We start from the raw sequence: 57,671 nt of genomic DNA on the forward strand, positions 1-57,671 counted from the left end.
TGTTTCCCTTTCGACTACGGATCTTAGCACTCGCAGTCTGACTGCCGACCATAATTCATTGGCATTCGGAGTTTATCTGAGATTGGTAATCCGGGATGGACCCCTCACCCAAACAGTGCTCTACCTCCAAGAATCTTGATGTCGACGCTAGCCCTAAAGCTATTTCGGAGAGAACCAGCTATCTCCAAGTTCGTTTGGAATTTCTCCGCTACCCACAAGTCATCCAAGCACTTTTCAACGTGCCCTGGTTCGGTCCTCCAGTGCGTCTTACCGCACCTTCAACCTGCTCATGGGTAGGTCACATGGTTTCGGGTCTACGACATAATACTAAAGCGCCCTATTCAGACTCGGTTTCCCTACGGCTCCGTCTCTTCAACTTAACCTCGCATCATATCGTAACTCGCCGGTTCATTCTACAAAAGGCACGCTCTCACCCATTAACGGGCTCGAACTTGTTGTAGGCACACGGTTTCAGGTTCTATTTCACTCCCCTCCCGGGGTGCTTTTCACCTTTCCCTCACGGTACTGGTTCACTATCGGTCACTAGGGAGTATTTAGGGTTGGGAGATGGTCCTCCCAGATTCCGACGAGATTTCACGTGTCTCGCCGTACTCAGGATACTGCTAGGTACAAAGACTATTTTAAATACGAGGCTCTCACTCTCTTTGGCTGACCTTCCCATGTCATTCTTCTATAGTCTTTGAGTCCACATTGCAGTCCTACAACCCCGAAGAGTAAACTCTTCGGTTTGCCCTCCTGCCGTTTCGCTCGCCGCTACTAAGGCAATCGCTTTTGCTTTCTCTTCCTGCAGCTACTTAGATGTTTCAGTTCACTGCGTCTTCCTCCTCATATCCTTAACAGATATGGGTAACAGGTAGTACCTGTTGGGTTCCCCCATTCGGAAATCCCTGGATCATCGCTTACTTACAGCTACCCAAGGCATATCGTCGTTTGTCACGTCCTTCTTCGGCTCCTAGTGCCAAGGCATCCACCGTGCGCCCTTATTAACTTAACCTTACTTTTTTGACCTTTCAGTCATAAACTCTTATTAATACTACAGCGTTTTCGGTTTATTTTCTTGTTACTATTTGATATAGATATTCAATTTTCAATGTGCATTACTTGGTGATCTCTCACCAATGGAGCCTAGCGGGATCGAACCGCTGACCTCCTGCGTGCAAAGCAGGCGCTCTCCCAGCTGAGCTAAGGCCCCACAAGACCTCTCAAGACTAAACAAGACCAATGTGCATTCCTTATCCTTAGAAAGGAGGTGATCCAGCCGCACCTTCCGATACGGCTACCTTGTTACGACTTCACCCCAATCATCTATCCCACCTTAGGCGGCTGGCTCCTAAAAGGTTACCTCACCGACTTCGGGTGTTACAAACTCTCGTGGTGTGACGGGCGGTGTGTACAAGGCCCGGGAACGTATTCACCGCGGCGTGCTGATCCGCGATTACTAGCGATTCCGACTTCATGTAGGCGAGTTGCAGCCTACAATCCGAACTGAGATTGGCTTTAAGAGATTAGCTTGCCGTCACCGGCTTGCGACTCGTTGTACCAACCATTGTAGCACGTGTGTAGCCCAGGTCATAAGGGGCATGATGATTTGACGTCATCCCCACCTTCCTCCGGTTTATTACCGGCAGTCTCGCTAGAGTGCCCAACTGAATGATGGCAACTAACAATAGGGGTTGCGCTCGTTGCGGGACTTAACCCAACATCTCACGACACGAGCTGACGACAACCATGCACCACCTGTCACCTCTGTCCCGAAGGAAAACTCTATCTCTAGAGCGGTCAGAGGGATGTCAAGACCTGGTAAGGTTCTTCGCGTTGCTTCGAATTAAACCACATGCTCCACCGCTTGTGCGGGCCCCCGTCAATTCCTTTGAGTTTCAACCTTGCGGTCGTACTCCCCAGGCGGAGTGCTTAATGCGTTAGCTACGGCACTAAACCCCGGAAAGGGTCTAACACCTAGCACTCATCGTTTACGGCGTGGACTACCAGGGTATCTAATCCTGTTTGCTCCCCACGCTTTCGAGCCTCAGCGTCAGTTACAAGCCAGAGAGCCGCTTTCGCCACCGGTGTTCCTCCATATATCTACGCATTTCACCGCTACACATGGAATTCCACTCTCCCCTCTTGCACTCAAGTTAAACAGTTTCCAAAGCGTACTATGGTTAAGCCACAGCCTTTAACTTCAGACTTATCTAACCGCCTGCGCTCGCTTTACGCCCAATAAATCCGGACAACGCTCGGGACCTACGTATTACCGCGGCTGCTGGCACGTAGTTAGCCGTCCCTTTCTGGTAAGATACCGTCACAGTGTGAACTTTCCACTCTCACACTCGTTCTTCTCTTACAACAGAGCTTTACGATCCGAAAACCTTCTTCACTCACGCGGCGTTGCTCGGTCAGACTTCCGTCCATTGCCGAAGATTCCCTACTGCTGCCTCCCGTAGGAGTCTGGGCCGTGTCTCAGTCCCAGTGTGGCCGATCACCCTCTCAGGTCGGCTATGTATCGTTGCCTTGGTGAGCCGTTACCTCACCAACTAGCTAATACAACGCAGGTCCATCTGGTAGTGATGCAATTGCACCTTTCAAGCACATATCATGCGATATCTACTGTTATGCGGTATTAGCTATCGTTTCCAATAGTTATCCCCCGCTACCAGGCAGGTTACCTACGCGTTACTCACCCGTTCGCAACTCATCCGCTCGGTGCAAGCACCAAGCTTCAGCGTTCTACTTGCATGTATTAGGCACGCCGCCAGCGTTCGTCCTGAGCCAGGATCAAACTCTCATTAAAAGTTTGAGTTCTCACTCATTTCTGTCACTGACAGATTTATTGTTTTTTCATTGTTCAGTACTATAACTTCCGTTATAGTGCCCTGCACATTGGTTCGTCTTGTTCAGTTTTCAAAGGTCTTTGTCGCGCTTGCGACAACTATATTAGTATATCACAGTCATTTTTCTCTGTCAACAGGTTTTTTTAACTTTTTTTATAACCTGTTCCCATCAACCGCGATACACCCATAGTCCGTACGGGATTCGAACCCGTGTTACCGCCGTGAAAAGGCGGTGTCTTAACCCCTTGACCAACGGACCCTGAGCTTGTCAACTCTTTCTATTATACCTACTTTTAGAATCTTGTCAAGAACTTGAGATAAATTTTTCTTATTTTTTATTTCTTACAAAGAAAAAAGCCCACTGTTGTAGGCTTTTCGTAAAATATATCTTAAAATTAAAGCATCTTGTTGTAGAATTCAACGATAAGTGCTTCGTTGATTTCTGGGTTGATTTCATCACGTTCTGGTAAACGAGTCAATGAACCTTCCAATTTTTCAGCGTCGAATGATACGAATGCTGGGCGTCCAAGAGTAGCTTCAACCGCTTCAAGGATAGCTGGAACTTTCAATGATTTTTCGCGAACTGAGATTACTTGACCTGGAGTTACGCGGTATGATGGGATATCAACACGTTTTCCGTCAACAAGGATGTGACCGTGGTTTACGAATTGACGAGCTTGACGACGAGTAGTCGCAAGACCAAGACGGTAAACTACGTTATCCAAACGACGTTCCAAAAGAAGCATGAAGTTGAAACCTAGGATTCCGCCCTTGATTTTTGTAGCTTGTACGAACAAGTTACGGAATTGTTTTTCACCTACACCGTAAGTAAAACGAAGTTTTTGTTTTTCAGCTAATTGCAAACCGTATTCTGACAATTTAGAACGGTTGTTTGGTCCGTGTTGTCCTGGTACGTAATTACGACGTGCCAATTCTTTACCTGTACCTGTAAGTGAAAGGCCAAGGCGACGAGCTTGTTTCCAAGATGGTCCTGTATAACGTGACATGTGTATGTCCTCCTAATATAAATATAATTTCGGCGGAAATAGTCACTTAGAAAGCCCTGATTCGTGCAGATGCCCTTCGCCTAAACAGCCAAGGTTACTTGTTATAAGACATCTGTTGACGAGCTTCATGCTTTCCTGCTGCTATTTCACACAAAGGCTATTGTACCATGAAATACTAGATTTGTAAAGAGAATTTTCTATCTATTTTATTTTTCGTTAAATTTAGATAAGGTATCCAAATATTGGTTATTGATTACTGCCATCATATAGCCATCGGCTTTCAATTGATCATCTGGACCAAACTGAACGTCTAGAGGAGCATTTTCATAGTCACGAAAACCAAGAATATTGAGATTGTATTGTCCTCGAAGATCAAGTTCACTTAGACTCTTACCTGCCCACGATTGTGGAATTTTCATTTCGACTATCGAGACATTTTTGTCCAACTGAAAGACATCTACGCTGTTATTAAATAAAATAGTCTGCGCCAACGAACGACCCATCTCATATTCTGGTGAAATGACTGAATCTGCGCCAATTTTTTCAAGGACTTTTTTTGCTGTATAGCTTTTAACCTTAGCAATAACAGTTGGTACTCCTAGACTCTTGCAATGCATGACTGCAAGCACACTAGATTCTAAATTTTCCCCAGTTGCCACCACAACTGTATCGCAGGTATCAATTCCTGCTGAGAGCAAGAGCTCTTCATCGGTAATATCTCCAACAACTCCACGTACCAAGACTGGTTCGAACTGATTGATTCGTTCCTCATGGTCGTCAATGGCGATAATATTTATATCATGCTGAGCGAGAGCGGTAAGTACACTACTCCCAAAAATACCCAAACCTAAAATTCCAATTGTCCGATCTGACATAGTTTATCCTTTCTTATCCTATCGTAATATCTGCTTTCATATAGTGGATCATATCTTTCTTATCTGGTTGATACTCAGCCAAACTAACTAATAGCGTCAGTGGTCCAATTCGTCCAATAAACATCAGTAGCATGATAATGCTAAGAGCTAATCTACCTAACTCTGGTGTCAGATTTGCCGTCACTCCGACCGTGGCAAGGGCAGAAATTGTCTCGAACATGATGTAGATAAAGCGCGGATTCCCTTCTGCGGTTACCCCTAACAGGATCAAGCCCAGCAAGAAAGTTAGCAAGAAGATGATAAAAACACTGAAAGATTTTTGGACTGTCCGAGGTAAAATTGTTCTCCGAGCTATATTGGCATGGGGTAATCCTAAAAGTTCACTGCGTGCAAATACTAATAATACAAAGAAGGTTGTGATTTTAAGCCCCCCGGCTGTTCCACCAGGCGCCCCACCGAGAAACATTTGTAAGATATAAATCAGCAAAGTAACAGGCCGAGCCTGGGTAAAATCAATAGAAGCAAAACCCGCCGTTCTCATGCTAACTGTTTGGAAAAAACTGACTAGCAATTTATCAGGGATGCTGAGATTTCCAATCGTTCCCGGATTGTTCCACTCGATCAAGAGGGTTGAAACTGTTCCAGTAAATAAAATTCCTGCTGTCAAGAAGAGAACCAACTTGGTATGAAAGCGAAGCCGACGTTTTTTCTTGCTCAACTGCGTGGCCAGGTCAAACCAAACCATAAACCCTAGACCACCTGTGATGATCAAAGCAGCAAGCACTAGATTAATCAAAGGATCAGTTTGAAAAGCTACTAAACTTGTACTTCCAAAATTATCAAAACCAGCATTACAGAAAGCTGAAATAGCTACAAAGATAGAGGTGAAAATCCCTCGGCCCCAACCAAATTCCGGAACAAAACGAAAACTTAACAGGAAGGCTCCGAGTCCTTCAACGATAAAAGTCGTCAAGAAAATCGAACGTATGAAAACCATTAAAGACTGAGTTTCTCCATAACTAAAGCTCTCCAGAATTGTTTCACGGCTACGAAGACTTAGCTTTTGCTTGCTTTGAATATAAAAGACCCCTATAAAGGTCATGAGACCCAAACCACCAATCTGGATCAAAAACATACAGATTAACTGACCCCAGATGTTATATGTGGTAGCTACTGGTTGAGTAAAGAGTCCTGTCACACAGACCATGGATACTGCTGTAAAGAGATGGTCGAAATAGGTCGCTTGGGAGCTTGTTGCTTGCACAAATGGCAGACTCAAAAGAAGAGAGCCCACGAAAATAACCAAAGCAAAACTTAAAAAAATTCGACGAGCAGGTGACAAACGCCCCAAGGTCGTGTTTATTTTTTCCGAAAATGATTTGAATAACATAGCTACATTGTACCACAAAATCAGTTAAAGCAGTCACATATGACTAACGATTTCAAGACAGAGTTCCAAGGCCTTGTCAAAAGCTTCAGAGCCCCAGTCACGACTGTCGTAGTTGTCCAGATCCGCTAAGGAATCTGCGGTAAAGAGCAATTCCCCCCAGACAACACCACGTAGTTGGGCAACTGCTGCAAGAGCTGCACACTCCATCTCCACAACTGCACAGCCTTCTTCCTTACGATAGGCAACTTTTTCAGCTGTCTCTCGGTAAAAACCATCTGTCGACCAAGTCATAACCTCTTCATAAGGAATGCCTAGTTGTTCCAAGACTTGCTCAATAGCAGAAACAGCCTCAATCTGCATCTCTATATAACGAGAAGGCGCTACATAGTGGTAGCTGGCTCCCTCATCTCGCAGAGCGCGAACAGGGACGAGAAAGGCATTTTCCTCTATATCGGCTAGGACGCCACAGGTTCCAGTGGAAATGATTTTCTCCACACCGTAGCCAATCAACCAATCCATAAACTGGGCGGCCGGGGCAGAACCGACAGGAGCTTGGGCTAGACAAACTTTTTCGCCTTTGTAGTCCATGACATAAACTGGATAGGTTTTAGTGGCAGAAACAAACTCCCCAACGCACTCTGCTCTTACTTCCTGAGCATAGCGGTCAATCTCCTCCTCCAAAAATGCATAGATGCACTTCTTTGGTAACTGTAAATCCAAGCCTTCGTGATTTGGCATGATAACTGCTTGAGGATTATCATCAAATTCTAAAATAGGAATAGCGTGTTTTTGAATCATAGAGCACCCCCTCTAAATTTGTACTATTATAACAAAAGCTAAACGAAAGTCAAGATGAGAGAAAAACTTATCTTGAGTAGGAGACACTAATAAAATGCTTTTCCCCTACTAATAAAATTGCTATAGTTTAGGAATTAGTTTATAATAGATTGAATTTAAAAAAGGAGAAATCTTATGAAATTCTATTCATATGACTATGTTCTCAGTCAGATTAGTCAACAGAATTGGACCATGATTATTGTGTCGACATTCTTAGTGATTGTGACTGGATTCTTTGCATTTAAGGCTTTCAAAGATAAAAGAGGGAGTAAGTTCCGTGAATTATCGCTCATTTCTATTTTGACGTTAATTGCTTTTGTATTGATTAGCATTACGAATTTTCAAAACAGCCAATCCAATGATAATCAATTTCGTAGTTCCTTACACTTCATCGAGATTGTATCAAAAGAGTTAGGTGTTGATAAAAAAGATATTTATGTCAATACTTCAGCTACTACTGATGGAGCTATTATTAAGGTTGGCGACAATTTTTATCGCGCCATTAGCGGGACTGACCAAGATAGCTATTTACTTGAAAAAATGGACTTATATAAAACAGATGTAGAACTGGTGGAGGTTGAAAAATGATAAGCTTTTTTGCTACAATTGCAATTAAATTGGCCTGGGGGCTTCTTTCTCTTGTTTTTGTTATTAACGTAACAGGAAAAGGAAATTTAGCGCCAAGTTCTGCAGTAGACCAAATACAGAACTTTGTTCTCGGGGGTATTATCGGCGGGGTCATCTACAATAGCTCGATTACCATCCTTCAATATGTCGTCATCCTCATCATCTGGACGATTTTGATTCTGTCACTCAAATGGCTTAATACCAATGTTTACTTCATCAAACATCTGATTGATGGAAAACCAACTATTATCATAAAAAACGGAAAATTAGATCCAGAAGCTTGTCGCTCAAAAGGCCTAGCTGCTGCTGATGTTGCTCTTAAATTGCGCGCTCAAGGAATCTTTCAATTAAAGGATGTCAAGAGAGCTGTGATTGAGCAAAACGGACAACTAATTGTCGTAAGAATGGGTGACGAAAATCCTAAGTACCCAGTCATCACAGACGGTGTTGTCCAAGTTGAAATCCTAGAAACCATTGGCAAAACTGAAGAGTGGTTAATGGATGAGTTAAAACAAGAAGGTTTTGAAGAAGTCTCTAATATCTTTATCGCTGAATATGATAAAGGCCAGTTGAATGTTGTAACCTATTAAAAAATAAACTGATGCTTTTCGTATCAGTTTTTTGCTTTTTAGCATAAAAGGGTATATACTTAAATTAGTATCTGATGTAATTTAGATAATACAAAAAAATAACGGAGGTAACCCCCATGTCAATCGAAGAAAAATTCAACCAAACTAAAGGTTCTGTTAAAGAAGGTTTTGGTAAACTAACTGGCGATACAAAAACTCAAGCAGAAGGAGCTGCAGAAAAGGTAGCTTCAAAAGCTAAAGAAGTTGTCGAAGATGCTAAAGAAGCTGTCGAAGGTGCAGTATCTGGCGTAAAAAACATCTTTAAAAAAGACGGAGAATAATTCTTTTTCGTCCTAATAACATAAGAAACTCTTATTCCAAGCTGTTAATATGCTAGGGATAAGAGTTTTTTCTTTAAATTATTATGTTTTTTAATATTAGAAAATACTTCTTATGATGTGTTGCTCAACCTAAAGCAAAAAGAACTAATTCCTATACTCCTCCTATTTCCACAAACCACCTAAGATTTGTTTTTCCAATAAGCCTAAGTCCTCTTCACTAATTTCGACATTGTCACCAATGATATATAGTTGAGAGAAGTAAGCTAACAATGGACCTATACAGATGCGAACCATTTGAGGAATCGTTATCTCTGGATTTACACGTGGATCTGCTAGCAATTCCTTATGAAGCACTCGAAGTTTATCTTGAATAGCATTCCAGATAAAAATCTGTTCATTTTTTAGTTTTTTATTTGAAAAACTCTCTTGTAGAATGATTTTCATCAAGGCACGATTTTTTTTGAGATAGCTCATACGATTATGGACGAGATAACGAACCCTCTCTTCTGTCGTTTCAAAAGCTAAGAGTTCCTCAAAAAAACTACCGAGAATGCCTGGGACTACAGGATGTAAAATAGCCGTCAGTAAATCATCCTTCGTCTTAAAATACTTAAACAAAGTTGCCTGGCTTAGTCCAGCACGCTCAGCTATGTGAAGAGTTGAGGTCCCATGGTAACTCCTGGTTGATATGAGATCCACTGCTGCCTGCATGATTTTTTTCTTTCCTTGAGGGTAATTCGCTTCTTCTAAGTAATCTTCAAACGATTCAAAAACAGTCTTATCCATCCAATCTTCACACCTTTTTAGCATTATTTATGTTGATTTCTAAACTTTACGATAACGACGCAATCCAACAATATTGAGAATTGTTAAAATGATCAAGAAAATCATTAAAACACCAAGATTTGACAAAATATCACCAAGATTGTGTCCGTAAAGAATAATCTGGCTTATTGCATCACCAGAATAGGTTAATGGCAAAAATTTCCCCACAGTTGGAGCCCATTCTCCCATGGATGACAATGGAATAATTCCTGAGAAAAAAAGTTGGGGCATAATCACGAGAGGAATAAATTGCATCATTTGGAATTCTGATTTTGCTAGAGTAGACAAGAGAATTCCAAAAGCTAGTGCTACAAGAGCCAGTACCACATTAACTATTATAACATTTAAAATATTTCCTACAACTTCTACATCTAGTAGCCAAATTGCTGCTAAAACGACAACTGCCGTTTGAAAAATCGCAATAATACCGTAAGACAACATATAGCCATAGACGATTTCAGAACGTTTCACTGGGGTTGCTAACAAGCGATCCAAGGTTCCACTTGTTCGCTCTTTCAACAGTGCCATACCAGAAATCAAAAAGACAAAGAAGAAGACCACAAAGCCAATTAAAATTGGAATCATACGTGCAAAGAATCCAGTATTTTTATCTCCATATTGGTAAGATTCTTTGATTTCAGGCGCCTTTTCATCTAATTTCAATTGTGGAAGAGCTTGTTTGACACGAGATAATAACTGATCGGTGCCTTCATTGACGATACTTGTTCGTAACACTTGTCGTGTCATAGTTGTTTTAGAAGCATCCGTATTTGCGTAGTCGACCTGATACTCACCATCTTTATACGATATGACTGCATCTACTTTCTCGTCAGCTAGAGCTTTTTTAGCCTGATCTAAGTCTTGATAAGTCTCGACGTCCACATGATCGAGCTCATCCATTTTTGTTACCAAACCAGTTGGTAGATCTTGTGTCGCTAACTTGACATTCACGGTTGTACTAGCTGAAAACATGAGGTTCATCAGCCACATAATAAATACCGGCGCTACAAACATCATAGCCAAGGTTCGTTTGTCACGAAGCAATTCTTTGATAACTTTTTTAGCAATAGCAATGGTTCTCATCTTACTCTCCTTCTGCTTTCAAAAAGACTTCTTCAATACTTGAAACTTGATAACTATCTTTTAAGTGTTGCGGTGTATCAAAAGCAATGATTTTTCCACCTAATAATAAGCCGACCTTATCCGTTAACTCTGCTTCATCCATAACATGGGTAGTAACTAATATCCCTACCCCATTGTCTCTAAGCGCGAATAATTCTTTCCAGATTTTCTTTCGAAGAGAAGGGTCGATTCCAACTGTCGGTTCGTCCAAAATCAAGAGCTGAGGATTCCCCAGAAGCGCGACGGCTAAAGACAAGCGTCGCTTCATTCCTCCAGAATAACCGGATACCGTTTTATTCAAATGCTCTGTCAGATCCACAACTTGAGCCACATGGGCAATTTCAGCTGTCAGATCTCTTTTGGATAGCCCTTTTAGCTGACCAAAAAATTCTAGATTTTCTTGACCTGACAAGGCCTCATAAAGAGCATCAGACTGAGCCATATAGCCAATATCACCTAAAATATGACGATTTGGCATAGTATGGTCCAAGACTAAAGCGATACCGCTATCCGCCTTTTCCATTCCTAGCATGGTTTTAATCATAGTTGATTTACCAGCACCTGATGGACCGATTAGACCAATGATTTCTCCAGGCTTTAAATCAAAACCAACGTGATCTAAGACCATTTGACGACCAAAAGATTTTTCTAAATCTTTTAAATGTAACAATTTTTTCATTTGAATCCTCTCAGGTGAGTGTTTACTCACTTTTTAATCATGAGACTATTATAGTGAGTGAACGCTCACTTGTCAAGTAGAAAGTAGAAAATTGAAAAAAAATCTCCCTTCTCTTTCGAGGAAGGAGAGTTTTCTTTTATGGTTGACCACCAGGGCCACCGCCTCCAGGCATAGAATTGACGATTTCAGTTTGTTTTTCACCATTGAGATAGATATCTCCGCCTGTGTAGGTCGCTGTTCCATCAAAGTCAAAACCAGTTTGACCAGTCATTTTGATGGTTCCTCCATTAACTGTAATATTACCATTTGAGTCAATTGGATCCGTGTCCCCTTGACCAACTTCAACCGTCAAGTTCCCACCATTCATAGTGAAGAAAATTTCACTTTGTTGAGCATTTTTGTTGGCTGCATTGACACCATCATCCGTTGAATAGATGGCGATATCTCCACCGTTGATAGTAATTGACTTACCTTCAAGCCCTTCTGTAGAATTCTTAACGGTATAGGTACCACTATCAATAACCAAATCACCTGATGCGTGGATACCATCGTCCCCTGCAGTAACAGTAATCGTATTATCAGAGAGATACATGGTTCCTACAGATGTGTCCTCATCATTATCGACCTTAACTCCATCTTCCTTGGCATCGATAGCCATGGTTGTGCCAGTAATATTGAGTTCATCATTGACATTAAAGGCATCTCCGACTGCTGTGATGTTGTAGGTTCCACCTGTGATGTGAAGCGTATCATTGGCCTTGATACCATTATTTTTCTTGCCATCTACATTGAGAGTCCCCTTGCCATTGATGGTTAAGTCCACTTTAGAAAAGAGGGCCGCGTCTGCCTTTTCGTCACTATTAGAAGCTGAATCTGACAGGCTATTGGTTGTACCATCTGCTAGAGTTAAGTAAACATGACCGGCTGATGTGGCAGAAATAGCAGCATTGGTATTGGTCATAGTCACACCGTTTAGCACGAGATGCACATCATCTGTTTTTTCAGCTTCAATCTTGATTTGAACACCATCAGATTGTCCAGAAATCACATAGGTTCCTGACTTAGAGATGGTAACGGTAGAGTCTGACACAGCAACTCCTTCACCAGAAACAGTTGCAGTAGATCCAGACAGCGTCACAGTTGATGCAGATTTTTCATCGTAGGAAGTATCGTAGTCCTTGTCTGTGAAATAGCTAGTTTTCTTAGCATCTGTAGTGGATGCCGTTGTTGTTGCGGTATTGCTAGCTGTTGTATTTGAAGTTGACTGGGTACAAGCTGTCACCAGTGCTAGAGTTACTATACTCGTTAATAAGAATGTCCATTTTTTTGCTTTCATACTCATTTCCTCGTCTTTCATTTACATGATCCTAGTCTACGGGACTTTCCTAAAAGAAGCCTAAATTTTTTCTGAAAATTTTCTTAACTCCATCCGAACTTCATTAATAATCATTATTTATGGTACAAAAAAGAACAGCATCTTGCTGTTCTTTTAATTTTCTTTGACTGGAATTTCTTTGATAACTCGTGCTGGGTTGCCTGCCAGAACTACATTGTCACCAAAAGATTTAGTAATGACAGCTCCTGCTCCTGCAACAACATTATCACCTAGTGTAACACCTGGAAGGACAATAACCCCACCTCCTGCCCAGAAGTTTTTACCAATCGTGATTGGTTTTCCAAATTCTAAACCTGAATTTCGTTCTTCTGGATCTAGAGGATGAAGAGGTGTCAAAAATTGGCAGTTAGGACCAATCATGGCATTGTCACCAATGGTAATTGGACAAACATCCAACATGGTCAGATTCCAATTGGAATAAAAATTTTCTCCCAAATGAATATTGACACCATAATCCACCACCAAACGAGTATTGACATAGAGATTTTCACCAGTTGAACCAAACCAGCCTTTGATGATTTCCATACCTTTTACGGAATCGACTTCTTCATTAAAGGAGGCTTGCTTTTGTCGTGCTGTTTGTGCTAGCGCACGAAGTTCTGGGTCGAACGGGTGATAAGGTTCTCCCGCAATCATTTTTTGGTATTCACTTTTCATATCTTGATATCCTTGTTTATTTTACACGATTGTAGCATAGTTCTATCCTTAAGACAAGCAGCAAGGAGATTAAAAAAACTAGTACATCCTTGGATGCACTAGTTTTTAATTAGAAAGGTGACTTTCTCACTACTTTACAGAGTTGATTAGTCTTCTTTCTTTTTACGAGCGATAAGTCCAAATCCACTCAAGACACCTACTAAACCAAGGGCAGCAAGGCTAGCATTATCCTTAGTACCTGTGTTTGGCAATTGAGGAGTATTTTCCTTAGCTGGAGCTGGTTTAACTGGAGCTTCTGGTTTTTCTGAATCTGGAGTTGGTTCTGGATCTGGAGTTGGTTTCGGATCTGGAGTTGGCTCTGGATCTGGAGTTGGTTTCGGATCTGGAGTTGGCTCTGGATCTGGATCTGGAGTCTTAACCTTCTCATAAACGTGCTCTGTGTCACCGTTTGGCAACTTCTTAGTTTCAACGAAGCGGTATCCTGGAATGTCTTTCTTAGGATTTTCGCCGTCTTCTGTTGGATATCCTGGAATTTCATTTCCGTCTTTATCCTTGTGACTAGTCTTCACTTTTTCATAGACATGTTCTGTGTCGCCGTTTGGAAGTTTCTTAGTCTCTACGAAGCGGTACCCTGGAATATCTTTCTTAGGATTTTCGCCGTCTTCTGTTGGATATCCTGGAATTTCATTTCCGTCTTTATCCTTGTGACTAGTCTTCACTTTTTCGTAGACATGTTCTGTGTCGCCGTTTGGAAGTTTCTTAGTCTCTACGAAGCGGTATCCTGGAATGTCTTTCTTAGGATTTTCGCCGTCTTCTGTTGGATATCCTGGAATTTCATTTCCGTCTTTATCCTTGTGACTAGTCTTCACTTTTTCATAGACATGTTCTGTGTCGCCGTTTGGAAGTTTCTTAGTCTCTACGAAGCGGTACCCTGGAATATCTTTCTTAGGATTTTCGCCGTCTTCTGTTGGATATCCTGGAATTTCATTTCCGTCTTTATCCTTGTGACTAGTCTTCACTTTTTCGTAGACATGTTCTGTGTCGCCGTTTGGAAGTTTCTTAGTCTCTACGAAGCGGTATCCTGGAATGTCTTTCTTAGGATTTTCGCCGTCTTCTGTTGGATATCCTGGAATTTCATTTCCGTCTTTATCCTTGTGACTAGTCTTCACTTTTTCATAGACATGTTCTGTGTCGCCGTTTGGAAGTTTCTTAGTCTCTACGAAGCGGTACCCTGGAATATCTTTCTTAGGATTTTCGCCGTCTTCTGTTGGATATCCTGGAATTTCATTTCCGTCTTTATCCTTGTGACTAGTCTTCACTTTTTCGTAGACATGTTCTGTGTCGCCGTTTGGAAGTTTCTTAGTCTCTACGAAGCGGTATCCTGGAATATCTTTCTTAGGATTTTCGCCGTCTTCTGTTGGATATCCTGGAATTTCATTTCCGTCTTTATCCTTGTGACTAGTCTTCACTTTTTCGTAGACATGTTCTGTGTCGCCGTTTGGAAGTTTCTTAGTCTCTACGAAGCGGTATCCTGGAATGTCTTTCTTAGGATTTTCGCCGTCTTCTGTTGGATATCCTGGAATTTCATTTCCGTCTTTATCCTTGTGACTAGTCTTCACTTTTTCGTAGACATGTTCTGTGTCGCCGTTTGGAAGTTTCTTAGTCTCTACGAAGCGGTATCCTGGAATATCTTTCTTAGGATTTTCACCGTCTTCTGTTGGATATCCTGGAATTGCTTTACCTTCTTTATCTACAAATGTAGTAACTGGTGTTACTGTTGGTGTGTATGTTGCAGAAGCTTTTGTTCCGTTCATATCTTCACGAACAACTGTAACAGATGGAGCTGTTCCTGTAAATTCAGGTTCTGGTTTGAAGGTTACTGTTCCGTCTGGTGCTACTGTGTAAGTACCAACACCTGGAATTGTCTTAGTTGTTGAACCATCGTCAAATGTAGCTGGAACATCATCATTCATTGGAACACGGCTATCGCCTTCCTTGAATGTTGGTTTACCAGACTGTTCTTTACCTTTTGGTCCAATAGTTGTAGCTGGTTCTGCTGTTGGTGTTACCGGTGTTACTGTTGGTGTGTACTTAGCTGTTACTGGTGTACCGTTCTTATCTACACGTTTCACAGTTACGCCTGTTCCTGTTCCTGTGAATGATTTTTCTGGTACGAATGTTACAGTTCCATCTGGGGCTACTGTGTATGTTCCTTCACCTGGGATAGTCTTAGTTGTTGAACCATCTTCAAATGTTGCTGGAACATCGTCATCCATTGGTACACTTGGGTCACCTTCTGTAAACTTAGGTTTACCTGTTTGTGTCTTACCTTGGATATCTGTTGATGTTACTGGTTCTGCTGTTGGAACTACTGGAGTAATCTTAGGTGTGTAAGTTGTTTCTACGGCAGTACCATTAGCATCTTTAGCTTGAACCTTAACTGGAACAACATCACCTGAGTATGACTTGTCAGTTGGTGTGAATGTTACAACACCTGTTGCTTTATCAACTGTGAAAGTACCGATTTCTTTACCTTCTGGTGATTTAGCAACTACTGATGTAGCTGGTTGACCATTTTCGTCAAGAAGAGTAATCGTATCCTTGTCGATTGGTGCAACTGGGTCACCTTCTGTGAATGTAACAGTACCAGTTTGAACCACGCCTTGAGGTGCTACTGATTCAGCTGGAGTAGCTGTTGGTGTTACTGGTGTTACTGTTGGTGTGTACTTAGCTGTTACTGGTGTACCGTTCTTATCTACACGTTTAACAGTTACGCCTGTTCCTGTTCCTGTGAATGATTTTTCTGGTACGAATGTTACAGTTCCGTCTGGTGCTACTGTGTATGTTCCTTCACCTGGGATAGTCTTAGTTGTTGAACCATCTTCGAAGGTTGCAGGTGTATCATCATCCATTGGCACGTCTGAGTTACCTGGTGTGAATGTTGGTTTACCTGATTGTGTTTGACCTTGTTTATCAGTTGAAGTAGCATCTTCAGCTGTTGGTGTTACCGGAGTTACTGTTGGTGTGTACTTAGCTGTTACTGGTGTACCGTTCTTATCTACACGTTTAACAGTTACGCCTGTTCCTGTTCCTGTGAATGATTTTTCTGGTACGAATGTAACTGTTCCGTCTGGTGCTACTGTGTATGTTCCTTCACCTGGGATAGTCTTAGTTGTTGAACCATCTTCAAATGTTGCAGGTGTATCATCATCCATTGGTACACTTGGATCACCTTCTGTGAAGGTTGGTTTACCTGTTTGTGTCTTACCTTGGATATCTGTTGATGTAACATCTTTAGCTGTTGGTGTTACCGGTGTTACTGTTGGTGTATATGTTGCAGAAGCTTTTGTTCCGTTCATATCTTCACGAACAACTGTTACAGCAGGAGCCTTACCAACAAATGATTTTTCAGGAACAAATGTTACTGTTCCATCAGCTGCTACTGTGTATGTACCAACTCCTTCAACTGTCTTAGTTGTTGTTCCATCGTCAAATGTTGCTGGAACAGCTTCGTTGATTGGAACAGTTTTTTCTACTCCATCAACAGTCACAGTTCCACCCTTGAACTCAGGTTTCCCTGTTTGAGTTGCACCTTGAATGTCTGTTGTTTCAGCTGGAGTCGCAGTTGGAGTTACTGGAACAATCTCAGGAGTGTAAGTTGTATCAACCTTGATTCCGTTTGAGCTTTCGGCTTGAACCTTAACCGGAGTTACTTTACCTGTATAAGATTTATCAGTTGGTTTGAATGTTACAGTACCAGTTGCTGGGTCGACCGTGAATGTACCGATTGGTGTTGTTCCATCTTCAGCATAAGCTGGTGTCGTTGTAACTTCATTGCCATCTTTATCCAAAAGTGTGTAGCTATTCTCTTTAATGGTGATAGCTTTATCTTCACCATTTACTTGAACAGTTGTTCCTGCAAAGGTTGGTGTACCTGTTTGAGTTGCACCTTGGATATCTTTTGAAGTTGCAGGGCTTGCAGTTGGAACTGCTGGCACAACAGTTGGTGTGTAGGTCGCATCTGAAGTAATGGTTGCAGTCTTACCATTAGCGTTTGTGATAGTTGCAGTTGCTTGAACCTTAACGCCTTTAGCGGTTCCAACAAAGTCTTTTTCAGGTGTGAAGGTTACTGCTCCTGTAGTAGGATCGATTGTGTAGCTTCCTTCTCCTGGAACTGTCACAGTAGTTTCATCAGTAGGTTGACCAGTAGCTGGGTCTACCAATTTCTTGCTTGTGATTTTTGCAGTTTTGTCGTTGCTCAACTCAAATGTAGGAGTTTGAGTTTGTGGAACGTTTTGGATATCCTCAGAAACCTTATCTGTTGGAGTGATTGTAATTGGAGTTACTGTTGGTGTGTACTTAGCTGTAGCAGTCTTAAGGTATTCATCACGAACAGTACCATCTTTATCTCTTCCGACAGGTGCAGTCAATGACACAGTAACACCTTTTGCAGTACCAGTAAATCCTGGTTCTGGAACAAAGGTAACTTCTCCTGTAGCATCATTGATTGAGTATGTTCCTTCTCCCGCTACTGTTACAGAAGTTGCGTTGGTGACTTGTCCAGTTGCTGGGTCCACTAATTTAGCAGGATACTCCAAGCTTGGAGTGACAGCAATCTTATCACCATTAGCATTTGTAAGAGTTGTGTTAAAGGTTGGTGTACCTGTTTGTGTTGCTCCTTGGACATCAGTTGAAGTCTTATCAACACCTTCAATTTCACTTGGAGTTACTGTTGGGATGTAAAGGCCATCCATTGTGTTTAATACTGTATCAACGTTGGCTTCCTTATCTGGGAATTTAGTTGACCAACCAGTATCGTAGCCATTACTATCTGTACGACGGATTGAAATTCCATCAGCTGTTCCAAGGAAGTGATCTTCTGGGATGAACTCCACATCTACGTCTTTACCATTTGCGGTAATCTTATATTTACCTTGACCTGGTACGACATAGTAGCCTTCAGCATCCAAAGTAGCCTTGTTCCCATTTGCATCGACAATGTATGGTGCTACTGTTTCATCAATTTTTGCTGATTCAGTTAAGCTATAGCCTTGCAAACCTCGAGCAGTAAAGGCTACAGTTGCAGTTTGCTTCGCCCCTTGAAGACCACTTGTTTCTTTGAATTCTCCTTTTGGTGGGTGAGTGATTTGAGTCTTGAAGTCCTCAACCTCCCCTGAAAAGGCCATTCCTGTCGGACTCTCAATTTGAGCAGCATCCTTAGCAATTCGTAACCGTACTCCTAGTTCGTTGACACTAGGATCGATATAGGTTTTGCTCTTGGTGAATCTTAGGGTAACGGCTCCATCCTTAGTAATGGTTGCTAAATCAGAGCGTTCGTCTTCATCAAAGGTACCGTTTTGGTTAAAGTCAACCCAACCATAAATATTGGCTTGAGGCGCCCCGTCTGTATGAGCTTCAACAGTAATCGTGTAATTCCCTGGTTTTGTACGATCCATCTTGATCAACTCATTGGTTTTTCCTTTGAGGTCATTCGGAAGCAATTGGTCGATTCCTTCATCAGCCGTTGTCGCTTTATCGTCACCAGTCCAATCAAGGGTATTGTTTTCATCCATATCAGGACTCAAGTGGCCGAGATAAGGTTGGTTTACTTTCTTACCTGTAAGCCCATCAACCGTTGCGATAGAATGAATAGCCTTACCATATGATTCAGGGGCATCTCCTTCATCAAGCGGGAAGAAACCAAGCATTGCTGATTGTTTACCTGAAGATGCGATATATAATCCAATTTCAGAAGCCCCACGCGTCATAACGAGTGGTACTGAAACATTAGCTGCGGATATGTTAGGACCAAATACTCCTGTTCCTAAACCACCTGTCTTCAAGTCTGCGCTTCCATAGTATTTCCATGCTACAGTTTTACCTTCTTCACCCACACCAGTTGCTCTACGTAAAAGGTTTAAGTTAAGTCCAGTAATGTTAACTCCATCAATATTTACAACGTTATTAGGTTTTGTAGGATCGAATAAGTTATTTGTATCTTGAGGAACATAGTTTTTCGTATTTCGGTTATTATTTTTAAACCATTCCCCAACATGTTGCCAACCTGAACCGTTTGTAGTGAAGAGTACTAACTCACCTGGGTTAGCTGACTCACCATCCGCCATGACAATAGCAGGTTTGACCGCTTTCCCGCGGAAGGTCGCAGAAATTTCAAACTGAACACCGATATTTCCACCGTTGAATTCTGAAGAAATCGTAGTTTGTTTAGTACCAGTGTCGATCCCTTCTTTACGGATTTCAGTCCATCTATTATGTTGTGGATCCGCAATTACTTTTGCTTCTTCTTTATTATTAAAAGCAGCTTTTGTTGTTGCATCATTAATAGAGTTGATATATCCATTTTTTGCATTTGGATCATAGGTTGCTTTTTCTGCTTCTGTTGCTCCTCGCTCTTCAAGACGTTTTTTATAGAGTTCAGTTGCTTGGAATGGTTTCAAAGACTTAACCTTGATGGTAACTACATAGCCTGGCATTATTTCCTTAGTATAGGTAGCACCAACTTGGAGTGCAAGTTTGCCATCTGAAGTTGTCGTTGTACCTGTCCAGTTAGTCTTATCCCCAAAGTCCAACCATGAGATTTGGCTGGCTATGTCTTTAGCATTGATATTTGTTGTAAAGCCAGGTTTTTCTACCTTTGGAGTTGAAGTTGCGTCTTCAACGTCTGCACCAATTCCAGTAGCTGTTGCAGTATCTGCACGGAAGGCAGTATTCTTGTCAATCTCTTTACCATTACGAGGGTCGTTTTCCCCTGTATTTGCGATTGCGTTAGTACCTTCAGCTGGTTTTGTGTTTTCTGCAGGTTTTCCAGTTGTTACTTCTGTCTTATCAGCAGTTGCTACTTTTTCTTCAGCTACAACTTTTTCTTTATTCTTGAGTTTAGCATTGACAGTCGTTACAAGTGATTGATAAGCTGCATCTAGTTCAGCTTGACTTGTAGCAGATGCAAGAACGTTCTGAGCGTTCGCAAGACTAGCTTTAAGAAGTTCGACACTCTCGTCTGTCTTGTTACTGTACTTACCATTTGCCAAGTTCCCTTCAATCTCAGCAACATAAGCTGACAACTTTTCAGTCTTAAGCTCAGGTTTTACTTCAGTTGAAACTGCAGGGGCTGCTTCTGCTTGATACGTTACTTCTTTAGCAGGGGCTGCTTCTGTAGTTACAGGAGCCTCTGCTTTGTCTGCTTCTGTTGTAGCTGCAACTCCATCAACTTGTTTTTCTTCTTTTACTTCATCAGCTCCAACACCTGTAGCCGTTCCGAGCATCACTAACGTTCCGAGTAAGACCGAGCAAACTCCTACATGAAGTTTACGAATCGAAAATCGACTAATTCGGTCGTTAAACAGATCATTTTTCATGATTTTACCTCCAATACCCTTTAGGGAGTGTATATATTGTTATATTTTATGCATTGTTTTTCAAAAACCCTAAACATGCAACGTCTTATTTTAGCACTATTATACTTAAAATCAAAGTATTATGCTCATCATTTTGAGAGATGAAATTAAGTTAACTTAATTTCAATTAATTATCATTTTTTTAGAAAAATTACATATAATTTTCAGTGCCTAAACATGCCAAAAGAGGGGTAAGCCCCTCTTTTAACTAAATAAGATTATTCACTTGTTTCCACAGTTTCTACTTGGACATCCACTTGCTCTTCCTCTTGTGAATCTGCAAGGAGAGATTCTTCGTTGACTGCTTGTGGTTCAAGGTTACGGTAGCGAGCCATACCTGTACCAGCTGGGATGATTTTACCGATGATAACATTTTCCTTGAGACCAAGGAGATGGTCTTTCTTACCACGGATAGCTGCATCTGTAAGGACACGAGTTGTTTCCTGGAAGGAAGCAGCTGACAAGAAACTATTTGTTTCAAGTGAGGCTTTGGTAATTCCCATAAGGACTGGGCGACCAGTCGCTGGAACACCACCTGCAATCAGAACATCCTTGTTAGCATCTGTAAAGTCGTTGATATCCATAAGAGTACCCATGAGAAGATCTGTATCCCCTGGATCCATGACACGAACTTTACGGATCATTTGACGAACCATTACCTCGATGTGTTTGTCACCGATTTCTACCCCTTGGCTACGGTAAACTTTTTGTACTTCACCGAGCAGGTAAGTTTCAACTGACAAGACATCACGTACAGCAAGGAGACGTTTTGGTTGGATAGAACCTTCTGTCAATGCTGCACCGCGAGAGACTTGGTCGCCAACTTGTACACGCATACGGCCTGTAAATGGTACCACGTATTCGCCTTCTCCAGTTTCGCCTTTAACGAAGACTTTCTTAGTACGAGTTGAAGCATCTTCTTCGATTGCTGTAACTTCCCCTTTGACTTCTGTGATGACCGCTTCCCCTTTAGGATTGCGGGCTTCGAAGATTTCTTGGACACGAGGAAGACCCTGAGTGATATCGGTATTTGAGGCAACCCCACCCGTGTGGAAGGTACGCATTGTAAGCTGTGTACCAGGTTCCCCGATAGATTGGGCAGCGATTGTACCAACTGCTTCACCAACTTCAACCGCATCACCAGTCGCCAAGTTGATACCATAACAGTGACGGCAGACACCATGACGAGTGTTACATGTAAATACAGAGCGGATAGTCACTTCTTCAACACCGGCATTGACGATTTCACGAGCCTTGTCTTCTGTGATCAATTCATTTGGACCAATGATAACTGCACCAGTTTCTGGGTGTTTAACAGTTTTCTTAGTGTAACGACCATTGAGACGTTCTTCAAGAGACTCAATCATCTCTTTACCTTCAGTAATAGAACGGATCAAGAGACCACGGTCAGTTCCACAGTCATCCTCACGAATGATAACGTCTTGGGCAACGTCAACCAAACGACGAGTCAAGTAACCTGAGTCGGCTGTCTTAAGGGCCGTATCGGTCATACCTTTACGGGCACCGTGAGTTGAGAAGAACATCTCAAGTACTGACAAACCTTCGCGGAAGTTTGAAAGGATTGGCAATTCCATGATACGTCCGTTCGGAGCAGCCATCAGACCACGCATACCGGCAAGCTGTGAGAAGTTTGAGATGTTACCACGGGCTCCAGAGTCCATCATCATAACGATTGGGTTCTTAGGATCTTGGTTGGCAACCAAACGTTTCTCGAGTTTTTCACGGGCAGCACGCCATTCAGCTGTAACAGCATTGTAGCGTTCGTCATCTGTGATCATACCACGACGGAATTGTTTTGTGATTTGTTCTACACGTTTGTGTGATTCTTCGATGATTTCAGCCTTGTCTTCAACGACTGGAATATCAGCAATACCCACTGTCAAACCTGCAAGAGTTGAATGGTGGTAGCCAAGGTTCTTCATACGGTCAAGTAGGGCAGATGTTTCTGTCGTACGGAAACGTTTGAAGATTTCAGCGATGATATTTCCAAGGTTTTTCTTCTTGAATGGCGGGTTGAGTTCAAGTCCTTCAATAGCTTCCTTGATATTTCCACCTAATGGCAAGAAGTACTTAGCCGGAACACCTTCTGTCAAGTTAGCGTTTGTTGGCTCTTGCAAGTAAGGTAGTCCTTCTGGCATGATATCGTTGAAGAGGATTTTACCAACAGTTGTAAGCAAGATTTTGTGTTTTTGCTCTTCTGTCCATGGTTTGTTAAGGCTATCTGTTGCGATACCAACACGTGAGTGGAGGTGAACATAACCATTGCGGTAAGCCATGACAGCTTCGTCACGGTCTTTGAAGACCATGCCTTCCCCTTCACGACCAGCTTCTTCCATGGTCAAGTAGTAGTTACCCAAAACCATGTCCTGAGATGGAGTAACAACTGGTTTACCATCTTTAGGGTTCAAGATGTGCTCAGCAGCAAGCATCAAGATACGAGCTTCTGCTTGGGCTTCTTCTGAAAGTGGTACGTGGATGGCCATTTGGTCACCGTCAAAGTCGGCATTGTAGGCTTCACAGACAAGTGGGTGCAAGCGAAGGGCTTTACCGTCAATCAAGACAGGCTCAAAGGCTTGGATACCCAAACGGTGAAGGGTAGGTGCGCGGTTCAAAAGTACTGGGTGTTCTTTGATCACTTCTTCGAGGATATCCCAGATACGTTCATCTCCACGTTCTACCAAGCGTTTAGCCGCTTTAACGTTTTGCACGATATCGCGCGCAACGATTTCACGCATGACGAATGGTTTAAAGAGCTCGATTGCCATTTCACGTGGCACACCACATTGGTACATCTTAAGAGTTGGACCAACGGCGATAACGGAACGACCTGAGAAGTCAACACGTTTACCGAGCAAGTTTTGACGGAAGCGTCCTTGTTTACCTTTGAGCATGTGGCTCAATGATTTGAGTGGACGGCTACCTGGTCCTGTAATCGGACGACCACGACGACCATTGTCAATCAAAGCATCAACTGCTTCTTGAAGCATACGCTTCTCATTTTGAACGATGATACCTGGTGCATTCAACTCAAGCAAACGAGCCAAACGGTTATTACGGTTGATAACACGGCGGTAAAGATCGTTCAAGTCAGATGAGGCAAAACGGCCACCATCCAACTGCAACATTGGACGAAGATCTGGTGGAATAACTGGAAGGATGTTGAGAATCATCCATTCAGGCTTGTTGCCAGACTTGTGAAAAGCGTCTAAAACATCCAAACGACGGATAGCTTTGACACGTTTTTGTCCAGTAGCTGTTTTTAACTCTTCTTTGAGTTCAGCAATTTCTTTTTCAAGATCTACTTGTTTCAAGAGGTCTTGGATAGCTTCGGCACCCATTTTGGCAACGAATGAACCATGACCAAACTCACGCAAGCGTTCACGGTATTCACGCTCTGTCATGATAGACTTGTGCTCAAGTGGTGTATCTTTTGGATCGATCACCACGTAAGCAGCAAAGTAGATAACTTCCTCGAGGGCACGAGGACTCATATCAAGGGTCAAGCCCATACGGCTTGGAATCCCCTTGAAATACCAGATATGAGATACAGGAGCTTTCAACTCGATGTGTCCCATACGTTCACGACGAACTTTTGTACGCGTTACTTCGACACCACAACGGTCACAAACAATCCCTCTGTAACGAATGCGTTTGTATTTACCACAAGCACATTCCCAGTCTTTTGTAGGACCAAAGATTACTTCGTCAAAGAGTCCTTCACGTTCTGGTTTCAACGTACGGTAATTGATTGTTTCAGGTTTTTTGACTTCTCCATAAGACCATGAACGGACTTTGCTTGGAGAAGCTAGTGTGATTTGCATACTTTTAAAACGATTTACATCAACCACTATTTCTTCCCTTTCTATTATAAGTGAACTGCTTATTCTTGTTCAGCAGCTTCTTCTGTTGCTTCCGCTTTTGCATTTTCTTCAGCTTCAAAGGCTGCTTTAGCCTCTTGAGCTGCTCTTTCGCGGGCTTTTTCAAGGTCATCTACGTGGATGACATCTTCGTCCATTCCTTCATCAAGGTCACGAAGTTCCACTTCTTGATCATCTTCGTCAAGGACACGCATGTCAAGACCAAGAGATTGCAATTCTTTTACAAGAACTCGGAATGATTCTGGAACACCTGGTTTTGGAATTGGTTTTCCTTTAGTAATAGCTTCATAAGCTTTCAAACGTCCGTTGATATCGTCAGACTTGTAAGTCAAGATTTCTTGAAGGACATTTGATGCACCATAGGCTTCAAGCGCCCAAACCTCCATCTCACCGAAACGTTGTCCACCAAACTGAGCTTTACCTCCGAGTGGTTGTTGTGTAACGGTTGAGTATGGTCCGACTGAACGAGCGTGCAATTTATCATCAACCATGTGGTGGAGTTTGATCATGTACATGACACCAACTGACACACGGTTATCAAACGGTTCTCCAGTACGTCCATCGTAAAGGATAGTCTTAGCGTCGCTATCCATACCTGCTTCTTTGACAGTTTCCCAAAGATCTTCCGAGCTTGCTCCGTCAAAGACTGGCGTTGCGATGTGGATGCCAAGAGTACGAGCCGCCATACCAAGGTGAAGTTCCATAACCTGACCGATATTCATACGTGATGGTACCCCAAGTGGGTTCAACATGATATCGACTGGAGTTCCGTCTGGAAGGTAAGGCATGTCTTCTACAGGAACGATACGAGAGACAACCCCTTTGTTTCCGTGACGTCCGGCCATCTTATCTCCGACCTTAATCTTACGTTTTTGTGCGATGTATACGCGAACCAGCATGTTGACACCAGATTGCAATTCATCACCATTTGCACGTGTAAAGATTTTAACATCACGAACGACACCATCGGCGCCGTGTGGTACACGAAGGGAAGTATCACGAACTTCGCGAGATTTGTCACCGAAGATAGCGTGCAAGAGACGTTCTTCAGCAGAAAGGTCTTTTTCACCCTTAGGTGTTACTTTACCTACAAGGATATCCCCTTCTTTAACCTCAGCACCGATACGGATGATACCCATTTCGTCGAGGTCTTTAAGGGCATCTTCACCAACGTTTGGAATTTCACGAGTGATTTCTTCAGGGCCAAGCTTTGTATCGCGAGTTTCTGATTCGTATTCTTCGAGGTGAACAGATGTGTAAACATCGTCTTTCACCAAGCGTTCGCTCATGATAACGGCATCCTCGAAGTTGTAACCTTCCCATGTCATGTAGGCAACGATTGGGTTTTGTCCAAGCGCCATTTCACCTTTTTCCATAGAAGGTCCGTCGGCGATAAAGTCACCTTTTTCGATGACATCGCCAACTCGAACAAGGGTACGTTGGTTATAAGCAGTACCTGAGTTTGAACGACGGAATTTTTGGATGTGGTAAACATCAAGAGAACCATCTTCACGACGAACTTCTACCTTGTCCGCATCCGCATAGGTAACCTTACCACCATGTTGTGCAATAACCGCAGCTCCTGAGTCATGGGCTGCTTGGTATTCCATACCAGTACCAACGAAAGGCGCTTTAGGATCGATCAAAGGAACAGCCTGACGTTGCATGTTGGCACCCATAAGGGCACGGTTGGAGTCGTCGTTTTCCAAGAAAGGAATACATGCTGTCGCAACGGCAACTACCTGTTTCGGAGAAACGTCCATATAGTCAACGCTTGATGCTGGATATTCTTGGTTAACCCCTTGGTGACGTCCCATGACAACTTTTTCAGCAAAAGTGCCGTCTGCGTTCAATTTAGAATTAGCCTGTGCTACTGTGTATTCATCTTCTTCATCGGCAGTCAACCAAACGATTTCATTGGTAACTTTACCAGTTGCACGGTCAACCTTGCGGTATGGTGTTTGAATAAAGCCATACTTATTGAGGTGCCCATATGAAGACAGGTTGTTAATCAAACCGATGTTTGGTCCTTCAGGTGTCTCGATCGGACACATACGACCATAATGAGTGTAGTGCACGTCACGGACTTCATATCCGGCACGGTCACGTGTCAAACCACCAGGTCCCAAGGCAGACAAACGACGTTTGTGTGATAATTCTGACAGAGGGTTGTGTTGGTCCATGAACTGTGACAATTGTGAAGAACCAAAGAATTCTTTAATCGCCGCAGTCACTGGACGGATGTTAATGATTTGTTGAGGTGTTAATACTTCGTTATCTTGAACAGACATACGTTCACGAACGTTACGTTCCATACGTGAAAGCCCAAGACGTACTTGGTTGGCAAGCAATTCACCAACAGCACGGATACGACGATTTCCAAGATGGTCAATATCATCAACACGACCGATACCTTCAGCCAAGTTGAGGAAGTAGCTCATCTCGGCGAGGATATCTGCAGGAGTGATTGTGCGAACTTTATCCTCTGGGTTTGCATTACCGATGATTGTTACAACTCGGTCTGGATCAGTTGGTGCCACAACCTTGAATTTTTGAAGAACAACTGGTTCTGTCAATACAGCTGAGTCATTTGGAGTGTAGACAATCTTGTTCAAATCACCATCCAAGTGACTTTCGATGCTCTCGATAACATCACGAGTCATGACAGTACCTTTTTCAACCAAGATTTCACCAGTTTCAGGATCCACCAATGGTTCAGCGATTGTTTGGTTGAGCAAACGAGTTTTAATATTTAATTTCTTGTTAATCTTGTAACGTCCAACGGCTGCCAAGTCATAACGACGTGGGTCAAAGAAACGAGCCACAAGTAAGGTACGTGAACTCTCAGCAGTTTTTGGTTCACCTGGACGAAGACGCTCATAAATTTCTTTCAAAGCTTCGTCTGTACGAGAGTCCATTGGGTTTTTATGGATATCTTTTTCAACAGTGTTACGAACCAATTCGCTGTCACCAAAGATATCAAAGATCTCATCATCACCTGAGAAACCAAGTGCACGAACCAAGGTCGTAAATGGAATTTTACGAGTACGGTCGATACGAGTGTAGGCGATGTCTTTTGAGTCACTTTCCAGTTCCAACCAAGCTCCACGGTTAGGGATAACAGTTGAACCGTAGCCCACTTTACCGTTTTTGTCTACCTTGTCATTAAAGTAAACACCTGGAGAACGCACCAACTGTGATACGATAATACGTTCACCACCGTTGATGATAAAAGTACCCATCTCAGTCATGATTGGGAAATCACCAAAGAAGACTTCTTGAGTTTTGATTTCGCCTGTTTCTTTGTTGATCAAGCGGAAAGTTACAAAGATTGGTGCTGAGTAACTTGCATCATGGATACGAGCTTCTTCAAGCGTGTATTTTGGTTCTTTGATTTCGTAGCCAACAAACTCTAACTCCATAGTGTCAGTAAAGTTTGAAATTGGCAATACATCTTCAAACACTTCCTTTAGACCATGGTCTAGGAAATCTTTGAATGAATCAGTTTGAATTTCAATCAAATTTGGTAAGTCAAGAACTTCTTTGATTCTTGAAAAACTACGACGGGTACGATGTTTCCCGTATTGAACGTCATGTCCTGCCAAGATGATTCTCCTTTGTAAATAAAGTTCCAAGCTTAGTCGCCTAAGCTAATAATTATCGTTTAATGGTTCTAAAACCCCTATCAACTTATCCCCCTTGACTAATTTTTCAGAATCTTTAAATCTCTGTTACAGATGCAAAAAATACCGAAAAAAAGCACAAAAAGAGCAGTTAAATCCGACTTTTTTGAGGAGATTTAACTGCTGTGAGCCTTGTCCGGACAATATTTCAGACAAAACCTACGACAAATGATTACTCATATTATACCTGATTTTCTCTGATTTTTCAAGACCTTTGAACCATTTTTTCTTACTTTAGTATAGATGGTCTTCGTTTTCTGAAAAGGTAATTTTCTAGACAAGTAGTTGTTGAATAAATAAGACAGGTTCTATTCATTAACCTATCAACCAACTCTTTAGTTTGTAAGTTGGCATCTTGTATACTGAAAAAGAAACAATACTAATCAATTCAACTTACTTGACAAAAGCGTTGCTTAGTGGTTTAATATACCCCATAAGGGTATATCGGAGGTGCCTATGTTTCATTTATTTACAAAAATTGATAGTATTTCTACCAGCGAATTGGAAGCTAAACTCAAGGAACCAATTCAGCTACTGGATGTGCGGACGCCTACGGAATTCCGTAGAGGCCATATCAAAAACGCCAAGAATGTTCCTCTAACCGAAATCGGAGCTTACACACCTGCGACAAATGAAACACTTTATGTCATTTGCCATTCCGGTGTTCGAAGCAAGATGGCTGCTAAAAAGCTAAAGAAAAAAGGCTATGATGTTATCAACGTCCGAGGTGGTATGAGTGCTTGGACAGGCAAGATCATATAGAACAAGAGGGAGAAAATTAATGAAAATTATCATTATTGGAGGAGTTGCAGGCGGTATGTCTGCAGCAACCCGTCTCAGACGTCTCTTAGAAGACGCTGAAATCACTATTTTTGAGAAAGGTCCCTTTGTTTCCTTTGCAAACTGCGGACTTCCTTACTATGTTTCAGGAGAAATTGCAAACCGTGATAGTTTATTAGTCCAAACCCCTGAAAGTCTCAAGTCACGCTTTAATCTCGATGTACGTCCTTTCCATGAGGTCATCAGCATTTCGCCAGCAGAGCATACTGTGACTGTCCGCAATGATGGACAAGAATTCACAGAAAGCTATGATAAACTGATCCTCTCTCCTGGAGCTAAACCATTTGTTCCTGCCATTGAAGGCTTGGCAGAAGCTAAGAACGCCTACACGCTCCGCAATGTTCCCGATCTTGACGAGATTATGGCTGCCTTGGATAATCATCCAAAAGAAGCTGTCGTTATCGGTGCAGGCTTTATCGGGCTTGAAATGGCTGAAAACCTGGCAAAACATGGATTGCAGGTTACTATCGTGGAGAAAGCACCTCACGTCTTGCCACCATTAGATCAAGAAATGGCAGCCTTTGTCCAAACAGAATTGGTTAAAAACGGCGTTCGCGTTATCACTTCTCAGTCTGCGACTCGATTTGAAGACCAAGGAAAAATCATCGTTCTCGAAAACGGTCAAAAAATCACTTCTGACCTTACCATCCTTTCTGTCGGTGTTGAACCTGAAAATAGTCTGGCTAAAGCTGCGGGGATTGAACTGGGACTTCGTGGCGGGATCCTGGTCGATGAACATTACGAAACCAGTCAAAAAGATATTTTTGCAGTTGGGGATGCCATCGTCGTCAAGCAAGAGATTACGGGCCAAGACGCTCTCATCTCACTCGCTTCTCCTGCCAATCGGCAAGGACGCCAAGTGGCGGACGTCATCGCAGGACTTGGTCGTACAAACAAAGGCAGTATCGGCACTGCGATCGTTCGTGCCTTTAATATGACAGCTGCTTCGACTGGTCTTAGCGAGCGTATCCTTACCATGAATCAACTTCCTTACAAGGCACTTCATGTCAGCGGGAAAGATCATGCTGGTTATTATCCAGGAGCTACTGATATTACCTTGAAACTCCTCTTTGACCCAAACACTGGAAAAATCTATGGTGCCCAAGGAGTTGGGAAGAAAGGTGTTGATAAACGAATCGATATCCTAGCAACTGCTATCAAAGGAAATCTCACCGTCTTTGACTTACCAGAATTGGAGTTCACCTATGCACCGCCATTTGGCTCTGCCAAGGATCCCGTCAATATGCTGGGCTACGCAGCCTTGAACCTTATCGAAGGTCTCAGCGACAATGTTCAATGGTATCAGCTCAAAGACGAACTGGCTAAGGGTAAGAAATTTCTAGATGTACGAACAGGTGGCGAATTCCAAAGTGGTCGACTTAAGGTTGACACCATCCACATCCCCCTAAACGAACTACGGGAACGCTTGGATGAACTAGACAAGAACCAAGCCTACATCGTTAGCTGCCACAGTGGTTTACGCAGCTATATCGCAGAGCGTATCCTCAAGCAAGCAGGATTTACCGTCCAAAACCTTGACGGCGCTTATTCACTATACAAAATGGCGAATCCAGAAGGAGTAGAATATGCTAACTAATATCAGCATGGCTGACTTTTATGAAAAATATCAAAATGAAAATCTAGATCTTATCGATGTCCGTGAAGTACATGAATTCCAAGCAGGACATGCACCAGGTGCCAAAAATCTTCCGTTAAGTACCTTGGAGCAAGGCTACAAAGAACTCAATCCTAACCGTACATACCATATCATCTGTCAAGGAGGAGTGCGTTCTGCCTCTGCCTGTCAATTTCTCAGCGCCCAAGGGCTCAACGTTACCAATGTAGAAGGTGGCATGAATGCCTGGCCAGGTGATATTTAATAAATAAAATTCAAAAAGAGCAATTGGTCTAATTTCAAGAAAACCAACTGCTCTTTTAATCATTTGTTCACTATTTAAGAGAAACGTATGTTTTTTATTACTTGCGTTTAATCAAGTATTTAACCGCCTTTTCCAATCTTTCCTTCTGTGCTTGAGGATCCTCTAAAGGGTCGTTAATACAAGATGTTAAATTCTCCGTTATCATCAATTCAATAATACGATCAACACTGGATCGCACTGCTGTTAATTGAGTAATGATATCAACACAATCACGCTCTTCCTCCATCATCTTTTGAATACCTCGCAATTGACCCTCTGAGCGTTTGAGGCGTGTAATGTATTTTGAATTTGTCATGTCTTTATCCTTAAACGATTTTTCTACATTATATCTCTAATACAGACCTTTGTCAAAAGGAGCACTTATCTTAAAGGTAAAGACTTCTAGTTCCCCACTCTAACTCGCGTAACGATACCGTCTTTGTCAGTCATGCTTAATTCTGAGGATGAAAACCACTGAGTTACCGCTTCGCTACTTTTAGATTGAGCAAATACTTTTAATAATTCCTCTTTGTTCTCAATTTCAGCCACATAGTAGGCTAGGGCTTTGAAGGATTTTTCTTACTTGAGTATAGTTGTGGCTTGTTTTCAGAAAAGGTAGTTTTCATAATTTCATCTTTTCTTTACTTTTTATTTCAAAAATGCTAACTGATAATACGATGAGTAATTCTTCAAAAAATGTAAGAGATATTTTTTAAAGGCAACTCAAAACTATATAATAATCAGTCACAAGCTAAAGAAATTACTTTTTTATGATAGAATACTAGTTGGAGGACTTTATGAAATGAAACGAATTCTAACAAACTTGATAGAGCAACGAATGTATTACTTATCTTGTTTACTCGGAGCCTATCTTCTGATGATTTTGATCGAATTGTTAACTTCAACACCACACGATGTATTTCTCGCCTTAGCTCCCGTGTCAGCTTTAATAATAGGAACTTTTTTTATAGTTGGGTCCGCTTTGATTCTTTTTGCTAAAAAAATTCCTGCATTAAGTATTTCCAAAATCAATACTTTATTATTAAACATTGTATTATTTATTGCTATCTATAAGAGCATGTCCTTTTTCTTATCCCTAGGTTTGCTATTGCTGACATTAGTACTATATATTGGCAGTTTTCTCAGAAAAGAAAAATTTTCATTTCTGTACCTACTAGTTATTTTATTTACAACACCTCGTCTATTGACATTGCTTAATTCAAACTTCCAAGATACTGCACTTGAGTTTCATGCTTTCAATTTGGCAGACACTCGATTTAACATTATTATTTGGCCTGTAATCTTTGCTGGTTTGCTTTCAGGAACCACCCTTCTTTTAATTCACAACTCCCCGCTTAAGCAATACTTAGAGCGCTACAAAAAATTACTAACCTATGGTGTCTTTTCTATCGTTACTCTCTATGTTGTCTATCTCTCGATTGTTTTTATCTATAAAGTAAAAACCTTTGATGGTTCTACCTTTGATATTGGTCTATTCTCACAGATGTTTCATCGCATGAGCACCGACTTGAGCGCTATCACAACACTAGAGCGCGATCGAGTATTATCGCACTTTGCAGTTCACATCTCACCCATTTTCTATCTGATGTTACCTTTCTACAAACTTTTTCCACATGTTGAAACTTTAGAGGTACTACAAATTTGGGTTGTATTCTCTGCAGTTATTCCTTTAAAATTGCTTCTCTCCAAATTGAATCTATCGAAATTGGCAAACATTTTGACAATTCTTTGGTTCGTACTTTTACCTGTATTAACTACTGCAGGAGGTTATCACCTGCATGAAAATTGTTTCTTGGTTCCTTTGATATTTTGGGTATTCTATTTCATAGTAAATGAGAAGAAGTGGGGTATTCTAATATCCACTATCCTACTACTTTTGGTCAAAGAAGATGCCTTTATCTATGTCTTCAGCATAGGAATATTCTTCTTATCCCAGAAACGATTCAATCTTACGAGCAAAACCAAACAATGGCTGATCCTAACTGAATTTCTTCTACCACTTCTATACTTCACTCTAGCATTGTTAATCTTGAGCACATTCGGAGAAGGCGGAATGGTCTCACGATTCGATGCATTCTTACTAAAAGATGAAAATGGTATTTTAGCCGTATTTAAAAATTTAGTTCTTCACCCAAGTTTCGCCATCAGCCATTTATTCATGGCTAAAAAACTAGGTTATTTATTCCTGATGTTAGCTCCTATGTGTTTTCTACCACTATTGCAACGCAACTGGTCAACTTATTTTTTAGCTCTACCTTTAGTAGTTATTAATTTATTGCCGGATTGGCCTTATCAATACGACATCGGCTTTCAATATAGTTATGGTAGTGGAGCCTTACTCTTCATAATGGCCTTGCTAGCTCTAGAAGATTTAAAATTGCACAAACACATTAACGAAAAAATGGTGATTTCATTTATTTTTGTTGGCATGATTTTTTCTGGTACTATTCTTCATCGCCTTACTCAAAGTTGGTCTTTCAACATTGGCTATTATCAACAAAATAAAGAGAAATTTGAAGCAATCAAATATGGCCTAGAAATTCTACCAGAAGATGCCTCAATCGTTGCAGAAGGAGGCTATACACCTGCACTTAGAAAACATCGGGCCCTATACGATATTTTCTACCACAACCAACGAAAAGCCGACCCATCAATTGATTATGTCGTAATTCCACGTGAACAAAAAGGGAAGAACGATGTCTATGATCCTTTAATTACTAGTTATGAAACACTAGGATATAAAGAAAGTAAATACGCAACAAAAGAACTTTTCATTCTCGAAAAACCTGAATAAAAAAGAGAGCAGTTCAAACTACTTCTAAAGTAGACTGAACCGCTCTTTTCTAATTTCCCACTCTAACTCGCGTCACGATACCATCTTTATCAATCATGCTGAACTCTGAAGAGGAAATCCACTGAGTTATCGCCTTGCCAGTTTGAGATTGAGCAAATACTTTTAATAATTCCTCTTTGTTCTCAACTTCAACGACATAGTAGGCTAGGCCTGCCATTCCTTGCTCACGAGGAGCTAAGTTTTTACCTCCCCATTCATTGACAGCCAAATGATGATGATAGTCACCTGATGCTATCCAACTGGCATGTGGAATCGTGAATTTATCCTTAAGACCTAGAGAACCTTGGTAAAAGGCAGACGCTTCTCGACTGTTTTTAACGGATAGATGAACATGTCCCATTCTAGTACCACTTGCAATTACAAAGGGATCTAGTTCTTGTCCCAGTTCATAGATATCTTGGGCAGACAGTTCTTCTGTCACACCAATAATACGGCCATCCTCACGAATATCCCAGACTGTCACAGGCTTATCTCTATAGAATTCTATGCCATTACCCTCCAGGTCTTCTAGATAGACAGCCTCACTATAACCATGATCCGCTCCGCCAACTAGCGGAATCTTTAAGTCTAACAAGTGCCTAAAAACATTAGCCAAATCTTCACGAGTCGGCAAAAGAAGTGCCATATGATAAAGACCATAACTTTTCTTAGGATTGCTAATGTCATCTGTCTTAATTAGCCGAACTAGCGGGTTCCCACCGGCACCTAAAAGAACTTGATTTTCCGATTGAATCAAAATCTCCAACCCAAGCAACTGATGATAAAATGCTGTCTGACTTTCTAAGTCCTTGACATTTAAAGCTACTTCAGCCAAATGAATGCGACTATTATACTCGTAAACCATAGAAAACCTCTCTTTGTTGTAACTATTTTTATTACACCTATTATACTCCCCTCTCAGCCAATGTCAATCCAGATGCTCAACGCTGATAAAACAAGAAAAATCCTTCCCATGTAGGAAGGATTGTTTGGATTTAATGAGCCAACATTTCTTGGGCGATTTCTTGACCTGATAAGCCATCTGGATAGTAAGTTGGCCAGTTGTCCATCTCATCAAAGAGGGCTTCTTGGCTAGTTCCTCCAAAGAAGATATGGAAGTGACCAGTCTTAACTGGTGCGATATTGTGGTCGCTGAATTGAACATACTTAAATTGTCCAGCGTCCGCATCTGTCGCTTCAAAGAGATAACGAACTCCTCGATTCCCTTTCTTATAGGTCAAGATTTTCTTGCCGACATACTTGTATGTATATTTCTTACTTTGGTCACCTTGGATGAATTCCATAGTGTTATCCGTGATATTAATCTTAGATACATCAGTTTGATAGCCTTTTTGATAGTAGGCTTTGTATTCATCCTTGGTCATTTTGCCAGTCAATTTAGCCTTGTAGTCAAAGACTTGGTCTAGAGTACCATTTTCGAGGAAAGGAAAAACGGACTGCCAGTTGCCAGCATAATCACTCAAGGTACGATCCTTGACATCTGCATCCTCAAAGTAACCATTTTGAACGGTTTTAGTTTCCTCTGCCTTTTCTGGTTCAATTTCCGCCCCTGCCTGGTCAGTTGTTTGCTTGAGGGCTTTGAGATTTTTCTCCATGACAGAGATATAGTTCTCTCCCGCCTTCATGTCCTCTTCGGTCAAGCTTTCAAGAGGATTTAGAACATCTAACTTCACTCCTGTTTCTTTTGAGAGGGTATTGGCTAGAGCTTGAGAGGCATTTTCTTCAAAGTAGATATAAGAAATCTTGTTTTTCTTGATATATTCGGTCAATTCTGCCAAGCGACTTGCTGACGGTTCCGCATCTGGTGACAGACCTGAGATAGAGACTTGATTAAGTCCGTAGTCCAAGGCTAGATAACGAAAGGCAGCGTGTTGAGTTACAAAACTCTTTTGTTTAGCATCAGAAAGTCCTTCAGTATAGGCCTTGTCTAGAGCTTGTAATTTCTCGATATAGGCAGCTGCATTTTGCTCAAAAGTCGCCTTCTTATCTGGATAGTCAGCTGATAAACTGTCACGGATATGTTCTACAAGCTTAATGGCACGCGCAGGAGACAACCATACATGAGGGTCATACTCGTGATGATGCCCCTCTTCGCCGTGGTCATGGTCTTCCTCTTCTTCACTACCTGGAAGAAGCAACATATTTCCAGTAGCCTTGATTGTTTTTACTTTTTTCGCATCTAGTGAATCTAAAAGCTTGGGAACCCATGTTTCCATGTTCTCATTTTCATAAACAAAGGCATCAGCGTCTTGGATTTTAGCGACTGCCTTAGGCGATGGTTCATAATCATGTGGTTCTGTCCCAGCTCCAATTAAGAGCTCAACATTGGCTGTATCTCCAGCTACTTGCTTGGTAAATTCGTAGACAGGATAGAAAGTTGTGACGATATTTAATTTCCCGTCTGCCTGTTTTTGATTGGAACAAGCGACTAAGAATACTGTCACAAGACTTGCCAAAAGTAGGCTTAGTTTTTTCATGTGCTTCTCCTATTTGATAAAACGTTTGAGGATGCTGACTACTAAAAAGACAACTACAAAGATAATGGTGATACTTGCACTAGGAGGCGTCTCTGCATAATAGGAAATATAGAGTCCCGCAACCATGCCTAGAAAACCAATGACGCTAGCAAGAATCATCACAGAACTAAAGTTTTTACCTAGACGCAAAGCAATACTTGCTGGCAAAACCATAATAGTCGATACCAAAAGTGCTCCCGCTGCTGGTATCATGAGGGCAATAGCCACACCCGTCACCATGTTAAAGAGAATAGACATGGTGCGTACAGGCAATCCATCTACAAAAGCTGTATCCTCGTCAAAAGTTAGAATATACATAGGTCTTAAAAAGAGGAAGGTTAGGATTAGAACAACCGCCGCAATGACAAAGAGCCCAATGACCTGCTCTTGACTAATAGTCACAATAGAACCAAAAAGATACTGATCCAGACTCATCGAACTAGAGCTCTTACCCTTACTCATGACAATAAGTGAAACTGCAAGTCCTGTAGACATGAGAATGGCTGTCCCAATCTCCATAAAGCTTTTATAAACTGTACGCAAGTATTCAAGAAAGACCGCCGCAATCAAAACGATCACAATGGTTGAGATGGTCGGAGAAATCCCCAAAACCAAACCAAAGGCAACACCCGAAAGCGAGACGTGACTGAGAGTATCACTCATGAGACTTTGACGGCGCAAGATGAGAAAAGTCCCAAGAACTGGTGAAAAGAGACTCATGGCAATAACTGCCAAAAAGGCTCGCTGCATAAAATCATAAGACAGTAGATTAAGCATGCTCCACCTCCTGGTCACTTTCATGGACATTGAAGCAACGCCATGGTGAATCTTGGTCTCGGACAAGGTGAATATTGCGATCTGCGTAGTCTTTGACTTCTTCTGGGTCATGAGTAATCATCAAAACAGCCTTGCCATGATGGTGGGCGCTGTGGTGCATGAGCTCATAAAATTCATTCTTAGTCCCTGCATCCATCCCTGTCGTCGGCTCATCCAAGATAAAGATATCTGGATCGGACGCAAACATACGTGCAATGACTGCTCTTTGCTTTTGCCCACCAGAGAGGGAACCAATGCGTTTATCCCGATGTTCCCACATGCCAACCGAGTTTAAACTAGCCTTGATATGTTCCTCATCGTGAGCATTTAAACGACGGAACCAGCCCTTTCTTGGATAACGACCTGATTTGACAAATTCATAAACGGTACTTGGAAAACCTGCATTAAAACTTGCAATCTGTTGAGGAAGGTAGGCAATTCTTAATTTTGTCCCACGAGTGTTGGTCTTTGAAATGGTAACTTTACCAAATCTTGGTTGTAAAATACCTAGACTGGCCTTGATTAGAGTCGTCTTGGCAGCTCCGTTTTCTCCCGTGAGTGTGACAAACTCCCCACTATCAACACTGTAATTGATGTGCTCAAGCACAGGTTCCTTGTCATAATAGAAGGACAAATCCTCTACTGTGATGTATCTCATTACTTGATTTCTCCTACTAAAGCAGTTAAAAACCGCTGGATAATTTGTTGCTCCTTAGCTGAGAATTGAGTGACAACTTGCTCATACGTCGAGAGGGTATGTTCATGGTGATGATGGTGCTCCTCAGCAATTGGTCTAGCAAGGTCTGTCAATTGATAAAAAATCACTCGAGCATCCTTAGGATCCTTAGACGTTTCCAGCATCCCCTCTTTAATCAAAGATTTAATAGCCTTGGTAACAGCCGCTTGACTGACATTAAGGCGACGTGCCAACTCAGAATTGGTCAATGATTCCTCTGATAAGAGCATGAGGATATGCTCCTGGGTGTTTGTCAAAGCCACTTCACTCGTGCAATGACCAATCAAAATTTCATGCTGATTTTCAGCTTTCAAGATTACTTCATTTAAAAAATGATCAATTTCCGTTGCTAATTGTCTCATGATTTGCCCCTTTCTTCGAATAGTTTTTCCATTATTACAGGACTTTTTCTCTATTTGTTTACTAGTTAAGTATATCACATCCTAGTACAGAGTCAAGAAAAAAGATGAAAACAATTTTTATGTTTTCATTTTCTATGTATTCTTTTACTGGACTTTACTCAATTGAGGAATCCACTACTATACTCGCATTCGGCAAAAAGTCTGTGATTACAAAAAGCCCAAACTAAGGTTCAGGCTCTTTGGTTATTTATTGAAAATCTTTGATATTACCGTCGTAATTAGCCCAATCCTGGCTAAAGAATCGGTCATTTGTTTGGTAATTAGGAGCTGTTGTTGGATTGCTTAAAAAAGGATTTACAACCTTATCAAAGGCCAACCAGCCTAACCAACCAATATGAATCGTATCCTTAACAAAGTATGGATCTCCTCCATTTTTTGAGAAATCAGCAATATTGGTGAAACCTTGGCTTTCCAACTGGTAACGAATTTTTTCAACTGCGTGTTGATACATTTCCTCACTCAGTCCAGTATAATCCATCCATTTTTTATTGACAGGTTGAAAAACAAAGAGAACATTGACCTTGGACTTGGCAAATTGATCAAGCACTAGCTGCAAATCATTGTATTCAGGTGATTTGAGATAATTATAATTTTTTTGAGAACCTTCCCACTTTTTCAAATCTTTCTTTAACTTAGTATTGTAAAAATGGTTCTCCACTCCCAAATCATTATTGGTTGTATTTTCTTCGCCCTCTTTTCGAGCGATATTTTCCAATTCTTCATAAGAAAATTGATCCGGGAGACTGCTCAAATATTTCTCAACCTGATCTTTGTATCTTAAACGTCCACGAATGGAGAATTGTCCAAAAAGTGCTGATTGTTTCTCATTCAATTGAGCTGAAATAGTAATCATCCTTTGGTCAAACTCTGATAATTTTTCTCCTTTAGCTAATTTCTCAACGATGCTCTTCATAGAAACACCAGGATTTTGCTTCAAGAGTCTATTAGCAGCATACCTAGAGGCTGCATCCCCAGATTGATTCTCTAAAAAGGCAGTCAACTGATCATTGTTAAAGTAGGTTTGGAAAATAGTCGGGTCATGATCCTCTTTTGTAAACCACTGTGGGGAAATGACAAAGACTGCTTGCTTATTTTCAAGCTCGGATGTAATTTGTTGTATCCCAAAATACTGACTGAGTGCGGCTGCTCCTGCCTGCCCCATAAAGTAAGGACGATAAGAACGGTCATACTTTTCAGCTAGTACTGCCGGATGCATACTATCAAAACGCATCCACTCACTAGAACCAAAGAAAGGGACAAAACGCATATCAGGGTCTGTAAGAGCTCTTACTTTTTGGCTTCTCTCCTTAAAGCTCTCTGCACTTACAGAAGCCGCAGAGTATTTCTCCTCCGTCAGATTATGGCTTCTTGTACTTGGATAAAAAAAGATTAGTAGAAGAACCAACAATCCCGCTATAAAAACAGGCCCAAAAATCAGCCACAGGCGTTTAAGCATTTTGTAGCTCCACAATACCGGCTACGATTTTATTAGCCGTATTCCAGTCATCACGACCAAATTCTGTAACTGGGACACGAATATCAAAGCGATTCTCGATTTCCACGATTAATTCAACTGTTCCCATACTATCCAAGACACCTGCATCGAAGAGATCCTCATCCATCATGTCAGAAACATCTTCCATAAACAATTCATCGATAATTTCAATAACTTCTGATTTGATATCCATTTTTTAATTCCTTTTATTTTTTAAACCATAAATCATTCAAAAATCCAGAAAAGATTAAGAATGAAACCATTACGACATGGAAGGTTATCACCATGCCAAGCGACTGAGCCCAACGATTTTCAAGCAAGGGAGGTCGTCCTGCTTTCTTACGTTCTTTATTGAGCGTTTTTTTCTTTCTGACCCAGGCATCATTAATCACTAAACCTACCCCATGAAAGAGTCCGTAGGCGATGTAAAACCACGTTATTCCATGCCAGAACCCCATAAGGAGCATGTTTAGGATATAGGCGACACTTGAGGTCACATTTCGATTCTTAAACAATTTCTTTCTCGTCATCACCATGACCATGCGCATAAAGACAAAGTCACGAAACCAGAAAGATAAACTCATGTGCCAGCGATTCCAAAACTCTTTCAAATCCCTTGATAAGAAGGGTTTGTTGAAGTTGATCGGACTACGAATCCCCATCAGATTTGAAATAGCTATAGCAAACATGGAATAACCCGCAAAGTCAAAGAAGAGCTCCAAACCAAATGTGTACATGACTGCCACCACATAATAATTAAAGACGCCCCCTTCCTGTAAAGCTAGATTCTTTAGAGGAGGTAACAAAATCTCGCCTAAAATATGAGCTAGGATAAATTTGTACAGAAATCCCCACATGATATACCGGACGGACTCAGCTAGCATATCCATCAACTCATCGCGCTCTGGAATCGTCTGATAATTTTCATTAAAACGTTTGAAACGATCAATCGGACCACTTGAAAATGTCGGCATAAAGAGGAGAAAACGCAAGTATTCCCTCATCTTCAATTCCTTAATGACTCCATCTCTGAGTTCGATAATGATTCCTACCGAACGAAAAGTCAGATAAGAAATTCCGATAAAACCTAACAAGGATTGTGTGCCATTAATAGCTGGCTGGACCTTCACAAAGATGATAGGAAGTAAAGATAACAGACTAACGAGATAGAAAGTCCATTTCCCGTCTTTAGTTTTTCGATACTGCTTGTAAAAAAGAACCAACAAGATTTGCCATATCAGATAAATCCCTAAGGCAGCCAATTGATTGGTCTTGCCACCCGTCAACATAGTGACGATAAAGAAGAGACTAACCAATATTTCATACCAGGCAAAGCGTTTTTTGAAAAAAAGACCGATAAAGATTGGCAAGGTGGCAGTAATCACATACAAAAAGTACTGCGGATTCCCATACGGCTCAATATGAGGGAGCTGTTTCAAAAACTCGATCATCTATTATTCACCTCGTTAATCAATCCTTTGATATCAATCTTGCCATTTGGAGTCAGTGGCAATTCCTCTCTGTAAAGAAACTTAGATGGCATCATGTAAGACATCATAATATCTTCCAAGTCTTCCTTGATAGCTTTCGTGATATCAATTTCGCGCTCAAATTGTTCTTTGACGCCATCTTTTAAGATAACATAGGCCAAGAGATTTTGGACCTTGTGATCCTTGTTGTAACGAGGAACTGCAACAGCAGATTCAACGTACTTGGATTTGTTCAAGTTTTGAGAGACATCCTCTAGTTCAATACGATAGCCATTAAACTTGATCTGGAAGTCCATCCGTCCACCGTAAAGAAGAAGACCTTCATCTGTCATAGTTCCAACATCTCCAGTGTGGTAGGCTGGCAAACCTTCAAATTCGAAGAAAGCTTCAGCTGTTTTTTCAGGATTGTTCATGTAGCCTTTTGAAACAGCTGGACCAGATACGATGATCTCCCCTTGCTCACCATTTGGCAATTTGTTTCCTGCCTCATCAATGATGAAGGTTGGAGAATCTTCTTTGGTATAGCCAATTGGCAAGCGTTTAAGAGTCGCTAACATCTCATCTGTAATAGCGACTGCCGACAAAGCAACAGTCGCTTCCGTTGGACCGTAGGCATTGATGATGCGTGCATTTGGGAAACGCTCGCGCAATTTCTGAGCGGTTTTAACGGTCAACTCTTCCCCATCAAAGTAGAAATGGGTGATCCCTGGCATCTTTTCAGCATTGAAATCTTCAGACAACATAGCCATATCTGCAAAAGATGGCGTTGAAGTCCAGATAGCAATCGGAAGAGAGAAGATGGCTGCAAAGAGTTGTTTAAAGTCTTGAGTGATGGCTGATGGAAGGGCAAAAAGCGTCCCTCCAAGAGCTAAGGTCGGTGCCCAATACATGACAGACAAGTCAAAGGAATAAGGTGGTTGCGCCAACATTTGCGGACGCTCTGGCGTCGCAAATTCCTTGTCCGTAATCATCCAGTTGGTGAAACTGAGCAAGTTGTCGTGTGAAATTTGCACCCCTTTTGGTTTTCCAGTTGTTCCAGAGGTAAAGATGATGTAGTAGTTATCATCCCCCTTGACCGGATGCTGCAAATCATACGCATTCTGAGCTGCATAAGCTTCACGGACTTGCTCCAAGTTCAAGATCGTAGCAGTTGGATTTTCAATAGGAAACCCATTGATGGCAATAATCAGGCTTGGCTCAGCCACTTCTACAATAGCAGATACGCGCTCCAAGGCAGAATGGCTGTCAATTGGGATATAGGCATGGCCAGATTTTGTCAGGGCCACAAAGGTTGCCAACATTTCATATTCTTGTCCACCAAAGACCACAACAAGTGACTTTTCAGGAAGTCCCATTTGGTCAATGTGGGCTGCTAAACTATCTGAGTCTGCCTTCAATTGGCCATAGGTATACTCTTCTCCAAGGACATTGTAGACAGGATAGTTTGGTTGCAGTTGGGCGTAATGTTCAATCGCCTCGATCATATCAGTAATTGGTTGGTTTGACACAGTAGGGATCTCCTTTTAGAATTCATTGTAGATAAAGCCACCCTGACTTTGTCCTAGATAGCTAAAGAAGTAAAGCAAACCCAGTAAAATAATAAAATACAGGACCGTTTGTCCCAAAAAAACATAGTATGGTTTCTTTTTATTCACATTAGACTCTTTTCTGTAAATTTTCATTATCTTTTCACAAACATACAATACTATTTTGTCTTACTCCCATTTTACCACTTTACTTTGTTTATTTTCAACTGTTTACTATTTTTTAAAAGTTGATTTTAGCATATTTTAAGGAAAGCTAAGATATCAATAAAAATATTCTAAAAAGCCCAATTTCTTTGCCATCCTAATATTGACAATTATAAGTGAAACAATTTGAAAGGCTAGCAAACACACCACTCCCCCTTTGGGCATTTTTATGCTAAAATAGTAGCTATGGATAAAATTATTAAAACAATATCAGAAAGTGGATCTTTTCGTGCTTTTGTTCTAGATAGCACGGAAACAGTCCGTACTGCTCAAGAAAAACACCAAACCCAAGCTAGTTCAACCGTAGCGCTTGGTCGTACTTTAATCGCCAGTCAAATTCTCGCTGCCAATGAAAAAGGAAATACCAAACTGACTGTCAAGGTTCTCGGTACTAGCTCACTGGGTGCCATCATCACCGTAGCTGATACCAAGGGAATCGTTAAAGGCTATGTACAAAATCCTGGCGTCGACATCAAAAAGACTGCAACTGGTGAAGTCTTAGTTGGTCCATTTGTCGGCAATGGCCAATTCCTAGTGATCACAGACTATGGTACTGGAAACCCTTATCATTCCATGACGCCTCTTATTTCTGGAGAAATCGGTGAAGACCTCGCTTTCTACCTGACAGAAAGTCAACAAACTCCGTCAGCAGTTGGACTTAATGTCCTTTTAGACGAAGACGATAAGGTCAAGGTTGCAGGTGGCTTCTTGCTACAAGTATTGCCAAATGCCAAGGAAGAAGAAATTGCACGTTTTGAAAAACGTATCCAAGAAATGCCAGCCATTTCAACACTGCTAGAGAGTGACGACCATATCGAAGCCCTTCTCAAAGCTATCTACGGCGACGAATCATACAAACGTCTGTCTGAAGAAGAAATTCGTTTCCAATGTGACTGCAGCAAAGAACGCTTTATGAACGCCCTTGCAAGCCTTCCAAGCTCAGACTTACAAGAAATGAAAGACCAAGATCACGGGGCAGAAATTACTTGTCAATTCTGCCAAACAACTTATAACTTTGATGAAAACGACCTGGAGGAACTCATTCGTGGAAAATCTTAATACACCTTTTATGATTGGGAACGTCGAGATCCCAAACCGGACGGTCCTCGCACCCATGGCCGGTGTGACAAACTCAGCCTTTCGTACTATTGCAAAAGAGCTCGGAGCTGGCCTTGTGGTCATGGAAATGGTCTCTGACAAAGGAATCCAATACAATAACGAAAAGACTCTTCACATGCTTCATATCGATGAAGGAGAAAACCCAGTTTCGATCCAACTTTTCGGAAGCGACGAAGATAGCCTAGCACGCGCAGCAGAATTCATCCAAGAAAACACCAAGACCGATATCGTCGATATCAACATGGGCTGCCCAGTTAATAAAATCGTAAAAAACGAAGCTGGGGCTATGTGGCTCAAGGACCCTGATAAAATCTACTCTATTATTAACAAAGTTCAATCTGTCCTTGATATCCCTCTCACTGTCAAAATGCGTACAGGTTGGTCTGACCCATCCTTAGCAGTAGAAAACGCCCTCGCTGCTGAAGCTGCAGGTGTTTCTGCCCTTGCAATGCACGGCCGGACCCGTGAGCAAATGTATACTGGTCATGCGGATCTTGAGACACTTCACAAGGTCGCACAAGCTCTGACTAAGATTCCATTTATCGCAAACGGTGATATCCGTACTGTCCAAGATGCAAAACAACGTATCGAAGAAGTCGGTGCTGACGCTGTCATGATTGGCCGCGCTGCTATGGGTAATCCTTATCTCTTCAATCAAATCAATCATTACTTCGAAACGGGAGAAATCCTTCCTGATTTGACCTTCGAAGATAAAATGAAAATTGCCTACGAACATTTAAAACGCTTGATTGATCTCAAGGGAGAAAAGGTTGCTGTCCGTGAATTCCGTGGACTAGCTCCTCACTATCTCCGTGGAACATCTGGAGCAGCTAAACTTCGTGGAGCAATTTCACAAGCTAGCACTCTGGCTGAGATTGAAGCACTATTGCAGTTAGATAAAGCATAATCTTCTATCCACCTCACAAAAAAGGCAAAGCTCAAAAACGAGCCTTGCCTTTTTATATATTTTCATCTTGCAAATCTAGTTGCTTCACTCTAGCTATATAGTAGGCCATGATTAAAAACAGATTGAAGCTGACAATCCAAATAGACCATTCATGGAAAAAATGCATCGATACAGCCAAACTAATTGCCCCTACTACGAAACTACCGACAACGATCCCATAGTTCAAAGCTTGGCGACGATATTCTTGAACATCTCCTTCTCCTCTAACGATGCGATACAAAGCAGTCAACATCTTTCGATAATTTCCAGAGGTCATAAAAATGACATAGGGATGATCTTCAATCAAACTACCCGTAAATGTTAGCATCATCATGCCTGTTCCAAAAGCAATAAAAGGTACTTCTAGTAAAGGAAATCGAGAAAAGAAGGGCAAAAGAAGAGTTCCAATAAATAAGGGAAGCAGCATCTTAACCCGCCAATAGGCTGTTTTGCGATATTCTTTCATGTGTAATGCAAACAGAAATCCTAGGGAAAAGAAAATAATGGAGCAGAATCGCAACATGGTATTGAGGACATTCGAGTCGTGCCAATCTGATATCAGTAGGAGAATGTTCCCAGTCTGTGTCGCCACCAAACTATGGTACTGGATGTGACAGAACACATCCAAAGAACCACCTATAAATCCAAGAAACACTCCCATGAGTCGTGTATTTTGAGGTAAAATTAATTTATCCACCATTGATTTATCACTCATTCCCTTTTGATTCATTTATTATACCACTTCTATTTAGAGAAATTAAGTGAAAAACAGTTGAACTACTCTTTTATAAATCTAAGTCTAGACTATACTTGAGGTAGTTTTCTATGGTTGAATCAAGACAACACTAGAAACTGTACCATCCGCTCCTGTTGTAATTTGGATGACTTTTCCACCACCTACTTCAGCATTGTATTTCCCATCATCAAGAGTATAAGAATAGCTTTGGATAGAATAGTTTTCTTTCTTACCATCAGCAGATTCTACTGTAAACTGACCACTTGATGAGACAGTGATCGTTTCGCCATTAGCACCCTTCCAATTTCCAGCCACAGCCGAAAAATCTTTGTCCACCATAGTCAAGACACCTTTATAACGTCTGTTATGTTCTGCCTGCTTGTCTTGAAGTTTGCGATCAGTTGCTGGATCATAAGTTGACTGATTCGGCTTTGCTTGTGTTCCTTGTTGATTGGATGGGGATTGAGAAGGGGCTTGCTTAGCAGAAGATTTTTGATTCTGCTTTGTTTCTGGCACTGTTGTTGCTTGCGATTGATTAGCAGTAGACCTTGACTGATCAGAAGATGATGACTTAGTGTTTTCTGAAGTAGTGGTGCTTGTTGAAGTTTGAGATTTACTATCTTTGTTAGAAGAGCTTGTCTTTGAACTTGATGTCGTTTGTGTTGTCTTGTTAGCATTGTCATTTTTAGCTTCTTCTTTTTTATTTCCGCATGCTCCTAAAAGCAAAGTCGAAGCCAATACGGCAACTGCTAGTAAACGAATGGATTGTTTTGTTTTCATAATATTTACCTCCTGTAATCTTTTTGAAATGTTGCGAAACATTTTTGTAATGTTTGTTCTGATTTTTGTCAACTATTTATCTAAAATTTTTTAGAATTATTTTTTAGTACATTTTTCCTACTCCTTCCATATCTTTTATTCGTAAACAATTTTAAAAAACAGGAAAATTCTTCCTACTGAAATGCTATCTTTTAAAAGTGTAATCGCTTGCATTTTTTTCTTGAAGAGCTATAATAAAATTGAAATAGGATATTGGAGGTGTAGACTTATGTCAAGCAAATATTACAAATATCTTCCTTGGATAATTTTAGGTGCTTTCTGCTCTTATCAGTCTGCAAGTCGCTATGCCCAGACTACATTTGATTTATTTTATTTAACCACAATCTTCATGATTGTCTATATGTCTCTACTATACTTACACGAACATTATTTAAAATACAAATACAAAGATTTATTCATTCGTTTTATGAGTAATCCTAAAAAAGATAAACATCCTTAAACAAAAAATAACAACAAAAAGAGGCCAGAAATTTTTCCGACCTCACTTTTTTATTTTAATCGATAAATAGTGATAACTTCCTTCTGAGGAATCCGTTTAAAGCCAACTTCCTCTATGCTATGACCATATTTCTCTAAGAAACTATCACTTGTACAGGATTTCTCTGGGCATAGAGTCTCAATGAGGGCTAGGCCGTCATCCACTGTGAACTCATCCTCTAGTAGATAAAGGATACAAGGGTCATAGTCGATAGCTTTTTGAATCTTCTTGATGGATGTTTGAATAATGGATAAGTGGTCAAATGCAAAGTCTTTCTCTTTCAGTTCTCTTCCATCCAAATAACACTTACCTGTGTGAAAATCAACATCTACAAGAAGGACTTCTTTTGCATCGTCTCCAGCCTGAACCAAGTCAATCGCTCGGTTCGGTAGATAAACCAAGTGGGCAATGGTAACTGTCCAACCTCTGGGATCACGACCAGGAGTCGATACCGTTACTAACTGTTCAATTTTTTCTAAGGGAAGTTCAAGATTGATTTCTTCTTTAACCTCACGTTGACAAGCATGGGCAGCATCTTCCCCTTTATCCATAAACCCGCCAACTAGCGCTAAACAATTTTGAAAAGGATGTGCCTTCCGACGAATCAGAAAGAGTTTCATTTTCCCTTCTACAAAGCAATAGGCTACCATATCCACAGTCACGCTTGGTTTTTCGTACTGAGGGAGTGCTTGCTTGTGGTACCAGTCTAAAAATTCAGCTTGACTAGCATGAACTTCAAAGTACTCTTTTTCTGTCATCCCGGTTGGAATAGTTTGATTCATCATCTTCTACTTCCTTTCTGCATTGATGGCAATGAAGGCTTTCTATCTACAAGTACTAGAGTATCCTAGTTTTTGTTTTATGCAATATCAAATTTCAATTGACCTGCTTTAACACCAATCTTAAGTGTCTTACCTTCTTTCAGTTCACCTGTAAGAAGGAGTTCTGCTAGTTTGTCTTCTACTTCCGTTTGCATAGTTCTGCGCAGTGGGCGAGCTCCCATCTCTGGATCATAACCCTTCTGAGCTAGAAGTTTAAGGGCAGAAGCTTGAAGTTTCAAGTCAATTCCTTTTTCTGCTAGGCTTGCAATCAATGGTTTAACCATAATCTTAACCACTTCCTGCATATCTTGACTTGACAAGCTATGGAAGACCACTTTTTCATCAATACGGTTGATAAACTCTGGGCGGTAAGTTTTTTTCAACTCTTCAAACATTCGTTTTTCCATATTTTCCTGATCAAAACGAATATCCTTAGCTCCAAAACCGACTGTCTTGTCATCACGAAGAGCTGTCGCACCAAGGTTCGACGTCATGATAATGATGGTATTTGAAAAATCAACCTTACGGCCCTTACTGTCCGTCAAGACACCATCATCCAAGACCTGCAAGAGAACATTAAAGATATCTGGGTGAGCCTTTTCTACCTCGTCAAAAAGCAAGACTGAATATGGTTTATTGCGAACCTTCTCGGTCAACTCTCCACCTTCTTCATAGCCTACATAACCTGGAGGAGCTCCGTTGAGACGGCTGGCTGCAAATTTCTCCATGTACTCACTCATATCAAAGCGGATAAGGGCAGATTCGTCATCAAAGAGGACTTCTGCCAAAGCCTTAGCCAATTCAGTTTTACCAACACCAGTTGGTCCTAAGAACATAAAGGACCCAATTGGACGTTTGTTATTGCGAATACCTGATTGATTTCGGCGAATGGCACGACTGATACTAGAGACAGCTTGTTCTTGTCCAATCACACGTTTGTGCAGTTCAGCTTCAAGATTGAGATACTTCTTGGCATCCGTTTGTGTCAATTTTTGAACTGGAATACCTGACAAGCGACTCAAGGTTGTCAAAATATCAGATTCTTTTACTACATCTTTGTAAACAGGTGCTTCCTGCTCTTTTGAAATGAGCTGCGCTGCTTGCTTCCATTTGCCATCCATCAAGGCCTTGTCAGCTGCTGTTAAACCTGACTCATCTGATTTCACATGTTTCGATTTGTTTTGGACTGTCGCTGCTGCTTCATCCAAAAGGTCAATCGCTGAGTCTGGCAAGTGACGGCTTGTCAAATAGCGATGCGCCATTTTAACAGCTGTTTCGACAGCATCATCTGTAATTTGGACATGGTGGTGCTTCTCATAGGTTGCTTTCAAGCCTTGTAAGATAGCCATACTGTCAGCCACGCTCGGCTCTTCAATCATCACTTTTGCAAAGCGACGAGAAAGGGCTGCGTCTTTTTCGATATGTTTTTGATACTCTTCCTGAGTAGTTGCTCCAACGGTTCTCAGTGTTCCACGTGCCAAGGCAGGTTTCAGGATATTAGCCGCATCCAAGGTCGAGTCAATCCCACTTCCTGAACCCATAATGGTATGAAGCTCATCAATAAAGAGGATGACCTTGCCATCTTCCTCGATATCTTTGATGATATTGTTCATACGTTCTTCAAAATCCCCACGGAAGCGAGTTCCTGCAACCACATTCATCAAGTCAAGCTCTAGAACACGCATCTTAGCCATTTCAGCTGGTACATCTCCATTAGCAATTCGCTGCGCAAGGCCAAGTGCCAAAGCTGTTTTACCGACACCCGCATCTCCAACTAGAACAGGATTATTTTTAGTTTTACGACTCAAAATTTGAATCATACGAGAGATTTCCTGGTCACGTCCGATAACTGGCTCTAATTTGCCTGAACGAGCTTGCTCTGTGAGATCATGAGTGTAATCTTCCAAACCGCCACTTGGAGTTTGAGGCATACCCATCATATTGGCCATAGAATTTTGCTTATCTGCTACTGAGCGATGGCGCTGACGTAGAGCCTTCAAATCTTCCTTTGTCCAACCAGCACGCGCTTCAAGGCTACGTCGAAGTCCAGCAATTTTGACTTGGTCCTTCTGATCTTCATAAGAAAAACCTGCTTTTTCCAAAATGCGAGTAGCTAAAGCATTACCGTCATGCAAGATTGCGTAGAGAAGGTGCTCAGTCCCCAATGCTTTTGCATGTACAACGGAGGCAACATGTTCCGCCTCCAACATCAAGACGTTTAAACGATAAGAAAAAGGGAGTTCCTGATAATCTTCCTTGTGGCTATAGTTGGCCTCTGTTAATTCAACAGCGACCTCCTCTAAACGATCAATCTCATACGGGAACTCGTTCAAAGTTGCTCCAGCAACACTGTAGCTATGATTAGCCATAGCAATCAGTAGGTGCCAAGACTCCAGGTAGTCTGCTCCAAAGCGACTCGCCACTAGAAAGGCACTGTCTATACATTCTCTCAATGCTTTTGAATATTTCATGTCGTTTTATTTTCCTTTTCTATCTACTTCATGCAATATCTGACGAAGCATATTGGCACGAATATAATCAGCTTCCTCGCCCAAAACACGATCTGAGGCCGTTGCAACTAACAGATTCATCTCCTGACGAGTCAAGAGTTCTTGTTCAAGTAAAAGTTTTAAAACATCTTCAAAGATGACTGGGCTAACTTCTTCACCTACTGAATACAATAAATCACGGAGCATTTCATGGTGGTTTGAGAATTCAATTCGGCCAATTCGAATATAGCCCCCACCACCACGCTTACTCTCAACTAGATATCCTCTACTCTCTGTAAAACGAGTTTTAATCACATAGTTAATCTGGCTAGGTACCACTTGAAAGGTATCCGCTAGCTGGCTTCGTTGCAATTCTACGATACCAGATTGTTCTAAAATTGCCTTGATATAGGCTTCAATATGATCCGATGTATTTTTAAATTTCATAGCTTGCTACCTCCTTCGTAAACTTTGACTATCTTTGACTATACTATCATTTACGACTCTATAAGTCAAATTTTTAGGGCTCAAGCCTTGAAAATACTGACTTTTAAAAATAGCTATAGATAACAAGCAATTCCCATTTCATTTTCTATTCTACAATTATGTTATAATAACAAAATTACACCTAGCTTTCAAATCCTTTGAAAGTATGTTATTTATGATCAAATCTAAGAAATATTTCGTAAAGTCTAGAAAAATAAAACTTCGGTATCATTAATGGTATACCGAAGTTTTTTGGTAGTGTGAATTTTTCACAGTTTTTTCTACTATAGTTCATATTCTATCACTGAGAGAAAAAATCTCTCCAGTAAGGATTTTCTCTATCAAAAATTCTAACTTCTTCTTCAGTCATATTGTGAGGATAATCACGAAAAAGGTTATAAATTTTTTTCTGGTCAAAGCTGAATAATATTTCTCCTCTAACATTTATCTTATCAATCCACCAAACTTTTGACTCTTCACTATCTTTGTAAAAATCACTGTACCCTTCAAGATTAGACTCCGAAAAAATGGGTTCATCTATTTCATCTGTTTCATCGAATGGGTCTTGTTTGCTGTAGTCATTTAGTTCATTATTTAACATCATTTAATCACTTTTTGTTATCTCTTAAAATCAGCACCAGGTAAAAGATTTCTCGCTTGGTAATTCGCCTCTATCCCACATCTGCTTCACTGCTCCACGAGCCTTGTTTGCATAATAGGGTGCCCCAAGTTCTTTATCATAATTTGACTCGATAGCAACTGTAACTTCACCAGTGCGCTCATCAATCTCAATCAAACCTGGGTCACGATTTTCTGGAATATACCAATATCCTAAAATACTAGAATTGAAAATTTTAATTAGTTTCAACATTGCTTTTTCCTACATACTATATTTTCCAAAGAAGTTCAAGTCATTTAGTACCACACAACTTGCCCTGATTCTTTCAAGCTACCGTCTTCATTTTTTAGATTTATAATACATTTTGACACATTGAACGGATTGATTGCTATAGTTTCTATGCAAAACGCTATGATTGACTATCCGATAGCGTAAATACTGCCACTTTATTCATCAATTCATCCTCTGTGTAGTCAATTGCAAATGTATTCATTTCAAAAAAAGATTTTGGTGGAGTTGAATCCACAAAAGGGAGACTATTTATCCTATACTCTTTGTCTCCAATTTTTACAAATTGATTAACTCTTAATTCAGAAAAGTCTGGATTTTCAACTGTAATAGAGACCAAACGATTTGGAATTCTGTAAACAGCAATGATTCTATTTCTCATATAATTACCTACTACACAAATACTTGATTTAAAGTAAGTACCTCGGCCATTAACATTTAATTCAAGATCTGCGCCTATATATTTTTAATTTCTTCTTTTTTCATACAATACCATTCCACCTATAAACTCAAAGAACAAGATAAGCCCAAATTTAGCTATCTACTAGTTGTTTTGCTTTTTCATAGTAAGTCTTTAAAAAATTTTGGCACAATTCTCTGTTCTCTGTATCTTCTTCGACATAGAAATAATACATTGGTTCATCATTAATAACATCAAAAAGAGGTTCATTCTCTGCTATCAAACTGTCAGCAAAAGCCTCATCTTCGCCTAATTTAGCAGTGAGCTCAAGAAAAAAGTCATAGTAATCATCAACATCACCACTTACACCTCTTTTTAGCATGTCTAATACTTGTTGACTGTATCTCATAACAACTCCTCTTTCTAATTATAAGACAACACTTCACCTACACTGAATCATCATTTTTCAATCATCCTGATGATTTCTTTTAAGGTTGGCTTGGTCTTTCTAATTCTATCCCATGCTCTCATTTTTAAAAAAGTTGGTAAAGGAATGCCATTTATTTTAGGCATTTCTTTAGATAATTTATATTTTTGTCTAATTTTATCTTTATTATCCATTACATACTGATTACGAGGTAAACAATAAAAAATACCCTCGCCAAAATAACTTAGCTCTTCATCGGATATTTCAATAAGTTCTTCCGGTTTTACAAAAATAGACCTATTTACTCTATCTTCTCCACTAGAAAAAATATTTTCCACAAAATCTTTATCAAATCCCATTTTTATACCATGTTTTATTTTTCTTCATTATAGCGCTTTTAGCACCTTCTCGCAAGTCAGTTTCTCTTTGTAAAAGACAAAAAGGGACTGGTAAATATTAAACTTCACCAACTCCCTTCATTTCTAACTATTTAACCCCAATTCCGCTAAGATTTGGCGTTTATAGGCAATTTTTTGAACTTCCTTGTCCTCTGTCTCGGACCAATCGAGTTTAATTTCAGAAACAATCTGCCCAGGGCGATTTTTCAAGATATAGATGCGGTCACTGAGATTGAGGGCCTCCTCGATACTATGCGTGATGATGAGTGTCGTCAACTCCAGCTGTTTGTGAATATCTAGATACCAAGCATGAAGTTCCATTTTGGTCATCTCATCCAAGGCGCTAAAGGCCTCATCTAGAAGAAAGAGCTTATGCCCGAAAAGGTAGGTACGGAGTAAAGCAACACGCTGACGCATCCCGCCACTGAGCTCATGAGGATACTTGTCTCGTACAGCCGTTAACTGAAAAGTCGCAAGGATTTCATCTGCGCGAGCAATAGCTTCTGCCTTATCCACCTTTTGAATCAAGAGGGGCAGGATGATATTCCCAAGGACCGTCTTATGCTCCAAGAGCAAGTCTTTTTGTAGCATATAGCTCACGCGTCCCTTGGGATTTTCCTCTCCGTCAAGAATGATTCGTCCTGACTGGACTTCTAAAATGCCTGCAATCAGGTTAAAGAGGGTTGTCTTTCCTACACCACTGGGTCCTAGGATAGAGACCACTTCACCTGAAGTCACTTGCAGGTTAATATCCTCTAAAATCTTTTCATCATCGTAGGCATAGCTTACGTGTTCTAGTCTAATTTCTGTCATTATTTCACAAATTCGTTAGTGAACCCTTTATCAGTCAAGTCTTCCTTAAGGATACCATTTTCTTTATCCCATTTGTAGAAGGCATTCCAGCGATCCGCATCAAATTGTCCCCATTTTTCCTTGTCGCTAGCATACTCTTTTGACAAGTATTTTTGAGATTCAATGACGAAGTCACGTTTATCCTTGAGTTCAGGTGCATTCTTGATGAGGATATCGGCTGCTTCTTCTGGGTGCTCCATGGCATATTGGTAGCCTTTTTTGATGGCTTGGATTACTTTGCGAGCTTCTTCTTTGTTGTCTTTCAGATAATCGTTGTTAGCGATGATAACTGGTGAGTAGTAGTCAAACTCTTTAACATAGTCCTTCAAGTACATAAAGTTGGCATCCACACCTTGCGATTTAGCAAGAATTCCATCCCAACCGTAGTAAATCCAAGCAGCATCAAAAACGCCATTGGCAATCGGTGTGATAGAGTTTGAGTCGTTGTTTGGTACTTTTTCAACCTTCTCAAAGTCTCCACCTTGAGATTCTACCAAGGTTTTCAGCATAGCAAGCTCAGTCGGGTCATTCCAGGTTCCATATTTCTTACCAACCAAATCTTTTGGACTATTGATATTGTCAGACTTACGAGAGATAATTCCTGATGTATTGTGTTCTACAATCGCTGCAACGGCAGTAATGCCTGCCCCTTTTTCCAATTTCTTAGCCATATAGTCTTGGAAATAGATAGCGAATGGCGCCTTACCGTTGATTACTAAATCAGATGAACTCTCTTCTGGTGGCAATTTCAAGTCCACGTCCACTCCAGCTTCCTTGAAATAGCCTTTTTCCTTAGCTACATAAAGTCCTGTGTGGTTGGTATTTGGTGTCCAGTCTAGGATAAAGTCAATTTTTTTGAGTTCTGCTTCTTTGTTATCCTTAGAAGCAGTTCCTTGACCACAAGCCACAAGCACGACAGCTAGAAGAGCTGTTACAATCGTTAAAAACACTTTCCATTTTTTCTTCATTTTTATTTCCTCTTTTCTTTTTCTCAAACGTTATTGTTCTATGAACGTTTCCATTTAATCACATATTTTTCGCTGATATCGACTAGCTTCATACCCAGAAGACTGATCAGTGATACCAGAATAATAATGGCAAACATGGTATCATACTGAAAAAGTTTTTTAGACTGAATCATGTAGACACCTAGTCCTTCAAAGCCTCCCAACCACTCAGATACCACTGTTGTGATAAAGGCGTAGGAGACACTAACTCTCAGTCCTGCATAAAAGTAAGGCAAGCTGACAGGGATTTTAAAATGCCAGAGAATTTGCCAGGGATTTGCTCGCATCAAACTAAACAATGTCAGCATGTCCTTGTCACAGTGTCTAAATCCATCTAAAATACTGACAATGATTGGGAAGGTTGTCGTCAAGATAATCAAGACAATCTTGGGCAAGATTCCATAACCTAACCACAAGACCAAGATAGGAGCTATAGCAATGGTCGGAATGGTCTGAACAACTACCATCATAGGGTAAATCAAGTCATTGAGCCAACCCAAACTATCCATAAGGACGGCCATGATACAGGCTATTAAAACACCCAAGACCAAACCTAACAAGGCTACTCTCAAAGTTGCCCAGCTATGGCACCAAAGAAATTCTCTATCACGAACAAAAGACTGAAGAATTTCAAGAGGTGTCGGCAAGATAAACTTTGGTAGGAGTTTTAACAAACCCGCTACCTGCCAAAAAGATAAGACTCCCAAAAATCCTAGCAGACTAATATGCCGTCTCATGATACTTTTCAAGTTTCTCATCGATGCTTAAAATCTCTCCTACATTTATTTTCACATTGGCAAAAACATTGTCTGCCCCTTGACCTGCTACCTCTAGCGCTTCTTTGAGAATGCGCATGAGTTGATCAAAGTCTCCCTCTAAGACCGTTTCAAAGGGTGTCACTACCATAGTCACTCCTTGAGCTTGCAGATAAGCAATGACTTGATCGATAAGAGCTATTCGATCAATTCCTTGTGATAAGGGTAAAACTTGCAAGGCAATGCTTGCTTTCATAAAAACCTCCTCTTCTCAGGTTTTCTTTTAACAAAAAGAAAAACCTTTTTCATATATGAAAAAGGTGCAAAATTAGGCCAAGTATTCGTTCCCTACGCTGGCATTACCCAGATCAGGTGCGGTCGAAGTTTAACACTTCCTCTCAGACTGTACACAGACTCCCATATATTATATGGACATATGATAGCGCAAAAAAAACAAGATGTCAAGGAAACTGCTTGCAGAAAAAAAGAGATGGTAATCCATCTCTTTCAATTAAAGCATTGGTGCAAATAACTGTGTTACTTCTTTAATCATCATTTGATACCATGTAGGATTTATGGTATCCGAGAAGATTTCTTGAGATTGTTCAAAAATTTCTTCAAAATCTTTGCGAATATCCGCGATTGACTCTGTTTTGTAGAGTAGTACTGCATTTTCATAGTGGTGGACCAAGCTACGATAATCCAAGTTAATCGTACCCACAGCCGCAAATCGATCATCAACAATCATTTGCTTACTATGGATAAAACCAGGTGTGTATTCAAAAATGCGAACACCCGCAGATAAAAGATCTGGATAAGCTCCCCGTGTTACAAGTTGAATGAGTTTCTTATCTGGTATGTGGGGTGTGACTATTCTCACATCTACACCTCGCATCGCCGCATTCTTTATATCCTCTGTTAAATCATAATCGATAATGAGATAAGGCGTTGTGATATAAACAAAATCCTCTGCTTGATTAATCAGATTTTGATAGACAATTTTACCCACCTTCATCTGGTAGATTGGTTTCGGTCCACTACCGTATGGGATACAAAGACCACTACCAGACCGTGTCTGATTTTCCAAATGATACTGATCAAAGTCACTGATTTCCCCACGGTTGATGTACCAGTTCATGAGAAATAGTCTGGTAAAGGCTTGAGTCGCCGGACCATCTATCCGAATTCCACTATCTTTCCAGTGTCCAAAACGTTCAATATGATTGATATATTCGTCTGCGAGGTTGATCCCACCAGTGTAGGAAATCTGCCCATCAATGACCAAGATTTTACGGTGGTCACGGTTGTTATAGGCCACTGTCATACGAGGAATCACCTTATTAAACTTATGAGCATCAATTCCTTTAGACCGCAAATAAACAGTATAATCCCCAGGCAAAGTCACCATACAACCAATATCGTCATAGAGCATCTTGACTTCAACACCCTGAGCAGCTTTTTCTTCGAGAATTTCGAACATGCTATCCCACATCAAACCTTCGTCGACAATGTAATATTCTAGAAAAATAAATTTTTTAGCTCTTTTAAGATCCTTCAGCATCTGCTGCCACATTTCTTCTCCATTTGCGAAAAATTGTGAATCCGTATGCTCATAGACTTCCGCATTGCTATCCATATGTAGCAAAGCGTTGATAATCCCATAGGCAGATTTATCAGTTTCTTGTAGGTTCTGATGAAGACTATCTTCATGCTTCTCTTGTAAAGTAATCGAACGCAATTCTCTGAGTTGTTTCAGCTCTTTTTTTGATAGTCGGCGCTCACCAAACATGATATAAAGTAACGGACCAAACACAGGCACAAAGGTCACAATCAACCAAGTCACCTTACTCTCTGGCGACATGGAACGATTGACAATCGCTATAACGGTTGCTACGCTGATCAAAAATACAAGAGTCACCCAAATAATTGGTGCAATCTGGCTCATGTAAAGAATAATTCCAAAAATAACAAATAAT

General features: G+C 41.0%; 48 protein-coding genes, 2 tRNA genes and 2 rRNA genes (2 of these 52 cut by a window edge). 10 read left to right on the forward strand and 42 right to left on the reverse strand.

The features are described 5' to 3' along the window. From ACVAMZ_RS08390 to ACVAMZ_RS08425, 8 genes are all read right to left on the reverse strand, one after another. Window positions 1–1,015 (reverse strand): 23S ribosomal RNA (locus tag ACVAMZ_RS08390); it reaches 1,888 nt to the left of the window's first position. Window positions 1,016–1,140: 125 nt separating this feature from the next. Continuing rightward, a tRNA-Ala gene (locus ACVAMZ_RS08395) sits at window positions 1,141–1,213 on the reverse strand. Window positions 1,214–1,263: 50 nt separating this feature from the next. Continuing rightward, window positions 1,264–2,812 (reverse strand): 16S ribosomal RNA (locus tag ACVAMZ_RS08400). The 16S and 23S rRNA genes sit together here with 2 tRNA genes alongside, the layout of an rRNA operon. Before the next feature lie 227 nt (window positions 2,813–3,039). Beyond that, window positions 3,040–3,111 (reverse strand) — tRNA-Glu (locus ACVAMZ_RS08405). Between the two features lie 136 nt (window positions 3,112–3,247). Further along, complete coding sequence (rpsD, locus tag ACVAMZ_RS08410; RefSeq protein WP_004253981.1) at window positions 3,248–3,859, reverse strand: 30S ribosomal protein S4; 612 nt, start codon at window positions 3,857–3,859, stop codon at window positions 3,248–3,250. A 206-nt stretch (window positions 3,860–4,065) separates the two neighbouring features. After that, window positions 4,066–4,734 carry a potassium channel family protein gene (locus ACVAMZ_RS08415; RefSeq protein ID WP_414273048.1) on the reverse strand — a complete coding sequence of 223 codons (669 nt, stop codon included), beginning with the start codon at window positions 4,732–4,734 and terminating at the stop codon, window positions 4,066–4,068. A 13-nt stretch (window positions 4,735–4,747) separates the two neighbouring features. Continuing rightward, on the reverse strand, window positions 4,748–6,124 hold the full coding sequence (locus ACVAMZ_RS08420) for a TrkH family potassium uptake protein (RefSeq protein WP_461684584.1): 1,377 nt from the start codon (window positions 6,122–6,124) through the stop codon (window positions 4,748–4,750). A 33-nt stretch (window positions 6,125–6,157) separates the two neighbouring features. Continuing rightward, complete coding sequence (locus ACVAMZ_RS08425) at window positions 6,158–6,922, reverse strand: nucleoside phosphorylase (RefSeq protein WP_461684585.1); 765 nt, start codon at window positions 6,920–6,922, stop codon at window positions 6,158–6,160. 174 nt (window positions 6,923–7,096) lie between these two features. On the opposite strand from ACVAMZ_RS08425, the gene ACVAMZ_RS08430 reads away from it, so the two are divergent. The 3 genes from ACVAMZ_RS08430 to ACVAMZ_RS08440 all read left to right on the forward strand — a co-directional run bounded on the left by ACVAMZ_RS08430 (window position 7,097) and on the right by ACVAMZ_RS08440 (window position 8,498). Next, window positions 7,097–7,549 carry a DUF3290 family protein gene (locus tag ACVAMZ_RS08430; protein ID WP_008808395.1) on the forward strand — a complete coding sequence of 151 codons (453 nt, stop codon included), beginning with the start codon at window positions 7,097–7,099 and terminating at the stop codon, window positions 7,547–7,549. Further along, on the forward strand, window positions 7,546–8,178 hold the full coding sequence (locus tag ACVAMZ_RS08435; RefSeq protein WP_461684586.1) for a DUF421 domain-containing protein: 633 nt from the start codon (window positions 7,546–7,548) through the stop codon (window positions 8,176–8,178). Before ACVAMZ_RS08430 ends, ACVAMZ_RS08435 begins: the two co-directional genes overlap by 4 nt. 116 nt (window positions 8,179–8,294) lie before the next feature. Continuing rightward, complete coding sequence (locus ACVAMZ_RS08440; RefSeq protein WP_263394097.1) at window positions 8,295–8,498, forward strand: CsbD family protein; 204 nt, start codon at window positions 8,295–8,297, stop codon at window positions 8,496–8,498. Between the two features lie 162 nt (window positions 8,499–8,660). On the opposite strand, the gene ACVAMZ_RS08445 is transcribed toward ACVAMZ_RS08440, so the two are convergent. The 8 genes from ACVAMZ_RS08445 to rpoB form a co-directional block, all read right to left on the reverse strand. Then, entirely contained in the window at window positions 8,661–9,284 is a 624-nt protein-coding gene (locus ACVAMZ_RS08445) for a TetR/AcrR family transcriptional regulator (protein ID WP_049530157.1), read from the reverse strand. Window positions 9,285–9,323: 39 nt separating this feature from the next. Further along, window positions 9,324–10,406: an ABC transporter permease gene (locus ACVAMZ_RS08450; RefSeq protein WP_006154045.1), complete on the reverse strand. Its 1,083-nt coding sequence runs from the start codon at window positions 10,404–10,406 to the stop codon at window positions 9,324–9,326. Between the two features lies 1 nt (window position 10,407). After that, window positions 10,408–11,124 carry an ABC transporter ATP-binding protein gene (locus tag ACVAMZ_RS08455; RefSeq protein ID WP_042759577.1) on the reverse strand — a complete coding sequence of 239 codons (717 nt, stop codon included), beginning with the start codon at window positions 11,122–11,124 and terminating at the stop codon, window positions 10,408–10,410. Window positions 11,125–11,260: 136 nt separating this feature from the next. Then, window positions 11,261–12,460, reverse strand: a complete 1,200-nt coding sequence (locus ACVAMZ_RS08460; protein ID WP_461684587.1) for a carbohydrate-binding domain-containing protein — start codon at window positions 12,458–12,460, stop codon at window positions 11,261–11,263. Between the two features lie 153 nt (window positions 12,461–12,613). Beyond that, entirely contained in the window at window positions 12,614–13,177 is a 564-nt protein-coding gene (locus ACVAMZ_RS08465) for a sugar O-acetyltransferase (protein ID WP_461684588.1), read from the reverse strand. Between the two features lie 146 nt (window positions 13,178–13,323). Then, window positions 13,324–20,553: a CshA/CshB family fibrillar adhesin-related protein gene (locus ACVAMZ_RS08470; protein ID WP_461684589.1), complete on the reverse strand. Its 7,230-nt coding sequence runs from the start codon at window positions 20,551–20,553 to the stop codon at window positions 13,324–13,326. 257 nt (window positions 20,554–20,810) lie between these two features. Beyond that, window positions 20,811–24,461, reverse strand: a complete 3,651-nt coding sequence (rpoC, locus tag ACVAMZ_RS08475) for a DNA-directed RNA polymerase subunit beta' (RefSeq protein WP_461684590.1) — start codon at window positions 24,459–24,461, stop codon at window positions 20,811–20,813. 32 nt (window positions 24,462–24,493) lie between these two features. Beyond that, window positions 24,494–28,096, reverse strand: coding sequence for a DNA-directed RNA polymerase subunit beta (gene rpoB / locus ACVAMZ_RS08480; protein WP_461684591.1), 3,603 nt, complete (start codon window positions 28,094–28,096; stop codon window positions 24,494–24,496). 534 nt (window positions 28,097–28,630) lie between these two features. Here rpoB and ACVAMZ_RS08485 point away from each other — a divergent pair. From ACVAMZ_RS08485 to ACVAMZ_RS08495, 3 genes are read left to right on the forward strand one after another with little or no spacing between them, the layout of a single operon-like run. Continuing rightward, entirely contained in the window at window positions 28,631–28,936 is a 306-nt protein-coding gene (locus tag ACVAMZ_RS08485) for a rhodanese-like domain-containing protein (RefSeq protein WP_006150962.1), read from the forward strand. A 19-nt stretch (window positions 28,937–28,955) separates the two neighbouring features. After that, a complete protein-coding gene (locus ACVAMZ_RS08490) occupies window positions 28,956–30,611 on the forward strand; it encodes an FAD-dependent oxidoreductase (RefSeq protein WP_461684592.1) in 1,656 nt (551 codons plus the stop codon). Further along, complete coding sequence (locus ACVAMZ_RS08495; protein WP_414254611.1) at window positions 30,601–30,894, forward strand: rhodanese-like domain-containing protein; 294 nt, start codon at window positions 30,601–30,603, stop codon at window positions 30,892–30,894. The genes ACVAMZ_RS08490 and ACVAMZ_RS08495 overlap by 11 nt, the downstream gene beginning before the upstream one ends. A gap of 97 nt (window positions 30,895–30,991) precedes the next feature. Here the strand turns inward: ACVAMZ_RS08495 and ACVAMZ_RS08500 are convergent, their stop codons facing one another. Beyond that, window positions 30,992–31,249, reverse strand: a complete 258-nt coding sequence (locus ACVAMZ_RS08500; RefSeq protein ID WP_006150993.1) for a metal-sensitive transcriptional regulator — start codon at window positions 31,247–31,249, stop codon at window positions 30,992–30,994. Window positions 31,250–31,735: 486 nt separating this feature from the next. Here ACVAMZ_RS08500 and ACVAMZ_RS08505 point away from each other — a divergent pair, with 486 nt between their 5' ends. Then, the gene (locus ACVAMZ_RS08505; protein WP_461684593.1) at window positions 31,736–33,748 is read left to right on the forward strand and encodes a DUF2079 domain-containing protein; all 2,013 of its coding nucleotides are present in this window, start codon (window positions 31,736–31,738) and stop codon (window positions 33,746–33,748) included. A gap of 49 nt (window positions 33,749–33,797) precedes the next feature. Here the strand turns inward: ACVAMZ_RS08505 and ACVAMZ_RS08510 are convergent, their stop codons facing one another. The 10 genes from ACVAMZ_RS08510 to ACVAMZ_RS08555 all read right to left on the reverse strand — a co-directional run bounded on the left by ACVAMZ_RS08510 (window position 33,798) and on the right by ACVAMZ_RS08555 (window position 42,965). Continuing rightward, window positions 33,798–34,652, reverse strand: coding sequence for a VOC family protein (locus tag ACVAMZ_RS08510; RefSeq protein WP_461684594.1), 855 nt, complete (start codon window positions 34,650–34,652; stop codon window positions 33,798–33,800). A gap of 130 nt (window positions 34,653–34,782) precedes the next feature. Beyond that, complete coding sequence (locus ACVAMZ_RS08515) at window positions 34,783–36,285, reverse strand: zinc ABC transporter substrate-binding protein AdcA (RefSeq protein WP_461684595.1); 1,503 nt, start codon at window positions 36,283–36,285, stop codon at window positions 34,783–34,785. Window positions 36,286–36,294: 9 nt separating this feature from the next. Then, window positions 36,295–37,101: a metal ABC transporter permease gene (locus ACVAMZ_RS08520; RefSeq protein WP_263394108.1), complete on the reverse strand. Its 807-nt coding sequence runs from the start codon at window positions 37,099–37,101 to the stop codon at window positions 36,295–36,297. Then, the gene (locus ACVAMZ_RS08525; protein WP_214262902.1) at window positions 37,094–37,798 is read right to left on the reverse strand and encodes a metal ABC transporter ATP-binding protein; all 705 of its coding nucleotides are present in this window, start codon (window positions 37,796–37,798) and stop codon (window positions 37,094–37,096) included. The genes ACVAMZ_RS08520 and ACVAMZ_RS08525 overlap by 8 nt, the downstream gene beginning before the upstream one ends. Further along, a complete protein-coding gene (gene adcR / locus ACVAMZ_RS08530; protein WP_214262903.1) occupies window positions 37,798–38,238 on the reverse strand; it encodes a zinc-dependent transcriptional regulator AdcR in 441 nt (146 codons plus the stop codon). The genes ACVAMZ_RS08525 and adcR overlap by 1 nt, the downstream gene beginning before the upstream one ends. Window positions 38,239–38,485: 247 nt before the next feature. Beyond that, the gene (gene dltD / locus ACVAMZ_RS08535) at window positions 38,486–39,754 is read right to left on the reverse strand and encodes a D-alanyl-lipoteichoic acid biosynthesis protein DltD (protein ID WP_414273035.1); all 1,269 of its coding nucleotides are present in this window, start codon (window positions 39,752–39,754) and stop codon (window positions 38,486–38,488) included. Then, window positions 39,747–39,986 (reverse strand): D-alanine--poly(phosphoribitol) ligase subunit DltC, encoded by a 240-nt coding sequence (dltC, locus tag ACVAMZ_RS08540; RefSeq protein ID WP_049495407.1) that lies wholly within the window; start codon window positions 39,984–39,986, stop codon window positions 39,747–39,749. The genes dltD and dltC overlap by 8 nt, the downstream gene beginning before the upstream one ends. 13 nt (window positions 39,987–39,999) lie before the next feature. Beyond that, window positions 40,000–41,244, reverse strand: coding sequence for a D-alanyl-lipoteichoic acid biosynthesis protein DltB (dltB, locus tag ACVAMZ_RS08545; RefSeq protein ID WP_461684596.1), 1,245 nt, complete (start codon window positions 41,242–41,244; stop codon window positions 40,000–40,002). Next, window positions 41,241–42,791, reverse strand: coding sequence for a D-alanine--poly(phosphoribitol) ligase subunit DltA (dltA, locus tag ACVAMZ_RS08550; RefSeq protein ID WP_461684597.1), 1,551 nt, complete (start codon window positions 42,789–42,791; stop codon window positions 41,241–41,243). Before dltA ends, dltB begins: the two co-directional genes overlap by 4 nt. Window positions 42,792–42,806: 15 nt before the next feature. Next, the gene (locus ACVAMZ_RS08555; RefSeq protein WP_414273032.1) at window positions 42,807–42,965 is read right to left on the reverse strand and encodes a teichoic acid D-Ala incorporation-associated protein DltX; all 159 of its coding nucleotides are present in this window, start codon (window positions 42,963–42,965) and stop codon (window positions 42,807–42,809) included. Window positions 42,966–43,220: 255 nt separating this feature from the next. Here ACVAMZ_RS08555 and hslO point away from each other — a divergent pair, with 255 nt between their 5' ends. After that, on the forward strand, window positions 43,221–44,093 hold the full coding sequence (gene hslO, locus ACVAMZ_RS08560) for an Hsp33 family molecular chaperone HslO (protein WP_461684598.1): 873 nt from the start codon (window positions 43,221–43,223) through the stop codon (window positions 44,091–44,093). After that, window positions 44,080–45,060, forward strand: coding sequence for a tRNA dihydrouridine synthase DusB (gene dusB / locus ACVAMZ_RS08565; RefSeq protein ID WP_461684599.1), 981 nt, complete (start codon window positions 44,080–44,082; stop codon window positions 45,058–45,060). Before hslO ends, dusB begins: the two co-directional genes overlap by 14 nt. Window positions 45,061–45,112: 52 nt before the next feature. On the opposite strand, the gene ACVAMZ_RS08570 is transcribed toward dusB, so the two are convergent. After that, window positions 45,113–45,799 (reverse strand): YoaK family protein, encoded by a 687-nt coding sequence (locus ACVAMZ_RS08570; RefSeq protein WP_461685181.1) that lies wholly within the window; start codon window positions 45,797–45,799, stop codon window positions 45,113–45,115. Window positions 45,800–45,922: 123 nt separating this feature from the next. Beyond that, window positions 45,923–46,615 carry a hypothetical protein gene (locus tag ACVAMZ_RS08575; protein ID WP_461684600.1) on the reverse strand — a complete coding sequence of 231 codons (693 nt, stop codon included), beginning with the start codon at window positions 46,613–46,615 and terminating at the stop codon, window positions 45,923–45,925. A 268-nt stretch (window positions 46,616–46,883) separates the two neighbouring features. Here ACVAMZ_RS08575 and ACVAMZ_RS08580 point away from each other — a divergent pair, with 268 nt between their 5' ends. Then, window positions 46,884–47,114 carry a hypothetical protein gene (locus tag ACVAMZ_RS08580; protein WP_006144770.1) on the forward strand — a complete coding sequence of 77 codons (231 nt, stop codon included), beginning with the start codon at window positions 46,884–46,886 and terminating at the stop codon, window positions 47,112–47,114. 50 nt (window positions 47,115–47,164) lie between these two features. Here the strand turns inward: ACVAMZ_RS08580 and ACVAMZ_RS08585 are convergent, their stop codons facing one another. The 13 genes from ACVAMZ_RS08585 to cls form a co-directional block, all read right to left on the reverse strand. Continuing rightward, the gene (locus ACVAMZ_RS08585; RefSeq protein ID WP_461684601.1) at window positions 47,165–47,938 is read right to left on the reverse strand and encodes an NUDIX domain-containing protein; all 774 of its coding nucleotides are present in this window, start codon (window positions 47,936–47,938) and stop codon (window positions 47,165–47,167) included. Window positions 47,939–48,012: 74 nt separating this feature from the next. Continuing rightward, window positions 48,013–50,445, reverse strand: a complete 2,433-nt coding sequence (locus tag ACVAMZ_RS08590; RefSeq protein WP_461684602.1) for an ATP-dependent Clp protease ATP-binding subunit — start codon at window positions 50,443–50,445, stop codon at window positions 48,013–48,015. Between the two features lie 6 nt (window positions 50,446–50,451). Then, on the reverse strand, window positions 50,452–50,910 hold the full coding sequence (locus ACVAMZ_RS08595; protein WP_006150983.1) for a CtsR family transcriptional regulator: 459 nt from the start codon (window positions 50,908–50,910) through the stop codon (window positions 50,452–50,454). Between the two features lie 340 nt (window positions 50,911–51,250). After that, window positions 51,251–51,553 carry a DUF7675 family protein gene (locus tag ACVAMZ_RS08600; RefSeq protein WP_461684603.1) on the reverse strand — a complete coding sequence of 101 codons (303 nt, stop codon included), beginning with the start codon at window positions 51,551–51,553 and terminating at the stop codon, window positions 51,251–51,253. Between the two features lie 27 nt (window positions 51,554–51,580). Next, entirely contained in the window at window positions 51,581–51,820 is a 240-nt protein-coding gene (locus ACVAMZ_RS08605; RefSeq protein WP_414254633.1) for a hypothetical protein, read from the reverse strand. 157 nt (window positions 51,821–51,977) lie between these two features. Beyond that, entirely contained in the window at window positions 51,978–52,238 is a 261-nt protein-coding gene (locus ACVAMZ_RS08610; RefSeq protein ID WP_461684604.1) for a hypothetical protein, read from the reverse strand. A gap of 151 nt (window positions 52,239–52,389) precedes the next feature. Then, window positions 52,390–52,665 carry a hypothetical protein gene (locus ACVAMZ_RS08615; protein WP_414254635.1) on the reverse strand — a complete coding sequence of 92 codons (276 nt, stop codon included), beginning with the start codon at window positions 52,663–52,665 and terminating at the stop codon, window positions 52,390–52,392. Between the two features lie 50 nt (window positions 52,666–52,715). Continuing rightward, entirely contained in the window at window positions 52,716–53,042 is a 327-nt protein-coding gene (locus tag ACVAMZ_RS08620; RefSeq protein ID WP_414254636.1) for a hypothetical protein, read from the reverse strand. A 123-nt stretch (window positions 53,043–53,165) separates the two neighbouring features. Then, entirely contained in the window at window positions 53,166–53,894 is a 729-nt protein-coding gene (locus ACVAMZ_RS08625) for an ABC transporter ATP-binding protein (protein WP_461684605.1), read from the reverse strand. Beyond that, window positions 53,894–54,901 (reverse strand): ABC transporter substrate-binding protein, encoded by a 1,008-nt coding sequence (locus ACVAMZ_RS08630; RefSeq protein WP_461684606.1) that lies wholly within the window; start codon window positions 54,899–54,901, stop codon window positions 53,894–53,896. The genes ACVAMZ_RS08625 and ACVAMZ_RS08630 overlap by 1 nt, the downstream gene beginning before the upstream one ends. Before the next feature lie 38 nt (window positions 54,902–54,939). Further along, window positions 54,940–55,698: an ABC transporter permease gene (locus ACVAMZ_RS08635; protein WP_461684607.1), complete on the reverse strand. Its 759-nt coding sequence runs from the start codon at window positions 55,696–55,698 to the stop codon at window positions 54,940–54,942. Further along, entirely contained in the window at window positions 55,661–55,951 is a 291-nt protein-coding gene (locus ACVAMZ_RS08640; RefSeq protein ID WP_461684608.1) for a thiamine-binding protein, read from the reverse strand. The genes ACVAMZ_RS08635 and ACVAMZ_RS08640 overlap by 38 nt, the downstream gene beginning before the upstream one ends. Window positions 55,952–56,206: 255 nt before the next feature. Further along, on the reverse strand, window positions 56,207–57,671 hold the 3' portion of the coding sequence (gene cls, locus ACVAMZ_RS08645) for a cardiolipin synthase (RefSeq protein WP_461684609.1). Its footprint extends 68 nt past the window's final position; 1,465 of the gene's 1,533 nt are visible here — the last part of the coding sequence; its start codon lies beyond the right edge, outside the window; it ends in the stop codon at window positions 56,207–56,209.

The organism is Streptococcus sp. KHUD_017 (assembly GCF_054861245.1).

What these genes read in the sequence shown, in the direction of transcription:
- ACVAMZ_RS08580 (WP_006144770.1), top strand. Translation starts at nt 46,884, where the DNA reads ATGTCAAGCAAATATTACAAATATCTTCCTTGGATAATTTTAGGTGCT.
- ACVAMZ_RS08520 (WP_263394108.1), bottom strand. Translation starts at nt 37,101, where the DNA reads ATGCTTAATCTACTGTCTTATGATTTTATGCAGCGAGCCTTTTTGGCA.
- ACVAMZ_RS08510 (WP_461684594.1), bottom strand. Translation starts at nt 34,652, where the DNA reads ATGGTTTACGAGTATAATAGTCGCATTCATTTGGCTGAAGTAGCTTTA.
- ACVAMZ_RS08440 (WP_263394097.1), top strand. Translation starts at nt 8,295, where the DNA reads ATGTCAATCGAAGAAAAATTCAACCAAACTAAAGGTTCTGTTAAAGAA.
- ACVAMZ_RS08450 (WP_006154045.1), bottom strand. Translation starts at nt 10,406, where the DNA reads ATGAGAACCATTGCTATTGCTAAAAAAGTTATCAAAGAATTGCTTCGT.
- ACVAMZ_RS08500 (WP_006150993.1), bottom strand. Translation starts at nt 31,249, where the DNA reads ATGACAAATTCAAAATACATTACACGCCTCAAACGCTCAGAGGGTCAA.
- ACVAMZ_RS08525 (WP_214262902.1), bottom strand. Translation starts at nt 37,798, where the DNA reads ATGAGATACATCACAGTAGAGGATTTGTCCTTCTATTATGACAAGGAA.
- ACVAMZ_RS08470 (WP_461684589.1), bottom strand. Translation starts at nt 20,553, where the DNA reads ATGAAAAATGATCTGTTTAACGACCGAATTAGTCGATTTTCGATTCGT.
- ACVAMZ_RS08415 (WP_414273048.1), bottom strand. Translation starts at nt 4,734, where the DNA reads ATGTCAGATCGGACAATTGGAATTTTAGGTTTGGGTATTTTTGGGAGT.
- ACVAMZ_RS08625 (WP_461684605.1), bottom strand. Translation starts at nt 53,894, where the DNA reads ATGACAGAAATTAGACTAGAACACGTAAGCTATGCCTACGATGATGAA.
- ACVAMZ_RS08460 (WP_461684587.1), bottom strand. Translation starts at nt 12,460, where the DNA reads ATGAAAGCAAAAAAATGGACATTCTTATTAACGAGTATAGTAACTCTA.
- ACVAMZ_RS08435 (WP_461684586.1), top strand. Translation starts at nt 7,546, where the DNA reads ATGATAAGCTTTTTTGCTACAATTGCAATTAAATTGGCCTGGGGGCTT.
- ACVAMZ_RS08420 (WP_461684584.1), bottom strand. Translation starts at nt 6,124, where the DNA reads ATGTTATTCAAATCATTTTCGGAAAAAATAAACACGACCTTGGGGCGT.
- ACVAMZ_RS08505 (WP_461684593.1), top strand. Translation starts at nt 31,736, where the DNA reads ATGAAACGAATTCTAACAAACTTGATAGAGCAACGAATGTATTACTTA.
- adcR (WP_214262903.1), bottom strand. Translation starts at nt 38,238, where the DNA reads ATGAGACAATTAGCAACGGAAATTGATCATTTTTTAAATGAAGTAATC.
- ACVAMZ_RS08425 (WP_461684585.1), bottom strand. Translation starts at nt 6,922, where the DNA reads ATGATTCAAAAACACGCTATTCCTATTTTAGAATTTGATGATAATCCT.
- ACVAMZ_RS08640 (WP_461684608.1), bottom strand. Translation starts at nt 55,951, where the DNA reads ATGAAAGCAAGCATTGCCTTGCAAGTTTTACCCTTATCACAAGGAATT.
- ACVAMZ_RS08490 (WP_461684592.1), top strand. Translation starts at nt 28,956, where the DNA reads ATGAAAATTATCATTATTGGAGGAGTTGCAGGCGGTATGTCTGCAGCA.
- dltB (WP_461684596.1), bottom strand. Translation starts at nt 41,244, where the DNA reads ATGATCGAGTTTTTGAAACAGCTCCCTCATATTGAGCCGTATGGGAAT.
- ACVAMZ_RS08595 (WP_006150983.1), bottom strand. Translation starts at nt 50,910, where the DNA reads ATGAAATTTAAAAATACATCGGATCATATTGAAGCCTATATCAAGGCA.
- ACVAMZ_RS08585 (WP_461684601.1), bottom strand. Translation starts at nt 47,938, where the DNA reads ATGATGAATCAAACTATTCCAACCGGGATGACAGAAAAAGAGTACTTT.
- ACVAMZ_RS08610 (WP_461684604.1), bottom strand. Translation starts at nt 52,238, where the DNA reads ATGAGAAATAGAATCATTGCTGTTTACAGAATTCCAAATCGTTTGGTC.
- ACVAMZ_RS08635 (WP_461684607.1), bottom strand. Translation starts at nt 55,698, where the DNA reads ATGAGAAACTTGAAAAGTATCATGAGACGGCATATTAGTCTGCTAGGA.
- ACVAMZ_RS08605 (WP_414254633.1), bottom strand. Translation starts at nt 51,820, where the DNA reads ATGTTGAAACTAATTAAAATTTTCAATTCTAGTATTTTAGGATATTGG.
- dltD (WP_414273035.1), bottom strand. Translation starts at nt 39,754, where the DNA reads ATGCTTAAACGCCTGTGGCTGATTTTTGGGCCTGTTTTTATAGCGGGA.
- ACVAMZ_RS08465 (WP_461684588.1), bottom strand. Translation starts at nt 13,177, where the DNA reads ATGAAAAGTGAATACCAAAAAATGATTGCGGGAGAACCTTATCACCCG.
- ACVAMZ_RS08570 (WP_461685181.1), bottom strand. Translation starts at nt 45,799, where the DNA reads ATGGTGGATAAATTAATTTTACCTCAAAATACACGACTCATGGGAGTG.
- ACVAMZ_RS08495 (WP_414254611.1), top strand. Translation starts at nt 30,601, where the DNA reads ATGCTAACTAATATCAGCATGGCTGACTTTTATGAAAAATATCAAAAT.
- ACVAMZ_RS08455 (WP_042759577.1), bottom strand. Translation starts at nt 11,124, where the DNA reads ATGAAAAAATTGTTACATTTAAAAGATTTAGAAAAATCTTTTGGTCGT.
- rpsD (WP_004253981.1), bottom strand. Translation starts at nt 3,859, where the DNA reads ATGTCACGTTATACAGGACCATCTTGGAAACAAGCTCGTCGCCTTGGC.
- ACVAMZ_RS08445 (WP_049530157.1), bottom strand. Translation starts at nt 9,284, where the DNA reads ATGGATAAGACTGTTTTTGAATCGTTTGAAGATTACTTAGAAGAAGCG.
- ACVAMZ_RS08575 (WP_461684600.1), bottom strand. Translation starts at nt 46,615, where the DNA reads ATGAAAACAAAACAATCCATTCGTTTACTAGCAGTTGCCGTATTGGCT.
- ACVAMZ_RS08485 (WP_006150962.1), top strand. Translation starts at nt 28,631, where the DNA reads ATGTTTCATTTATTTACAAAAATTGATAGTATTTCTACCAGCGAATTG.
- hslO (WP_461684598.1), top strand. Translation starts at nt 43,221, where the DNA reads ATGGATAAAATTATTAAAACAATATCAGAAAGTGGATCTTTTCGTGCT.
- ACVAMZ_RS08590 (WP_461684602.1), bottom strand. Translation starts at nt 50,445, where the DNA reads ATGAAATATTCAAAAGCATTGAGAGAATGTATAGACAGTGCCTTTCTA.
- ACVAMZ_RS08515 (WP_461684595.1), bottom strand. Translation starts at nt 36,285, where the DNA reads ATGAAAAAACTAAGCCTACTTTTGGCAAGTCTTGTGACAGTATTCTTA.
- dltC (WP_049495407.1), bottom strand. Translation starts at nt 39,986, where the DNA reads ATGGATATCAAATCAGAAGTTATTGAAATTATCGATGAATTGTTTATG.
- ACVAMZ_RS08555 (WP_414273032.1), bottom strand. Translation starts at nt 42,965, where the DNA reads ATGAAAATTTACAGAAAAGAGTCTAATGTGAATAAAAAGAAACCATAC.
- ACVAMZ_RS08615 (WP_414254635.1), bottom strand. Translation starts at nt 52,665, where the DNA reads ATGAGATACAGTCAACAAGTATTAGACATGCTAAAAAGAGGTGTAAGT.
- ACVAMZ_RS08430 (WP_008808395.1), top strand. Translation starts at nt 7,097, where the DNA reads ATGAAATTCTATTCATATGACTATGTTCTCAGTCAGATTAGTCAACAG.
- ACVAMZ_RS08600 (WP_461684603.1), bottom strand. Translation starts at nt 51,553, where the DNA reads ATGATGTTAAATAATGAACTAAATGACTACAGCAAACAAGACCCATTC.
- ACVAMZ_RS08620 (WP_414254636.1), bottom strand. Translation starts at nt 53,042, where the DNA reads ATGGGATTTGATAAAGATTTTGTGGAAAATATTTTTTCTAGTGGAGAA.
- ACVAMZ_RS08630 (WP_461684606.1), bottom strand. Translation starts at nt 54,901, where the DNA reads ATGAAGAAAAAATGGAAAGTGTTTTTAACGATTGTAACAGCTCTTCTA.